This window comes from Paractinoplanes globisporus DSM 43857 (assembly GCF_000379645.1).
Lineage (GTDB): Bacteria > Actinomycetota > Actinomycetes > Mycobacteriales > Micromonosporaceae > Actinoplanes > Actinoplanes globisporus.
The window spans coordinates 1-55,719 of record NZ_KB903357.1 but is presented as its reverse complement, the minus strand read 5'-3'; the positions used below and the strand labels follow the sequence as shown (position 1 = coordinate 55,719).

Sequence of the window (55,719 nt, the reverse complement as noted above, 5' to 3'; positions counted from 1 at the left end):
GCGGGTCCTGGCCGAGGCGCCCGCGATCGAGGATCAACTGGATCGGCTCTCCCGCCTGAGCCCGGGCGACGGGGAGGCGATCCGGGCACTCAGCGCGGAGATCCGCCGGACGATCGAGGGGGTCGCCATCCCCGGCGACCTGGCGGCGGAGGTCACCGAGGCGCTCGCGCGGCACGGGGTGGACGCGGCCTATGCCGTCCGGTCCAGCGCGACGGCCGAGGACACGCCGACCGCGTCCTTCGCCGGGCAGCAGGACACATACCTGAACGTCCTGGGTCCGGCGGCGATCCTCGAGCACGCCGGGCGGTGCTGGGCGTCGTTGTTCACCGAGCGGGCGGTGATCTACCGGCTGCGGAACGGCTTCGACCACCGGAAGGTCCACATGGGCGTGGTCGTGCAGCAGATGGTCTTCCCGCGGGCGTCCGGCATCCTGTTCACGGCCGACCCGGTCACCGGCAACCGGAAGGTCGCCACCGTGGACGCCGGCTTCGGCCTCGGCGAGGCGCTGGTCTCCGGCCTGGTCAACCCGGACGTCTTCAAGGTGCGTGACGGCGAGATCGTCGAGCGGGCGATCGCCGCCAAGCAGCGCGTCGTCGAGGCCGTGCCGCAGGGCGGGACGCGGACGCTGGAGGTCGATCCGGGGCAACAGGAACGGCCCGCGCTCACCGACGCCCAGGTGGTCGAGCTCGTGCGGCTCGGACGGCGGATCGAGGAGCATTTCGGCCGCCCGCAGGATATCGAGTGGTGCCTGGCCGGCGACGACTTCTCGGTCGTGCAGAGCCGGCCGATCACGACGCTGTTCCCGATTCCCGCGAGCTCCGACGGGGAGAACCACGTCTACCTCTCGGTCGGCCACCAGCAGATGATGACCGACGCGATGAAACCGCTCGGCATCTCCGTGTGGCAGATGACCGCCGCGGGGTCGATGCTCGAGTCCGGAGGGCGGCTGTTCGTCGACGCCACACCGCAGCTGGCCTCGCCCGACCGGCGGGCGGCCTTCCTGGAGATGGTCGGCCGGGGCGATCCGCTGTTCCGGGACGCGCTGGAGACCGTTCTCGACCGCGGGTTCATCCGGGAGGTCCCCGACGCCGCGGCCGTCGGGAGGTCGTCGGTGCATCCGGCGAATCCTTCGATCGCAAGCGATCCGGCGATCGTGACCGGGCTGATCGAGCGCACCGAGGAGTCACTCGCGGCGCTGAGGCGCGACATCGCCACGAAGACCGGACCGGCGCTGTTCGAGTTCCTCCCGGAGGCCTTCCGGGAGCACAAGCGGGTGCTCACCGATCCTCTGAGCATGCAGGCGATCATGGCGGGGATGGGTGCCACCTGGTGGCTCAACGATCACCTGGAGGAATGGCTGGGCGAGAAGAACGCGGCCGACACGCTCACCCTCTCCGCCCCCCACAACATCACGTCCGAGATGGGGCTGGCGTTGCTCGACGTCGCGGACGTGATCCGGCCGTACCCGGAGGTGGTGGCCTTTCTGCAGGGCGTCGGGGACGAAAGCTTCCTCGACGAACTGCCCAAGCTCGCGGGCGGAACCGAGGCGCGCGACGCCATCGAGGCCTATCTCGACCGGTACGGCATGCGGTGCGCGGGCGAGATCGACATCACCCGGCCGCGCTGGAGCGAACGGCCCACCACGCTGGTCCCGCTGATCCTCGACAACATCAAGCTCTTCGAGCCGGGCGCCGCCGAGCGCCGCTTCGAACAGGGCCGGCGGGAGGCGGAGAGCAAGCGGCAGGAGGTGCTGGAGCGCCTGCGGGCGTTGCCGGACGGCGAGCAGAAGGCCGAGGAGACGGCGGGGATGATCGACCGACTCCGCACCTTCATCGGCTATCGGGAGTACCCGAAGTACGGCATCATCGCCCGCTACTTCGTCTACAAGCAGGCGCTGCTGGCCGAGGCCGACCGCCTGGTGCGGGCCGGTGTGCTCGCCGACCGAGAGGACATTTTTTACCTTTCCCTTCAAGAGCTTCAAGAGGTCGTACGCGCCGGAGCGGCGGACGGCCGACTCATCCAGCGGCGCAAGGAGGCGTTCCGCGCGTACCAGGCGCTGACGCCGCCCCGGGTGCTCACGTCCGAGGGCGAGGCGATCTCGGGCGCGTACCGGCGGGACGGCGTCCCGGCCGGGGCCCTGGTCGGCCTGCCGGTCTCGCCCGGAACCGTCGAGGGCCGGGCCCGCGTCATCCTCGACATGGCGGAGGCCGACCTCGAAGCCGGCGACATCCTGGTCACGGCCTTCACCGATCCGAGCTGGTCACCCCTGTTCGTGGCGGTCGCCGGCCTGGTGACGGAGGTGGGCGGCCTGATGACCCACGGCGCGGTGATCGCCCGGGAGTACGGCCTGCCGGCCGTGGTCGGGGTGGCCGGCGCGACCCAGCTGATCGCCGACGGGCAGCGGATCCGCGTGCACGGAAACGAGGGCTACGTCGAGATCCTGAGCTAGCCGAGCGCCTGGAGGAGGCGGTCGACCTCGTCCTCGGTGTTGTAGTGGTAGAGGCTCGCGCGCACGGCGCCGCCGTCGGATCGCAGCCCGGCCGTCTCGAAGTACTCGACCGCGTAGTAGTCGCCGTGCGAGACGCAGATGCCCCGCTCGCCGAGGGCGCGGGCGGTCTCGGCCGGGGACTGGCCGGCGACCCGGAACGAGACCGTCGGGCAGCGGTCGGCGCCGGCCGGGCAGATCGTCACGCCGTCGAGGGCGGCGAGCCCGGCCAGCAGCCGTCCGAGCAGCCGGTTCTCGTGCTCGGTGGCCGCGGCCATGCCGGCCAGAACCCGCCGGCGGCGGTCGCCGGGAGTGTCGGTGAGGGCGGCCAGATGGTCCACGGCCGCGGTGATGCCGGCGAGCAGCTCGAAGCTCAGCGTTCCGTACTCGAACCGGTCCGGGATCTGCTCGGGCGACGGGATCAGCTTCGCCGGGCGCAGGGGCTCCCAGATCTCGGGGGCGGCGATGACGGCGGAGTAGTGCGGACCGGACCATTTGTAGGCGCTCGTCGCGTAGAAATCGGCGCCCAGGGCCCCGACGTCGGTGGGCCGGTGCGCGGTGGCGTGCACGCCGTCGACGTAAACCAGGGCGCCCGCCGCGTGCGCGAGGTCGGCGATCTCCCGGACCGCCGGCATCGTCCCGATCGCGTTGCTGGCCGCGGTCACCGCCACCAGACGGGTACGCGGACCGATCAGGTCCCGGTACTGAGCCACCGGCAGCTCGCCGGTGGCCAGGTCGACATCCGCCCAGCGCACGGTTGCCCCGGACTGCACCCACGGCCGGACGTTGGCGTCGTGGTCGAGCCGGGACAGCACCACCTCGTCGCCCGGACCCCAGCCCTGCGACAGCGTGCGGGCCACCAGGTAGGTCAGCGCGGTGGCGCTCGGGCCGAAGACCACCCCGGCCGGATCGCCGCCGACCAGATCCGCGACCGCCGAGCGGGCCGCGCCGACGATCTCGCCGGACCGGCGGGAGGGCTCGTGCGCGGTGCCCCGGTTCGACACCGCGGTGCGCATCGCCCCGGCGATCGCGGTGATCACCGGCTCGGCGGGCTGGGTGCCGCCGGCCCCGTCGAAGTGCACGAACCCCTCGGCGAGGGCGGGGTAGCCGGCCCGCACGCGGGCGACATCGAAGATCACGAACCGAGCCTACTGGGCCGCCGTAAAACGCCGGAAACAAATCTTGAACCGGCCGCCCTCCGGGACTAACCTCTGCTTAATCGATGAAGCAGGCGCGACCTGCAAGAAACGGCCGAGGCCGTGTCACCCCTGTGCTGGGCTGTCATGAAGGAGAGCCATGAAGAACAAGCGAGTCATCGCCGCCCTGGCCGGCGCCGCCGCCACCGGCCTGCTGCTGAGCGGCTGCGGCGGTAGTGATGGAGGCGGCGGCGGGGGCCCGGTGAGCCTGACGGTCTGGACCGGGTTCACCGGCGGCGACCGCCCCGGCTACGAGCAGATCGTCAAGGACTTCAACGCGGCGCACCCGGACATCAAGGTGACGATGACCGTGCAGCCGTGGGACACGATCCAGCAGAAGCTGCCGTCGGCCTGGCTCACCGGCCAGGGCCCGGACATCGCGGCGCCCTCGTCCGACCCGAACGCCATCGCCCAGTACGTCAAGACCAACTCGGTCCTCGCGCTCACCGCGACCGGCGCCGGCGACGACAAGATCAACACCGACCAGTTCGCCCCGGCGCTGGTCAAGGAGTTCACCTACAACGACAAGCTGTACGCGGTGCCGGCGAACTACGCGACGTTGAGCCTGTACTACAACAAGAAGCTCATCGCCAAGCCCCCGACCACCGTGGCCGAGCTGCAGGAGGACGCGGCCAAGGCCACCACCGGCGGCAAGTACGGCCTGGTGCTCGCCGACAACAACACGATCCAGATGTGGCCGGTCCTGCAGTGGCTGAGCGGGGGCGACATCGTCGGCGCCGACAACTGCAGCACGATCGGCACGCCGGAGGGGCAGGCCAGCCTCCAGCCCTGGGTCGACCTGGTCAAGAACAAGAAGATCTCCCCGGTCGGCCTGACCGGCGCCGAGGCCGACTCGATCTTCTCGGCCGGCAAGGCGGCCATGGAGATCAACGGCCCGTGGGCGGCCCCGGGCTACAAGTCGGCCGGCATCGACCTGGGCATCGCCCCCATCCCGACCGGCACCAGCGGCCAGTCGGTGACGCTCGGCTCGACGGCGCCGCTCGCGGTGAGCGCCAAGACCAAGCACCCCGACCAGGCCCAGCAGTTCGTCGCCTACTGGACCAGCAAGACCGCGCAGCTGAAGTTCTCGCAGTCGACCGGCTTCCCGCCGCTGCGCACCGACCTCGCCGACGACGCCCAGCTCAAGGCCGACCCGACCGTGAGCGTCTTCGCGAGCCAGGTGCCGAACGCCAAGCTCTACCTGCCGCAGGTGCCGAACGCCACCAAGGTCGACAGCGACGCGTACGTGCCGCTGATCCAGAAGATCACCCGTGATGGCGACGTCGCCGGCGGGACCGCGTCCGCCAACTCCCAGATCAACCAGCTCACCGGTTGCAGCAAGTGACCAAGGCACGTCCCTGGCTCTTCATGGGCCCCAGCCTGCTGATCCTCGGCGTCTTCGTGCTGTGGCCGATCGTCCAGTCCCTCTGGTACAGCCTGCACGACTGGACGGTCGGCGCCGCGGAACAGCCGTGGGTGGGCCTCGGCAACTACACCAAGCTCGTCCACGACCCGCAGTTCCAGCGCGCGCTGGGCAACACGCTGATCATCACGGTCGCCTCGACGGCCGTGCTGGTCGCCGTCGGACTCGGCCTGGCGCTCGCGCTCACCTCGGAGAACATCGTCAGCCGGGTGATCCGGTCGGCGTTCTTCTTCCCGACGGTGATCTCGCTGACCACGGTCGGCATGGTGTGGAAGTTCCTGCTCGACCCGGACATCGGCCTGGTCGGCGGGGTGAGCCGGGCGCTCGGGCTGGGCGCGGTCAACTGGCTGCAGTCGACCGCGCTCGCCCTGCCCACGGTCATCTTCGTGAACGTCTGGAAGAACGCCGGCTTCGTGATGATCGTGCTGGTGGCCGGCCTCAAGGCCATCCCCGGCGAGTACTACGAGGCCGCGGCGCTCGACGGCGCCAGACGACTGCAACTGCTGCGGTACGTGACGCTGCCCGCGCTGCGCCCGACGATGCTGTTCGTGACGTTCATCGTCACGATCCAATCGTTGCAGTTGTTCGACCTGGTCTACGTGATGACCGGCGGCGGGCCGCTGTTCCACACCGACACCCTGGTCACCAAGCTCTACCGCGACGGGTTCGCCAACTACGAGACCGGATACGCGGCGGCCACCTCGTGGGTGCTGTTCATCGTGGTCGTCCTCGTCTCGGTCTTCCAGCTACGGATCTTCAGGTACAACGATGCCGACTAAAACATTGAAATGGTTCTACGTCGGCATTGGTCTGATCCTGGTCCTCGTGCCGATCGTCTGGACCGTGGCGGGCTCGTTCCGCACCGAGGCCGACCTCTTCGGGCACCCGGCCGGGCTGATCCCGCACCAGTGGACGCTGCACGGCTACCGGGGCGTCTGGAGCCAGCTGCCGTTCCTCCGGCTGCTCGGCAACAGCGTGCTCTTCGCGGGCATCACCACGGCGCTCACGGTCCTGTTCGACTCGATGTGCGCGTACGCGCTGGCGCGGTTGAATTTTCGTGGCCGCGACGTGGCGTTCTGGCTGGTGCTGGTGACGCTCATGGTGCCGTTCCAGGTGACGCTGATCCCGGTCTTCGTCGAGCTGTTCCACCTCGGCTGGCTCAACACCTACCAGGGCCTGATCGTCCCCCGGGCGACCAGCGCGTTCGGCATCTTCCTGTTCCGGCAGTTCTTCATGAGCATCCCGCGGGAGCTGGACGAGGCCGCGCGCATCGACGGCGCCGGGCACCTGCGCATCTACTGGCGGGTGATCCTGCCGCTGGCCAAGCCGGCCATCGCCACGGTCGCCCTGCTCAACTTCACCAACCTCTGGAACGACCTGCTGTGGCCGCTGGTGGTCAGCAGCTCGCCGGACATGCAGACGCTGCCGGCCGGTCTCGCCCTCTTCGGCGGCCAGCACGTCACCGATCACGCGGTGCTGCTCGCGGGCGCCGTCATCTCCCTCCTACCGATCGCGGTCGCCTTCTTCCTCGCGCAGCGCTACTTCGTTGCCGGCATCTCGACCAGCGGCCTGAAATGAGCGCCACGTGCCATATCTGAACAACGACGATCTCCGCTTCCTGGTGGGGATCGAGGACACCTGTGTCCTTCCGCCCGCCGGCTCGGCCATGGCCCGGCTCGACGAGCACGCGCTGACCGGGCACGACCGGAACTGGCGCGAGGACATGGCGGCGGCCGCGCGCTTCGGCGCGAGCGGGCTGAGGTACGGCGTGAGCTGGCCCCGGGTCTGCCCGGCGCCCGGTGTCCACGACTGGTCGGAGCTCGACGAACGGCTGGAGTTCGCCGTACGCGAGCTGGGTCTGACCGTCATCGCCGACCTCGTGCACTACGGCACCCCGACCTGGCTCTCCGGCGCCTTCGCCGATCCGCGCTACCCCGGGGCGGTCGCCGATTTCGCCTCGGCGTTCGCCGCCCGGTACCGCGGCCTGGTCGACCACCTCACGCCGCTGAACGAGCCGCTGACCACGGCGTCGTTCTGCGGGCTGCGCGGCGTCTGGCCGCCGGCCCTGACCGGCTGGGACGGCTGGGTGACGGTCACCCTGTCGATCGTCGAGGGCATCCGGCGCACGGTCGACGCGGTCCGGGCCGTCAATCCGGACGCGGTGATCGTGCACGTAGAGGCCGCCGCCCTCTACGAGACCCGGGACGACATGCTGGCCGAGCGCACCGGGCTGCTGGCCGGCATCGGTCACCTGCCGACGGAGTTGCTCCTGGGCCGGGTCACCGCCGACCATCCACTGCGGACCTGGCTGATCTCGCACGGCGCCCCGGACGCGATCCTCGATGGTCTTTTGGCCAGACCAACCAACCTCGACGTGCTCGGCGTGAACTATTACCCCGACCTCACGCCGCGGGTGATCGAGCGGGTGGACGGCTCGATCCGCCAGGTCACCGCCAACCGCTGGACCGGCGGGCTCGAGCTGGCACTGCGCACGGCGGGCGAAAGGTTCGGGCTGCCGATGATGGTCACCGAGACGAGCATCGAGGGCGACGAGACCGTCCGGCGGAGCTGGGCCGAGGAGTCGATCGCGACCGTGCGGCGGCTGCGCGCGGAGGGGCTCGACATCCGCGGCTACACCTGGTGGCCGCTGCTCGATTTCGTCGATTGGTCATACGCTTCGGGCGGCCGCAACGTCGAGGAGTTCGTGCTCGACCCGTCGATCGCCGCCTCCCCGGCCGCCGAGATGTACGGCGACGTAACCGACGGTGTCACGCCGTTCCTGCGCCGGATGGGGCTGATCACTCTGACCGAGGCCGCCGACGGGAGCCTGCTCCGGTCGGACACGGAGGCGGCCGCCGCGTACGCGAAGGAGGCCGGCGAATGATGCGTGCCTCCCGGCAAAGCTCGCCGGCTCCCCGGCCGCAACTGATCCGCGAGCATTGGACTGACCTGTCGGGGGAGTGGTGGTTTGACCACGACGACGCCAACATCGGTCTGGCCGAGCAATGGTTTGGCAGCGGACATCGGTGGGGGAGGACCATCGCGGTGCCGTTTCCTCCGGAGTCGGCGCTGTCCGGCATCGGCGACACCGGATTCCACGACGTGGTCTGGTACCAGCGGAATCTGAGCCGGGACGACATCGTGGCGGCCGGCTTCGACGCCGTGCTCCGGCCGCGGCTGGTGCTGCGTTTCGGTGCGGTCGATTACCGGTGCACGGTCTGGCTCAACGGCGCCAAGCTCGGTGACCACGAGGGCGGCCACACGCCGTTCGGCTTCGACCTGCAGGATCACCTGCTCCACGATCAAGACCAAGTTCTCACGGTACGGGCGGAGGACCGGGCCGCCGATGTCGGGCAGCCCCGCGGCAAGCAGGACTGGCAGCGGGACGCGCACGTCGTCTGGTATGACCGTACGACCGGGATCTGGCAACCGGTCTGGCTCGAGGCGACCGCCGCGGTGGCCGTCGAGAGTCTGCATTGGACGGCCGATCTGCCGGGAGCGACCGTGCGGGCCGAGATCGGGCTCAACCGGCCGCCGCTGCCCGGCACCTCGTGCGAGATTTCGCTGCGGCTCGACGACACCGTGGTCGGCGCGATCCGGTTCCCGGTGGGCGAACAGCGAGCGACCGCCACCATCACTCTCCCCGGGCAGACCAATGGCCAGGCGTACGAGCAAATGGTCTGGAGTCCTTCCCGGCCGACCCTGATCGACGCGACCGTGCGGCTCGGCGGTGATGAGGTGGCCTCCTATCTGGGCCTGCGCTCGGTCTCCGTGGCCGACGGGCGGTTCCTGCTCAACGACCGGCCGCTGTACCTGCGATCGGTGCTGAGCCAGGGATTCTGGCCGGAGTCCCACCTCGCCGCGCCGTCGCCGCGGGCGCTGGAGGATGAGGTGCGGCTCATTCTCGATCTCGGCTTCAATGCGGCCCGGGTGCACCAGAAGGTCGAGGATCCGCGCTTCCTCTACTGGGCCGACCGGCACGGCCTGCTGCTGTGGGGCGAGGCGCCGGCCGCGTACGAGTTCTCGCCGGTCGCGGTCGGACGTACCACGCGCGAGTGGCTGGAGGTGCTCGAACGCGACCGCTCGCACCCGTCGATCGTCACCTGGGTGCCGCACAACGAGAGCTGGGGCATCCAGCACATCGCGCACGACCCGCGGCAGGCCGCCTTCGCGCGGGGGCTGGCCGACCTGACCCGGGCCGTCGACGGCACCCGGCCGGTGATCTCCAACGACGGCTGGGAGCACGCCGGATCCGATATTCTCACGGTGCACGACTACGACGCCGATCCGGTGTCGCTGCGGGATCGGTACGGGACCGGCGCTTTCTCGCGGCTGGCGAGCGGGATCGGCCCGGCGGGGCGGCGGATGACCGTGGGTCCGGCGTTCGAGCCGTCGGCGCCGCTCATGCTCACCGAGTTCGGCGGCATCAAGTACGCGCCGGACTCCACGTCGTGGGGCTATTCGGAGGCCGTGTCCCCGTCGCAGTTCGAGGCGCAGCTGCGGGCGGTCTACGAGGCGCTGCGGGCCTCGCCGCCGCTGGCCGGCACCTGCTACACCCAGCTCACCGACACCATGCAGGAGGCGAACGGCCTGCTCACCGCCGACCGCTCGCCGAAGCTCGACATCGCGGTGATCCGCTCGATCGTGCTCGGCTCTTAGTCGCCGTCGCTTTCAATCACAGCTTTTGATCACAGCCGCAGGAGGCCCGGAACCGGAAGGTGACGTCCATCCGGCGCCTGGTCCAGCCGGCCGCGCGGCCGTCGATGAGCTCCAGCAGCCGCTCGGTCGCCACCGCGGCCATCTCCTCGGCCGGCACCGCCACCGTCGAGATGGCCGGGGTGGTGACCCGGGACAGGCCGAAGTCGTCGAAGCCGATCAGCGCGACCTCGCCCGGCACGTCGCGCCCGCGCTCGCGCAGCGCGGTGAGGGCGCCGAACGCCATGTCGTCGTTGGCCGCCACGATCCCGTCGAAGGTGTCGGCCCGGCCCTCGACCAGTTGGCGACCGGCCTCCTCGCTGAAGTCGCCCTCCAATGACACCGCTTCCTCTTCGAGGCCGTGGGCGGCAACCGCGTCGTGGAAACCGTCCCGCCGGTCGACTCCGGTCTGGTGGTCGAGCGGACCGGTCAGATGCAGCAGACGCCGGCGCCCGTGCACGACGATCAGATGCTCGGTGGCCTCCCGCGACGCCGTCCGGTCGTCGACGCTGACCGTGATCGCGGCGGCGAGCTGCGGAAAGTTCCCGATCAGCACCAGTGGCAGCCCGCTGGCCAGCAGCCGATCGACCGTCTCGTCCTCGATCGCCGCGCTGGTCAGGATCGCCCCGTCGGCGCTGTGCGACCGCATCACCCGCTCGTACGCGGTGAGCCCCCGAGCCTCGTCGGCGTTGGTGGCGATGAGAACCTGCGTGTCATGGTCGTTGGCCACCGACGTCACCCCGCTGAGCACATGCATGAAGTAGCTGTGGCCGAAAACGTGCTTCGAGGTGGTCGGCACGATCAGCGCCACCGCGCCGGCCCGCTGCCGCCGCAGCGCCCGAGCCGCGGAACTGCCCACGTACCCCAGCTCGGCAGCTACGGCGCGAACCTGCTCCTTGGTGGTAGGGCTGATCCGATCGCTGTCCCGCAACGCCATCGAGCACGCCGCCGCCGTGATCCCCACCCGGTCGGCCACATCCTGCAGGGTGACCCGCCGGTTGGCCCGCTTGGCCGGGCTCACGACCGCATCCGCTTCATCGATTAATCCTATCCAAGCCGCCCGCCTTGCTGCCCCGCTACGGCCGACCTCAGCGGTAGAGCGATGTCAGGAGTTTTATCGCGTCCGGGATGTCGGGGGTGGGGATCGCGCCGAATCCGAGGACGAGGCCGGCCCGGGGCGGGCTGTGCTGGTAGGTCCGCCGCAGGGAGGAGAGCTGGAGTCCTTGCCGCGTCGACCGGACGTCCAGTTCGCCGTCGTCCGGTTCGTCCGGGGCCAGCAGCGTCATGTGGAGCCCCGCCTGGCCGGGCAGTGGTGTGAAGCCGGAATCGGGCAGCGAGGAGACGGCCGTGCGGAGGGCGCGGTACCGCCGGGCGTAGACCTTGCGGGCGCGACGGAGGTGCCGGTCGAGGTGCCCGTCCTCGATGAAGGTGCGCAGCGTCTGCGAGGTCACCGGCGGGACGCCGAAGTCGACGGCCTGCCGGAGCGCGGTGATCGCCGGGACGAGTCCGGGTGGGACGACCGCGAACCCTATGCGCAGCGCCGGGCTGAGCATCTTGCTGAAGGTGCCGACGTAGACCACCACTCCGTCGCGGTCGAGCAGATGCAGTGGCTCCAGCGGCCGGTTCAGGTAGCGGAACTCGCTGTCGTAGTCGTCCTCGATGACGGCGGCGCCGCGGCGGCCGGCCCAGCGCAGCAGCGCCAGCCGCCGTTGCCGGCTGAGGACGGCGCCGAGCGGATATTGGTGCGAGGGCGTCACGTGGACCAGCCGCGCCGCGTCGGGCAGCGCGTCCACGACCATGCCGTGCTCGTCGACCGGGACGCCCACCACCTCGATGCCTTGGGAGCGCAGCAGGCCGGTGATCGGGGGATAACCGGGTTCCTCGACGGCGGCCACGTCGCCGGGGCGTAGCAGGACCCGGGCCAGGAGGTCGGTCGCGTGTCCGGCGCCGTGCGTGACCACGATCTGGTCCGCCGTGGTGGCGATCCCGCGGGACCGGGCGACCCAGTGGGTGAGCGTGCGGCGCAGCTCGATGCTGCCGGCGGGGTCGCTGTAGTGCCCGAAGTCGCGGGCGAGGCTGGTCAGGGCGCGGTTCGTGCAGCGTCGCCAGTCGGCGAGGGGGAACAGCCGGGGATCGACTCGTCCCGCGGTGAGGTCGTAGCGCGGGTGCGATTCCAGGCCGACGCCGTAGCGCCGGACGGTGGCCGCCCGGGCGGTCGGTGCCAGCGCGGTCGGGGCCTCGGGCAGTTCGGGCTGGGGTGCGTCGTGGCCGAGGACGACGCTGCCACCGCCGCGGCGGCCCTCGGCGTACCCCTCGGCGGTCAGCCGGGCATAGGCGTCGGTGACGGTGGAGCGCGCGATGCCGAGTGCTTGGGCGACGGCGCGGGAGGGTTGCAGGCGCGCGCCGGCCGGTAGCCGCCCGTCGGTGATCGCCCGCCTGATCTGGTCGTACAGCTGCGTGGTCAGGCTGCGCTCATCGCCGGCGTCGAGGAACAGCTCCATGGGCGCTCCGGTGATCCGGGAGAGTTTGGTCTGCTCAGCATGCCAAGATGCCGGCGGCGCCGCATCGGCGGCGGCCGAGATTCCGTCGATCTGTCCGGCGAGGCTCACGTTCGCTTCGACGCCGAGGTGTGGGCCTTCCTGGACCCGCAAGCACGCACGTGGAACGTGCACGCGATCATCACGCCGACCGGTGTCACCGGGTCGACACCAACGGCCACCGGTTCGCGTTCTCCGTACGGTCGTTCGGAGCGGCCAACGCGAGCGATGGCGGCAATTCACCGACCACCACGATCACCGTCAGAGAGTAGTCGTCGATCAGACCCGGCCGATGGTCTCGCGGCCGAGCACGTTCAGGAGGGCCAGGGCGTCGGCGTCGCGGGAACCCGGTGGGGCGGAGTACAGCACGAGGCGCTGGTCGCGGTCGGTGAGGGCCAGTGCGTCGCAGTTGACGGTGATGTCGCCGACGGCCGGGTGCCGGAAGGTCTTCGTGAGCATCGGGGCGGCCTGCACGTCGTGACGTTCCCAGAGCCGGGCGAAATCGGGGCTGCCCGCGCGGAGTTCCTCGATGAGGCCGGTCACCGCGGGATCGGACGGGTAGCGGGCCAGCGTGGAGCGTAGCTCGGTCACCACGCTGTGCCGGAACTCCGCGGCGTCGGAGACTCCGTACAGCGGCGTGCCGGGCTGCGGCAGCGCGAGGAACGCCTTCCGGGCCAGGTTGCGGTCGTCGGGGCCGACGGCGGCGAAGTCTTCCATGAGGGCGACCGCGAGATCGTTCCAGGCGAGCACCTCGAACGTCGCGGAGACCACGAACCCGGCCGTGAGCGGGAGCCGTTCGAGCAACGCCAGAATGCTGGGACGGACATCGCGGCGATGCCGGCCGGTGCGGCTCGGCGCGGTGCCGGCCAGGACGTGGAGATGGTCGGACTCGGCGTCGGTGAGCCGCAGCGCACCCGCGATCGCGGCGAGGACCTCGCCCGACGGACGCGGGGCCCGGCCCTGCTCGAGCCGCACGTAGTACTCCGTCGAGATGTGCGCGAGGACCGCGACCTCCTCCCGGCGAAGCCCCGGCGTCCGGCGGCGCGGACCCGAGGACAGGCCGGCGTCCTCGGGTCGCAGCCGCTCGCGCCGGCTGCGGAGAAAGGCTCCGAGCTCCTGCTTGTCCATGGTCCCAGTCTGCTCCGCCGGCGGCGGCGGATCCTGGTACAGCCTGTGCCTGCCTGCGGTCGCCGGGCCGCGCTGACATTGTCGTCATGACAAACACCACCGATTTCGCACCCATCGGCCTGCTCGCCGGCAAGGTCGTGTTCATCACCGGCGCCAGCCGTGGCATCGGGGAGGCGGCGGCCCGGCTCTTCGCCCGGGAGGGCGCCGCCGTCGTGCTCGCCGCCCGCGGCATGGACGCCCTGGACCGCATCGTCACCGAGATCCGCGCGGGCGGCGGCATGGCCGACGCGGTGCCGCTGGACCTCGCCGACCGGGACAGCATCCGGGCCGCCGTCGACCGGCCCGGGCGGCTTCACGGGCGGCTCGACGGCGCCTTCAACAACGGCGCGGCGATCCAGCACCCGGGCCCTCTCGACGGGACGAGCGACGACGACATCGACGGGCAGTTCGCGGTGAACTTCCGCGGTCACTGGACCGCCATGACCGCCGAGGCCGCGCTCATGCGGCGCGACGGCGGCGGGGCGATCGTCAACACGTCGAGCATCGGCAGCCGCCGCGCCAACCCCGCCCTCCCCGCGTACGGGGCCATGAAGCGCGCCCTCAACAGCCTCACCGAGACCGCGGCCGTGACCTGGGCCCCGGACGGCATCCGGGTCAACGGCATCACGCCCGGCGGCACCGCCACCGAGATGATCGACGCCTGGGAGCAGGCGACCCCCGGCATCGTCGAGCACATCAAGACCGCGATCCCGCTCGGCCGGATGGCGGAGCCCCGCGAGGTCGCCGAGGTCGCCGCGTGGCTGCTCAGCGACCGCGCCTCGATGGTCACCGGCGCGATCGTGCCCGTCGACGGCGGCGCCGGCGCCTGAGAACGAGCGCCTCCAGCATTGCCGGGCGCGGCTTCCGGGCGTACGGTGCGCAATTAAGGTTTAGAAAGTTCTGAACGCTGTGGGAGTGGTGGGTGGGCGAGGAACGGCTGTTCGCCGACGAGGTGGGCGTGGTGCTGTCCGGCATGGGCATGCCCGCCGCGTTCGGCAAGCTCATGGGCTGGCTGCTCATCTGCGACCCGCCGCAGCAGACCAGCACGCAGCTGGCACAGTCGCTCGGGCTCTCGAAGGGGTCGGTGAGCACCGGCATGCGCGCGCTCGAACAACTCGGGATGGTGCGGCGGGTGCCGGCGCGGGGGCGTGGCTATGCGTACGAGATGTTGCCGGACGCGCTCGTGCGCACGGTCGACGCGCGCCGGCTCTACCTGGTCATCCACGACGTGATGCAGAAGGGCATCGAGGTGCTCGGCGGCGACGAGAGCCTGCCGCGAGCGCAGCGGCTGAGGGTGACCCGCGACTTCTACGCCTTCGTGGCCGAGCGGGTCCCGCAGTTGATCGACGAGTTCGCCCGGAAAGAAGGACTGTCCCAGCGGCGGAAGGACGGGTGATGGCGGAGACTCCGGCCATCCGGACCGAGGCGCTGGTCAAGCGCTACGGCCACGGGGGCGCCACTGCGTTGAAGGGCCTGGACCTCACCGTCGCACCCGGCGAGGTCTTCGGGTTCCTCGGTCCCAACGGGGCCGGCAAGACCACGACGATCCGCATCCTGATCGATCTGATCCGGCCGACCTCGGGCAGCGTGCGGGTTCTCGGCGTCGAACCGCGGTCGTCCCACGAGCTTCGCGCCAAGATCGGGTACCTGGCCGGCGACTTCGTCGCCAACGGCCGGCAGACCGGCCGGGAGCTGCTCACCTACCTGGCCGGCCTGCGCGGTGGCGTTCCCGCCAAGCGCATCGAGCGGCTCGCCTCCGATTGGGACCTCGATCTGACCAAGCGGATCGGCAGCCTCTCCAAGGGGAACCGGCAGAAGATCGGCGTCCTGCAGGCCTTCATGCACCGGCCGCCGTTGCTCATCCTCGACGAGCCGACCAGCGGGCTCGACCCGTTCCTGCAGCAGCAGTTCGTCTCGCTCGTCCAGGAGGCGGCCCGCAACGGGCAGACCGTTTTCATGTCCTCGCACGTCATGAGCGAGGTGCAGCAGACCTGCGACCGCGTCGGCATCATCCGGGCCGGCTCGCTGGTCGCCGTCGAGCACATCGACGAGCTGCGTGAGCGGGCGCTGCGCAAGATCGAGGTGCGCTTCGACTCGGACGCGCCCGCGCTGGACGTGCCCGGTGTGTCCGATGTGGTCATCGACGGAAAAGTGTTGCGGTGCAAGCTTTCCGGCGACGCCGACGCGCTGGTGAAGGCCCTGGCCCGGCACCACGTGGTCGATCTGATCAGCGAGGAGCCCGAGCTCGAGGAGATCTTCTTCACCTACTACCGGCGTACGGGGGAGTGATGGGCGTCTTCTGGAAGTCGATCCGGGACAACCGTCGCGGCTGGATCGGGTGGATCGTGGCGCTGACCGCGGTCGCGGCGATGTACGCGTCGTTCTACCCCAGCATCAACAACCCGGCCATGGCCGACGCCCTGAACTCGTTCCCGCAGTCACTCAAAGAGGCATTCCATCTGGAGGACTACACCAAGCCCGAGAACTACTTCGCGGCCAGCGTGTTCGGTCTTCTCGTGCCGATCCTCGTCGCGGTCTTCGCCATCTCGGCCGGGGTCCGGGCGATCGCCGGCGACGAGGAGGCGGGCACCCTCGATCTCGTCCAGGCCCAGCCCGTGAGCCGGGTGTCGCTCGCGCTCCAGCGCTTCCTGGCCATCGTCGTGGCCATGGTCGCGATCGCGGCCGTCATGTGCCTCGTCGTCATCGCCCTGCGCGGCCCCGGCCAGTTCACGGCGCTCTCCCCGGGCCGCCTGGCCGCGATCTGCGTGCAGCTGGCGCTGTTCGGGGTGATGTTCGCCGCGCTCGCCTACGGGGTCGGCGCGTGGACCGGGCGCCGGATGTACGCCATCGCCGTGGGCGCGGTAGTCGCGGTGCTGGGCTATTTGGCCAATTCGTTCTTCACGCAGATCGACAGCCTGACCTGGACGCAGAGGTTCTCCCCCTTCGACTGGTACCTGGGCGGGGAGCCCTTGAAGAACGGTGTGCAGTGGGGCCACGCCGGGCTTCTGCTCGGGTTCGCTGTCCTGTTCGTCGCCGCGGGCACCTGGCGTTTCAACCGGCGCGACATCGCCGTCTGACCCACGGCCCGCGTGGACGCCGGTACGGTCGTCGATATGACGCTGCTGCCCGGCCTTCAGGAACTGATCGATCGAGCCGCCGAGCGGCATGGCGTGCCCGGGGCGGCGGTCGCCGTCGGGGCCGGCAGTGAACTGGCCGAGGCGGCGACCGGAGTGGTCAACCGCGACACCGGGGTCGAGGCCACCCCCGACAGCGTGTTCCAGATCGGATCGGTCACGAAGGTGTGGACCGCGTCGCTGGTGATGCAGCTCGTGAGCGAGGGGCTGGTCGGCCTCGACGAGCCCGTCCGCCGGTACCTGCCCGAGTTCGGCGTGCTCGACGCGGACGCGACCGAGTCGGTGACCGTGCGGCAGCTGCTCTCGCACACTGGCGGGTTCGACGGCGACCTGTTCGAGGACACCGGGCGGGGCGATGACGCGGTCGAGAAGCTGATCGCGTTCATGCGCGCCAACGCGACGCAGGTACATCCGCCCGGCGCGCTGTTCTCGTACTGCAACTCCGGCTACTGCGTGCTCGGCGCGCTGGTCGCTCGACTGCGCGGCACGACGTGGGAGTCCGCGCTGCGGGAGCGGATGATCCGGCCGCTCGGCGTGACGCACATGGCCCTGTACGCCGAGGAGGCGGTCCTGTTCCGGGCGGCGGTCGGGCATCTCGGCGAAGCGCTGGAGGTCTTTCCGCGCTGGCAGCTGCCGCAGTCGAACGCGCCGGCCGGTTCCACGCCGTGCGCCGCGCCCCGCGAGCTCGTGCGCCTCGGCCGGATGTTCCTCGCCGATGGTGTCGCGGAGGATGGCACGCGCGTGCTTCCGCCGGGCACCTTCGCGGCGATGCGAACCCCGCAGGTCACGCTGCCGGCCATGGGGGCGCGCCCGCCGTACGCGTGGGGTCTGGGTTTCATGCTTTTTGAATGGAATGACATTCAGGTGGTCGGACACGACGGGGGTACGCCAGGTCAGACCACCAGCTGGCGGATGGTGCCCGAGCGGGACGTGGTCGTGGCCATCACGGTGAACGGGGGTGCGGCCGGCGGCTTCATCGACGACGTGCTGACCGAGGTGCTGGCGGCGACGGCCGGTGTGACGGTGCCGGCCCGCGTGGTGCCGCCGCCGTCGCCGGTGCCGTTCCGGGCCCGATCCGGCCGCTTCTCGTCGCCACTCGCCACCTACGAGGTGAGCGCGGCCGGCGACGGGCTGGACGTCACCGCGATCCCGAAGGGCTTCGCCGCGGAGGTCGACAGCGAGGTGAAGACCGTGCGCTACCTGCCCCTGGGCGACGACCGCTTCGTGGCGGCCGAGCCCGAGGAGGGCGTCCACCCGCAGATCGCCTTCCTCGAGGACGGCCGGTACCTCTACAACCTCCGGGCGGTGCCGCGCGAGTCATGAGTCGCCGCGGTCCACGGCCTTCCGGTCCCAGTGGCCGAGGTCGGCGGCGGCGTCGTAGGCCGAGCGCAGGAAGTCGAGCAGAGTGCGGTCCGGGTCGGCCGAGCCGGCCACGGCCTCGTACGGCAGCAGGAATTCGCCCATGGTGTGGTCGTACGAGGCGGCGTCCGGCGGAAGAACCCGATCGGCGTAGCCGGGTGGTTCCGGGTACGCGTATGCGTAGAAGGCGCCCTCCTCGCCGCCGCCCGGCCAGAAACCGCAGCTGGCGAGCTCGTGCGAATAGCCTTCCCGCATCACCGACGGCGGGCAGTTCGGCGCGCCGCCCGGGTGGGGCGGGGCGGTCCGGCCCGAGAACCGGGTGTACGCCAGGTCCATCGCGCCCCAGAAGAAATGCACGGGACTGGCCTTGCCGACGAATTCCGACTGGAACGTTCCGAGGACGCGTGACGCCTGCACGAGCTGCCGCCAGAACAGGCGCGCCGACTCACCGTCGTACGCGTGATGTCGTTGGTCCTCGGCGAATGGTATGGCCGCCTCGACCTCGTTGGGCACGGCGTGGATCCGCGTCTCGATGCCCAGCCCGGCCAGCGCGGCCATGGTCTCGCCATAGAACGCGGCCACCGGCTTGGGCTCGAGGGCGATCTCCCGCCGCCGTCCGTCCGTCATTCGTATGACCAAAAAATGGTCTACAAAGTCAAACTCAAGATCAAAGGCGCCGTTCCCGTACGGGATGGCAGAGGTGCCCAGTCCGCGCGCGGTGGGGTAGAGCGTGACGTGCCACCAGTGATTGACGGCCGGGGCATGCGCCATCCGGACCTTCCCGACGATCTGGGTCCACATGTGCAGCGTGTCCCGGGTGTCGGTCCAGTCGGCGACCCGCAGCCGCGGCCACTCGCCGGTCAGCTTGGCTTCCACAGCTCCACCCTGCCACAACGGGCGGTTCTCACCCCGCGCCGTTGCCGGACGGCGCGGGCGGTTCTCACCCTGTGCCGTTGCCGGACGGCGCGGGCGGTTCTCACCCCGCGCCGTTGCCGGACGGGTTCCGGACGGAGCGGAGCAGGACGCGGGACACGTCGATGACCTCGAGCTCGTCGGGGGCCTTGCCCTGCTGTTTGCGGACGGCCGTGCCGTCGGTGAGCATGACGATGCAGTACGGGCAGGCCGCGGTGATCAGCTCGGCGCCGGTGCCGATCGCCTCGTCGGTGCGGGCCTCGTTGATGCGGGTGCCGAGCGTCTCCTCCATCCACATGCGGGCGCCGCCGGCGCCGCAGCAGAAGGATTTCTCGTGGTTGCGGGGCATCTCGGTGAGGCGGATGCCGGGGACGCCGGTGAGGATCTCGCGGGGCGGCGTGAAGACGCGGTTGTGGCGGCCCAGATAGCACGGGTCGTGGTAGGTGACCTGGGCGTCGACCGGGTGGACCGGCACCAGCCTCTTCTCGGCGACGAGCTGGGACAGCAGCTGGGTGTGGTGCAGGACCTCGTACTCGCCGCCGAGCTGGCGGTACTCGTTGCCGAGCGCGTTGAAGCAGTGGGCGCAGGTGACGACGATGCGCTTCACGCCGGCGGCGTCGAGGGTCTCGATGTTCTGCTTGGCCAGCTCCTGGAACAGCAGTTCCTGGCCGAGGCGGCGGGCGGCGTCGCCGGTGCAGGTCTCGGCGCCGCCCAGCACCATGAAGTTCACGCCGGCCTCGTTCAGCAGCTCGGCGACGGCGCGGGTGGTCTTCTTGGCGTTCTCGTCGAGCGAGCCGGCGCAGCCGACCCACAGCAGGTAGTCGACGTCGTCGGGCAGGCGCTGGCCGTCGTCGAGCACGCGTACCTCGAAGGGGAGGCCGGCCGTCCACTCCAGCCGGGCCTGGGCGCCGCGGCCCCACGGGTCGCCGCTGCGCTCGAGGTTGCGCAGCAGCGTGTGGGCCTCCTTGGGGAACTGCGACTCGATCAGGACCTGGTAGCGGCGCATGTCGACGATGTGGTCGACGTGCTCGATGTCGACCGGGCACTGCTCGACGCAGGCGCCGCAGGTCACGCAGGACCACAGGACGTCGGGGTCGATCACGCCGCCCTCGCCGACCGGTCCGACCAGGGAGCGCTCGGCCTCGGCCAGCACGTCCTTGTGAAGGGCTGACCGTTGGTCCTCCGAGCTGGCGAGAAGGTAAGGCGCTTTGGCCATGGCGTGGTCGCGCAGGCTCATGATCAGGAGCTTGGGGCTGAGCGGCTTGCCGGTGTTCCAGGCCGGGCACTGCGACTGGCAGCGGCCGCACTCGGTGCAGGTGCCGAAGTCCAGCAGGCCCTTCCAGGTGAAGTCTTCGATGACGCCGCGGCCGATCTTGTCGTCCTCGCCGGGGTCCTCGAAGTCGACTTCCTTACCGCCGGAGTAGACGGGCAGCAGTGCGCCGAGCGCCCGCGGGCGGCGGGAGAACGCCACGTTGAGCGGGGCCAGGAAGATGTGCAGGTGCTTCGAGTACAGGACGAGCACCAGGAAGCCGAGCACGACGCCGAGCGACAGGAGCAGGCCGACCGTCTCGAGCACGTCGTTGGCCGTGCGGCCCAGTGGCTCCAGCAGGCGGGCGACCGCCTCGGACGCGAACGCTCCCCGGGCGTACGGGAAATTGCCGGTGTTGATCTGTGCCCCTCGATAGAGCAGCAGGGTCCACATCACGTTGAAGATCATGAAGAGGACGAGCCAGGCCGGGCCCAGATGCGAGCCGTAGAACCGCGATCGGCGGCCCTCGCGCTCCGGGCTTTCGGTCAGACGGATTGCCGCGAAAATGGCCAGACCACAGAGCACGGCCACGATGAACAGGTCCTCGAGGAACCCGAGCCAGGCCTGGGTGCCGATGATCGGGATGTGGAAGTCGCGCTGGAACAGCGCCCCGAACCCTTCGACGATCGTGGCGAGGAGGATGGTGAATCCCCAGAACACGGCGAAGTGCGCCACGCCGGGGACGGTCCACTTCAGCAGCTTTCGCTGCCCGAGAACCTCGGTCGCCACGGCTTCGGAGCGTTTGCCCACGCCGGCCGTCCGACCGGGCTCCACCGGCTGACCGGTACGCGCCAGCGAGTAGAGCATGAACGCGCGGCGACCGGCCACGGCGAACACGACGACCGTGATCACCAGGCCGAGCACGAGTCGAACGACCACCTATTCCTCCTCGTCCGTAACTTCGTTCTCATCAACGCCGATGACAGGGTGAGCCCGGCGCCGCTCGATCTCCGCGAGCAGTTCCGGTACGACCTGATGCACGTCACCGACCGCACCGAGATCGGACAGCCGGAAGATCGGGGCGTCCGGGTCGCTGTCGACGGCGACGATCGTGCCGGCGCCGTGCATGCCGGTCCGGTGCCGCAGCGACCCGGAGATGCCCAGGGCCAGGTAGAGGCTGGGGTGGACGATCGTGCCCACCTGGTCGACCCGCATCTCGCGCGGGCACCAGCCCTGTTCGGCCGCGGCGTGCGACCCGGCCGCCACCCCGTCGAGCGCCGCGGCGAGCCGCCGGACCAGCCCGAACCCCTCCGGGGACCCGACACCGCGCCCGCCGGCCACGATCACGGCGGCGGTCGACAGGTCGCGCGGCCTCGTGGGGCCCCGGGCGATCAGCCGGACGGCGCGCACGCTCTCCGGAAAGGTCATCCGCACCCGGTCGACCACGGGTGTCGCCGCCAGGGCCCGGTTAACTGCGGGTGTCGCCGGCGGGGCGGGCGGTGTCGTCGGCATGTCGACCGGGGGTGTCGCCGGCGTGACCCGGTTGACTGCGGGTGTCGCCGGCGGGTCGACCGGGGGTGTCGCCGGCGTGACCCGGTTGACTGCGGGTGTCGTCGGCGGGTCGACGGTGGGTGTCGCCGGCGCGGCCCGGTCGGCCGTGGGTGTCGACGGCGCGGGGACGACCGTGACCTGCTCGGTGCGCACGGCGAGGATCGGGATGCCGCGCACGACGCGGGACTCGACCAGGTAGGCGCCGCCCTGAACGGACTGGGTGGCGACCGGGCCGTCCGGGCCGGCCGTCACGTCGATCACGTCGCTGAGGAATCCGGAGTCCAGCCGGACCGCGACGCGCCCGGCGATCTCCAGGCCGTCGCGGCCGGAGGCGACCAGGATCGCGGCCGGCGGGTCACGATGGGCCAGATGGACCAACAATTCGACTCGCGCGGCGACCGGATGTCTGTCCATTTCGGGGGCGGTCACCGAGTAGATCGTCGTCGCGCCGAAGCGGCCCAGCGCGGCGGCGGTCTTCGCGTCGGGCGGGCCGCCCAGCGCGACGGCCGGGGTGCCGATGCGTCGCGCGAGGGTGAGCAGCGCGCAGGTGGCACGGGTCTTGCCCGGCCCGGCCAGCACCAGGACCTCCGCCATGCTCGCCTCCTCGGCCTACAGGAACTGGCGCTCGGCCAGGAAGTCGGCCAGGCGGATCGCCACGCTGGTCGGGTCGCCCATGGCCAGCGCGGCGGGCCGGGTGCCCGGCCGCGGCGTCGTCGAGTGGACGACGGACGCCGAGCCGGACAGGCCCACCTCGGCCGGCTCGATGCCGAGCGTGTCCAGCGTCCAGACCGAGATCAGCTTGTCCCGGGCGTCGAGGCGGGACTCGTACCGCGGATAGTGCGGCTCGCCGCACCGCTCGGTCACGGAGACCACCACCGGCGGCGCCGCGGCGAACACCCGCCGGTCGCCGCAGCCGTCGTCCCGGTGGATCTCGACCTTCCGCTCGCGTACCACCAAATGGTCGGCGAAGCAGAGGGCCGGCACCCCGAGTCGTTCGGCGACCATGGCCGGCACCGCGGACATCCCCGAGTCGGCGGACGAGGACCCGCACAGCACCAGGTCGAAGCCGAGCCGGGCGACCGCGGCGGCGAGCACCCGCGAGGTGACCAGCGCGTCCGACCCGTGCAGCGCCTCGTCGCGGACGTGCACGGCGGTGTCGGCGCCGAGCACGAGCGCGGTGCGCAGGGCCCCGACGGCGGCGGGCGGGCCCATCGTGACCGCGGTGATCTGGATGTCGCGCCGCCGGACGGCTATCTGCAGGCACTGATCGACGGCGCACGAGTCGGCGGCGTTGAGCCCGGCCGGGCAACCGTCACGAACCACGGTGTGGTCGGGCGCGAACGAGAGCCCCACGTCGGTGGACGGGACCTGCTTGACGAGCACCACGATCCGCACCGTGTGGACCTCCCTGCGGCTGAACGCGAGTTTAGGACGATCACTGTCGATCTGGCCAGAGCGCTCGCGGTTCACCCGGCGCAGGTGATGTGCCGGTGGCCGGTCTGCCGTAGTTTTCGGCGAATGCTTGAAGCTGTCGAACACGCATACCGATCGGTCTCGTCGTCGACGGCGCCGCTGGGGGAGAGGCGAGCCGGCGGGCGTGCGGCCCGCGATCGCATGCCGTTGCGGCGGCTGGGCGAATGGGACGGCGCGGCGCGGGGGCATGACGCGCTGGGCACGGTCCTCGCGCAGAACGAGAAGCGGGTTCCGGACCTCGTGCCGATTCGGATGTCGCGCATGTCGGCGTCGCCGTGGACCTATTACCGCGGGGCAGCGGCGGTGATGGCGGCCGATCTCGGCGCCGGGCCGCACACGGGCATCGAGGTGCAGTTGTGCGGGGACGCCCACGTGCTGAACTTCGGTCTGTGGGCCACGCCGGAACGGCAGTTGTCCTTCGATCTGCGCGATTTCGACGAGACGCTGCGCGGGCCGTTCGAGTGGGACGTGAAGCGCTATCTGGCGAGTCTGGTCGTGCTCGCCCGGGACACCGGGCTGGACGAGCGGGCCGCCTTGGCGGCGGTGCGAGCGGCATTGCGGGCGTATCGCGAGCGAATCGCTTTCTACTCGACGGCAGACGAGCTGACCATCTGGTACGACGTGATCACCTCAGAGGAGTTGCTCGCCCTGTTCGGGCCCGAGGAGCAGGAGGAGCGGTCGGCGCGACTGGCCAAGCGGGCGCGGCAGCGGACCAGCGCGGGCGCGGCCCGGAAGCTCACGGAGGTCGTGGACGGGCGGCTGCGGATCGTCGAGGACCCGCCGACGCGGGTGCACATCTCCGAGATCGTGTCGGAGGGTCTCGCCTCGGAGGCGCTGCAGGCCTATCACGACAGCCTGCCCTATGAACGGCGGTGGCTGCTCGACCGATTCACGCTGGTCGACGTCGTACGCCAGGTCGTCGGGGTGGGAAGTGTCGGCATGCAGGTGTACCTCATGCTGCTTCAGGGCCGCAACGGGACGGAACCGCTGTTTCTGCAGATCAAGCAGGCCGGACCGTCCGTTTACGAACAGCACCTTGCCCCGAGCCCTTACCCGACACACGGTGAGCGCGTCATTCGCGGCAAGCGGCAGATCCAGGCGGCCAGCGACATTTTCCTCGGCTGGACGAGCGTGCGTGGATTCGACTTCTACGTGCGCCAGTTCCGCGACATGAAGGTGATTCCGAGCGGCGAGCTCATCGCGCCCTACCTCGTGCCGTTCGCCGCACGCTGCGGGCACGTCCTCGCCCGGTCGCACTCACGGACCGGTGACGCGATGGCGATCGCGGGCTACCTCGGAAAGGGCAAACGGTTCGACGAGGCAATGGTCCAATTCTCGTTCGCGTACGCGGATCAGACCGTTCACGACCACAAGGAGCTGGTCGCGGCGATCACCTGACCGACTGGAGCGCCGCGCCGAGGATGGCGCTCCCGGTCATGTCGAGGGCGGGCTCGTCGGTCTGCCAGGCTCGGACGTCGTCGACGAAGCGGCTGCCGTGGCCGGAGAACGCCGCGTAGCGGTCGGAGCCGTCGGCCGGGCAGGGCACCATCTCGTCCAGGTAGTCCCCGAGGCCGTCCTCGAACAGCCCGGGGTCGTTGGGGCCGTTCACGACCGCGCCGGTCAGCGTGTGGCCGGTCAGGTTGGCGATCTGGTGCTGCGGGCAGCGGGGGTACGTCGAACCGGCGCCGATCATGAAGCTGGTGCCCCAGGCGTTCGCGCCGAGCAGCCAGTCGCGCTGCCGGGTCGCGAAGGACGCGTACGTCGTGTCACCGCTCGCGGCCCGGTACATCGCCACGGTGGCGATCAGGCCGAAGGTGTGCGAGTCGACGTCGAAGTCGGTGTAGACGCCCCCGGCGTGGAAGATGTCCGTCGCGGCCCGGTCGGCGCCGGTGCGTACCTGCCGGCGCAGGTCGGCGACCAGCCGGTCGGGGCCGGTCGCGAGCCCGTGCGGGCCGCCGGTGAGCCGGATCGCGGTGACCAGGTCGGCGTGGGCCAGCGCGCTCACGTCGTACAGGTTGAAGGTGTCTCCGGTCTCGCCGGCGAGATAGCCCCGCGCGAAGCCGGCGGCGTCGCGCACGTAGTCGCGGCCGCCGGGCAGGCCGAGCCGCTGCGTGGCCAGGGCGATCTCGGTCGCGCCGAGCTCCATGTCGTCGTGCCAGGTGTCCTCGGGGTAGAACTCGTTGGGCAGCGCCGTGACCAGCGGGTCGGGCGGGCTCGCCACGTCGGCCCGGGCGTAGAGCGAGGTGGCGGCCCGCAGCTCGGCCCGGGCCCGGCGGGGATCGCGGGCGGCGTCCTGCTGGGCGGCGAGCGCGAAGGCCGCGGAGACCCGGCCGGCGAGGTTGGGGCTGATCGGCCGGCCCGGCGCCGCGGCGTCGAAGACCGGGCGGTGCGAGGCGGCGTACCGGTCGGCCGGGTCGGTGTCGTGGTCGTCGGCGGCCGGCAGCCGCCACAGGTCGTGGTCGCCGGTGAAGGTGCCGGCCTCGTTGCCCGAGCCGATGCCGACCTGCAGGTGCAGGGTCCCGGTGCGCTGGTCCCACGCCTGGTCGAGCCAGTCGAGGCCGTGCCGGGCCTCGCCGCGCAGCGCGGCCGGGGTGGCCGGACCCATGGCCCGGGCCGCGGCGAGCAGGGTGATGACGCCGTACGCGGTGGTGTGGGTCAGCTTGAGGTAGTCGCCGGCGTCGAACCAGCCGCCGGCGACGTCGACGGGCCCGCCGATCGGCGTGAGGTCCGCGTCGCCGATGACGTCCTCGGTGACGAAGTGCGGTGTCGCGTAGACGGTGGCGGCGGCGTCATTGCGGTGCGCCGTGTCCCGCTGGGTGTGGAAGAACTGGACGCCGTCCCGGACCAGGTCGCCGTAGAGGTCGGCGGCCGGCCGCACGGGGAACGCCGGCGATTCGAGGTTCTGGACCCGGATCCGGTACGTGCCGGGGCGGTCGAGCCCGCTGAGGTCGATCGGATAGACCGCCGGGTAGGCGGCGTTCCAGGAGCCGCGGCTGGTGGTGGCGGCCCGCCCGGACAGCACGGACCGGCCGGCGGCGTCGACGACGGTGAAGCGCGCGCCCGGGGCCGCCGCCGTGGTCATAAGGTATGCCTGTTTGCTCTCGCCGGGCGCGAAGCCCGCCTGGTTGACCCGGATGACGCCGTGCACGACCGCCTGCGCCGGTGGCGCGGCGGCGCCCGTGGCCGAGAGCAGCAGCAGACCCATGACCATCTTGAACGCGCCGGACGTCGCGGACATGAGGCGGCTCCGAATAGGAAGACTGTTTAACAGACCAACGGACCGTATGTCCGGCGTCCGCGTACGGTCAAGAGATCGGCTCATGTTTTGATGGTGGTCGTGTCTCCTCACGTCCCGCGCTTCTCCGCCGTTCTCTTCGACTGCGACGGCGTCCTCGTCGACTCCGAGCCGATCACCAACGGCGTCCTGCGGACGATGCTGATCGAGCTCGGCTGGCAGATCACCGAGCGGGAGTGCATCGAGCTGTTCGTCGGGCGCGCGCTCAGGGACGAGTGGGCGGTGATCTACGAGCACACCGGGGTCCGGATCGACGACGCCTGGCTGGCGACCTTCCGCGGCCGGCGCGACGCGGCGCTGCGGGCGGGCCTCGTCCCGATCCCGGGAGCCCTGGAGGCGGTCCGGGCCGTGGCCACGATCATGGGTGACCGGTTCGCCTGCGTGACCGGGGCCGACCGCGGCAAGGCCGAGATGCAGCTGAAGATCGCCGGATTGGACGGGTACTTCGGCAGCCGGGTCTTCAGCGGCATGGAGATGCCCCGGAGCAAGCCGGCCCCCGACGTCTACCTGGCCGCCGCGGCGTCGCTGGGGGTCGATCCGGCCACGGCCGTCGTGATCGAGGACTCGGTCGCCGGCGTCACCGCGGGCGTCGCGGCCGGGGCGACGGTGTTCGGGTTCGCGCCTCCGGGCCCGACCCATGCGGCGCCGGCGGTCCTGCGCGCGGCGGGAGCCGGCCTCGTCTTCGGCGATATGTCGGAGTTACCCGATCTGATCCGGGCCTGATCCACCCGGTATGGTTGCCGGGCTCACCGTCGTCGACCTACCGGACCGGGGATGACTTCTGATCGGGACACGGCCCTGCCCGGCGCCGGCCACGAGGTCGTGATCGAGCTCGGCAAGATTCGGCCGCAGCTGGTCCGGGGCGCTCGGGTCTTCGCCGAGACCATCGCGGTTCCCACCCTGCTGCTGTACGTGCTGCTGCAGACCGCGGGCCTGGTCTGGGGCCTGGGTGCGGTGATCGCCTGGTGCGGGCTCGTGCTCGGCCTGCGCCGGGTGCTCGGTCATCCACTGCCGAGCACGCTGCTGCTGTCCGCGGGCATGCTGTGCGGCCGGGCGGCGCTGGCGCTCGTGCTGTCCAGCGCGCTGGTCTACGTGCTGCAGCCGGTCTTCGGCTCGGCGCTGCTGGGGGTGCTCTTCCTGGGCAGCGCGGCCATCGGCCGGCCGATCACGATCCGGCTGGCGCGGGACTTCGTGTCGCTGCCCGCCCAGCTGTTCCAGCATGACGGCATCCGCCGGTTGTTCACGCAGGTCACGGTCGTGTGGGGCGTCTCCCGGATGCTCGACGCCGGGATGAGCCTGTGGCTGCTGCACTGGGGGCTCGGCTTCGGGCTGGTGACGCGCCCGTTCTTCAGCGGCCTGCTCAGCGCGGTGACGATCGGCATCTGCGCGGTCTGGGCGCTGCGGACGCTGCGCCGGATGCCGGGCGTGACCCTGCGGCTCCGCGGCGCCTGACGCCGGGACCACGGTCCGGCCTCAGGTGGCCGGTCCGGCCTCAGGTGGCCGGTCCGGCCGAGAGCAGCCGCATCTCCCGGGCTCGCCGGACGGCCGACGACCGGTCCTGGGCCTGAAGCTTGGCGTAGATGTTGCGGATGTGGGTGTTGACGGTGTTCACCGAGACCGACAGCGCGCCGGCGATCTCCGGCCGGGAGAGGTTCGTCGGGAGATAGCGCAGCACCCGGAGCTCGCTCGGGCTGAGTCGCTCGATCTTCACCAGCGAGTCCGGTACGGACAGCGACGATCCACGCAGGACGTCGATGATGTCGGCCAGCAGGGCCGCGTGCGCCGTCTCGTGCCGTGGCATGGCCTCGAGCAGCCCGAGTGAGCCCGTCGTCGCGAACGGCAGGACGAGCCGGTCCGCCTCCGACAGGGCCAGCGCGTTCTCGGTGGCCACGACGGCGGCGCGCGGATCGCCGAGCTCGCGGTGGGCCAGCGCCGCCAGCAGGTTCGCCTCGACGACCGTCATGTAACCGATGGCGGGAGCGGTGCCGTCGAGGACGGCGCGCACGGCGGCGAGGGCGCCGGCCGGGTCGTCCTCGACGAGGCAGATGGCCGCGCGGGCGTTGTGGATCTCGCCGCAGCCGGCGAGACCGTCGTCCAGAGCGGCCAGCGACGCGCGGGCCTCGCCGGGCCGCCCGAGCTGGGCCTGAGTGGCCAGCCGCCAGCTCGTCAGCTGCCGCGCGAGCGCGTGCGGGCCCTCCAGCTGGGCCTGAAGATCCTCGGCCGCCCGGTATTCCGCGAGCGCCTCGTGCCGCATCCCCCGGCCGGCGAACAGCATGCCGGTCGCCATGTGCAGCACCAGGCTGATGAGCGGCCCGGTGTCCGTCTCCAGGGCCCGGGCGGTGCGGCTCAGCCAGCGCTCGGCCTCGTCGAACTCGCCGGTCCAGATGAGCACGCCCGCGAGGTTCGCCAGCGCCGGCGAGATCACCGGCTCCGTACCCCAGCCGTGCTGCTCGGCGAGGGCGATCGCCTCCCGGCAGCGTCGCCGCGTGGTGGCGAACGGCTCGACCTTCGAGGCGAAGGCGAGCTCGGCCAGGCAGGCCACTTCGAGGTACGGACGGCCGATCCGGCGCGCGAGATCGGCGCCCTCCCGCAGATGCCGCTGGCTGTCCTGGCTGCCGAGCGACCACGCCTCGACGATGCCGAGGTTCATCAGCGCCACCGCGCGCAGGTCGCTGTCGAGCGCGATGTCCTCGTCGGACTGCCCGGCCGGCGGCGTGGCGAGAAACGTGACCTGGTCGAGCACGCTCGCGAGGTGGCCGCGCTTGCGCGCCAGCGACAGTCGCAGCGCCGCGATCGCCACCTCGAGGCGGTGCCGGCGGTCCACCGGAGTCGCGGCGATCGAGGTCTCGGCGACCGTCAGGTGCGCGGCGGCCTCGTCCAGCCGCCCCCGGGCGAGCTCGTTGGTCGCCCGTGCGAGCGGGATGTCCGGGCCCTCGATCACGGCGGCCGGCGGGAAGGCCCGCAGCAGGGTCTGGATCGTCTGGGCCTGCCCGTCGAGGGTCAGGCCGAACGAGTGGTCGGCGAGCAGCCGCGCCGCGTCGGACCAGTCGCCCGCGGCCTGGGTGTGCCGGACGGCGTCGATGATCTCGCCGTGCTCGCCGAGCCACCCGGCGGCCAGCCGGTGCAGGGCCGGCACCTGGTCGGGCAGCCTCCGGCGCAGCTCGAGCCGGAGCAGGTCGGCGAAGAGGCGGTGGTACCGGAACCAGGTGCGGTCCGGGTCGAGGGAGATGACGAACGCGTTGGCGTCCTCGAGCCCGAGCAGGATTCCCTCGGAGCCGGGATGACCGGTCAGCAGGTCCGCCAGCTCGCCGTTGACCCGGTCGAGCAGGGACGTCCGCAGCAGCAGCCGCTGGACCTCGGGCGGCTGGCAGTCCAGCATCTCGGCGAGCAGGTACTCCGCGACCGTACGGCTGCTGCCCGAGAACTCCGCGACGAACCGCTCGCGGTCCGGGCTGCCGGCCAGTGAGATCGCCGCGAGCCGCAGACCCGCGGCCCAGCCCTCGGTGCGCTGGTGCAACAGCGCGGCTCCGGCCTCGGACAGGGCGATGCCCGAGGCCTCCAGGAACTCGCGGGTCTCCCGCTCGGTGAACCGCATTTCGGCCGTACGGAGCTCGGCCAGCTCACCGGCGAGGCGCAGCCGGTGCAGATGCAGCGGCAGATCGCGGCGGGTGGCGAGGATCGCGTGCACGCGCACGGGCAGTTTCTCCAGAAGCTGGGTCAGCTGGTGGAGCGCCTCCGGCGAGGTCAGCTCGTGCAGATCGTCGATGACCAGGACGGTCCGGCCGGGATGCCCGGTGAGCTCGGAGAGAACACGGTCGACGATCGTCCCCTCGTTGAACTCGGGTGTCGGCGCCGGCCGCTCGCGGTCGCCGGACCGGCCGTGTGCCCGCCGGACGGCGCCGAGGACGGCGATCCAGAACTGCTGCGAGTCCTGCTGGTCGCGCTGCACCTGGACGACGGCCGGCCGGCTCGACCGGCCCGGGCCGGCCGCCCAGGCCCGCAACAGCGAGGTCTTGCCGCTGCCGGCGGGCGCCGAGATCAGCGTCACCTTGGCCTCGGCCGCGCGATCGAGGGAGGCGAGGAGCCCGGCGCGCTCGATCAGCCGCGGAACCGCCGGCCCCGGCCCTCGCTGATCCGTCCCGATTGCCACGCCTGAACTCGATCCCCTGCCTGTCGGCACCGGGTACACGTTACGTGCCGGGCGCCAGACGCGACACAGTCGCATCGCCGGATCCCGGCGATGCGGGCTCACCGCGTCATGCCGGACCGTCGGAGCATGGGTCCTCCGTCGGCCAGGTACCTGATCCGCGTCAACGGCCATCTCGGCGTCACGTTCCTGTCGGCCTTCCCGCGGATGGCCGGGGAGCGGCGCGGGGCGGAGACGGTCCTGACCGGGGTGCTGGACCAACCCGGCCTGTTCGGCGTGCTGGCCGAGATCGAGGCGCTGGGCCTCGACCTGCTCGAGGTGCGCCGGCTCGATCCCCAGTAGATCACCGGAATCCGGTGATGCCCGCTCACCGTCCCGGCGGCGAGCCTCACGAAGAACCCGAACCGGTGAAAGGAAGTCCATGTCTGCCACGGACCGCCGCTCTTTCCTAGCCCGCAGCGCCGCACTCGCGGCCGTTCCCGCGGTCGCCGCCCTCGCCGGAAGCACGCCCGCCCACGCCGACACCGGCACCGACACGCTGCCCGACTACGCGCCGATCCCGCCGTCGGCGCTCGGCCCGGCGGTCAACGCGCAGGGCTACTTCGTCGGCCGGGTGCGCAAGAACCTGTACTGGGTCACCGACGGCACCTACCAGGCGGCGTTCCTCACCACCCGGGACGGCGTGGTGCTGTTCGACGCGCCGCCGAGCATCGGGCAGAACCTGAAGCGCGCCATCGACGAGATCACCGCCGCCAACGGGGTGTCCAACAAGGTCACGCACATCGTCTACTCGCACCACCACGCCGACCACCTCGGCGCGTCGTCGCTCTTCGGCCGGCACGTGACGCGGATCGGCCACGCCGAGAACAAGCGGCTGCTGCTGCGGGACAACGACCCGACCCGGCCGGCTCCCGACGTCACGTTCGAGGACCGCTACACGCTGCGGGTCGGCGGGGAGCGGGTCGAGCTGGCGTGGCACGGCACCAACCACACGCCGGACAACATCTACATCCACTTCCCCGGCCACGACACGCTCATGCTGGTCGACCTCAACCTGCCCGGCTGGGCGCCGTTCGACACCTTCAACATCAACGAGGACGTGCCCGGCTCGATAGCCGCGCCGGCCAAGGCCATGGCGTACCCGTGGAAGACCTTCATCGGCGGCCACATGGGCCGGCTCGGCACCCGCGCCGACATGGTCGTCTACCAGCAGTACGTGGACGACCTCATCGACAACATCAAGAAGGCCCTGGTGGCGGTCGACCCGACGCCGTTCTTCGTGAAGTACGGCAACAACAGCTGGGCCGCGGTCAAGGCGTACCAGGCGGCGCAGGTCGAGTACGCCTCCGCGCCGGTGATCAAGAAGTACACCGGCGTGCTCGCCGCCGTCGACGTCTACACCGACAGCACGACGTTCCTGATCCTCGAGTCGGTCCGCCTCGACCTCGGCATCGGCTCGCAGGTCCACGACTGAACCCGGCGCCGGCGCCGGCCCGGCGGCGCCGGCTCCCGTGGTCAGCGCCCGGCGATGTCCGACAGAAAGCGTTCCAGCGCGAGGGTGGCCGCGCCCAGGCTTACCGAGTCGCCCGGCAGGGTCGACCGGACGATCTCGGTGGCGAGGAACGGGCGGCCGAGCGCGTGCCGGGCGACGACCGCCTGGACCTCGGCGAGCAGGGGCTCGCCGAGCCGGGTGGCGACCCAGCTGCTGAGCACGATCGCCTCGGGGTTGAGCAGGTTGATCAGATTGGCGACCGCCGCGCCGAGATAGCGGGCGGTCTCCGCGACCACCTTCTGCGCGATCGGATCGCCGGCCTCTATGCCCCGGGTCAGGGCGTCGATGGTCGCGGTCTGGTCGTTGACGTGGAGCATCGGGCTGTCCGGGTCGAGCTCGCGCAGGTGCTGGACGATGCCGGGTGCGCCGACGTAGGCCTCGACGCATCCGCGGCCGCCGCAATGACACGGCCGCCCGTCCAGCACCAGTGTGGTGTGCCCCCATTCGCCGGCGCTGTTGGTCGCGCCCCGGTAGAGCGTCCCGCGGAACGCCAGGCCGGCGCCCACGCCGGTGCCCAGGTTCAGCACCACGACGTCCTCGCGGCGCCGCCCGGCGCCGAACCACAGTTCCGCGACGATCGCCGCGCGGAGCGGATTGTCCAGATGGGCCGGGACGCCGAGGCGCTCGGCGAGCAGGCGGCCCAGGGGGATGTCGTGCCAGTCCCAGTTCGGCGCGAAGACCGAGACGCCGCCGCGGTGGTCGACCTGGCCGGGAACGGTGATCCCGGCGCCCAGCACGCGTCGCTCCGGCACCCCGGCGCGGTCCAGTACCGTCCGGACCCCGGACACGATGTGGCCGACCACCTGGCCGGGGCGATTCTCGTCGGGGCTCAGCGCCTCCTCGACGCCGTCCAGGAAGGTCAGGGCGGCGTCGAAAAGATCCACGCGCACGTACGTCTCGGCCACGTCGACGCCGAGCAGCACCCCACCGGCGTGGTCGACCGCCATCAACGCGCGCGGGCGACCGGCGGAGTCCTCGAATCCGACTTCCAGCAGCAGTCCCGCCGCCAGCAGCTCACCGACGACCGTGCCGACCGTCGCGATGCTGAGCCCGGTCTCCGTGGCGATCCGCCGGCGGGACACCGGCGACTGGGCGATCACGACTCGCATGACCTCGAACCGGTTGGCCACGCGAATGTCCCGCGACGTCCCCTTGGCGATGCTGTGCCCCCTACCCGCTGCCCAAGCGGTCATGCTAACCGGCTACAGGCCCCAGCCCCAGCGCAGCTGCGCGACCCCGGAGGCGTTGTTCACGGCCAGCCCGGAGCCGCTCTGCCGGGTGATCGAGTAGCTGTCGCCCGAGCGCAGGCCCGGCCAGTAGACGACACCCATCTGCCGGGCCCGGGTGAGGTCGGTGGTGGCGGCGAAGTACGCGGTGAAGACGTTGCCGTCCTGGTTCTGGCCGCCGGTGTAGGTGAGCCCGGTGGTCATCGGCGCGCCGGCCTCGTCGATGATCGTGCGCGACGAGTACGACCCGAGCCGGTTGCTGAGATTGGTGGTCCACGCCGACCGGGTCGTGTCCGACGCCCAGAACCCGTAGAAGTGCAGCGACAGCAGCGTGCCGCTGAGCGCGCTGGATGCCCCGACGCCGGTCACGTTGTCGTTGTAGCCGGTGCCGCTGATCAGGACCCGGCCGCGCGGGATGGCCGAATGCCGGGACAGCCAGCCGGAGCAGAGCGACACCCATGAGCTGAGGCTGTAGCCGAAGGGCTCGTTCATCGGTTCGAAGTAGACGTTGGCGTTGCCGCCGTAGCCGGAGGTGATCGTGTCCCACATGGTGTTCCAGGCGGCGGTGTCGTCGACGAGGCCGTCCTTGTGGGTGTTCGCCTCCCAGTAGCTGAGGATCACCTTCATGCCGTGCGCCAGCGCGGAGTCGACGGCGCCCTGGTAGGAAGCCCACCAGGCGGAGTTGACGCTCTGCGGGTTGACCGGCAGGCGCAGGGTGTTGGCCCCCAGCAGGTTCTGGAAACCGGCGAGGATGCCGTCGGCCTTGCCGCGCACGGTGCTGTAGCTGTCGGAGGCGGTGAGGCCGGTCGGGATGACCCAGCCGTCGACGTAGTTGTCCCGGGCGTCGGCCCAGTTGACGCCCCGGAAGCTGTTGGTGGCGGCGGATGCCGCCGGCGCGAACGCGAGTACTGACACCGACACCGCGGCGGCCACGACCGCGCCGAGGATGCTCCGAGATCTCATCACGGCCTCCCTGAGGATGTTTACGCAAACATCAGAGTTTCTGAATGATTGACGGGCTGTTGCGCACGTGTCAAGAGCCTGGTAGATGTATCGACGATGGTTAACATATGGGTCAGCGGAAGGGGTGCCACAAGATGCGCCGGCTCGCACGGATGATCTCGATCGGCGCCGCGGTCGCCCTGACCGTGACCATGGCCTGGGCCGGCGTGTCCTCCGCCGCCGATCGGTACGCATGGGTTCCGCCGGCCCAGTTCCGGGGCGCGAACTGGGCCGATCCCCGGGACAACTACACCGCCGGCCCGGTCGTGCCGAGCGGCCTCGCCACCGGCGACGACTACCGCACCGCGTACCGCACGGCGACGGGGGTCGTCGACAGCTTCCGCACCAAGCTCGGCGCGAACACGGTGCGCCTGCCGATCAACCCGGCCAGCGTCGGTACCGCCTGGTGGACGTCGTACCGCGCCGCCGTGGACGCCGCCACCGCCCGCGGCTTCAAGGTCATCCTCAGCTACTGGGAGTCGGACACCGCCAAGGACGGCCGCGTCGACGACCCCGCCGCCTGGCAGCGGATGTGGCGGACCGTGGTGGACGCGTACGGGCGGAACTCCCGGGTCTATTTCGAGCCGATGAACGAGCCGTTCGGCTACACCCTCGACGAGTGGGTCTCGCTCTGCTCGGACTGGCTGTCCCGTCACCCGAAGGTTCCGCGCGGCCGGGTCGTGATCAGCGGCACCGGCTACAACGACAACGTCACCGGGGTCGGCGCGGCGCCCGCGCTGAACGGCACGCTGCTGTCGCTGCACTTCTACGGGTTCTGGGCCAACTACACCACCGAGGCCGAGTGGATCGCCAACCTGCTGCCGCGGATCGGCGCGTACGCCCATCGGACGATCGTCGACGAGGCGGGCGCGCCGATGACGATCGGGCTGAACTACGGAAACCACAACGGCAACGTCTCCACCGCCTACCTGGCCGCCATCACCGAGATCGCCCGCGGCACCGGCATGGGCCTCGTCTACTGGCCCGGCCTGCGGTTCGGCGACTCGTACTCCCTGCTGAGTCCCGACGTCGCCGGCAAGCTCAGGGTCAACAGTGAGTCCGGGCTCGCTCAGCTGCGCTGGGGCTGGGGCTTCGGGGACAGCCCGCCGGTGAACGACGAACCGCCCGCGCCGCCCGGCGAGCAGATCAGGGGCGTCGAGTCCGGCCGCTGCGTCGACGTGCCGGGTTTCTCCACCGCGGACGGCACCGCGCTCGACCTCTGGGACTGCAACGGCGGCGGCAATCAGTCCTGGAACCGCACCGCCGCCGGCGAGCTCACCGTCTACGGCAGCAAGTGCATGGGCATCGGCAACGGCGGCACGGCCGGCGCTCCCGTGCGGATCGGCCAGTGCGGCGGGGCCGCGTCCGAGCGGTGGAGCGTCAACCCGGACGGCACGATCACGAGCGCGGCGAACCCCGGCCTCTGCCTCGCCGCCGCCGGCGACGGCAACGGAGCCGCGGTGGACGTCCGTGAATGCGACGGCTCGGCCGGCCAGGCGTGGCAGATCGCCTCCCCGGCCACACGGCCGAACACCGCGTTCTGAGGTGAACGCTCCCGAGTCCGATCGGAATGGACGCCGGGCCCGGTCGGTTCAGGTGCGGTCGATGATCTGGTCGTCGGGCAGTCGGGGTGTCCGTGGGGTGCCGGTGCCCGCCGAGTCGATCGTGCCGAGACGTAACAGCAGGTAGGGGTAGCCGATGCTGGCGATCATCGCGCGCATCGCCTGGCGGGTGGCGATCATTTCGATCGGCGCGCTGTGCGGTACCACGGAGATGCCGTGTGTGGTGGCGGTGAGCCAGCCGGCGGACAGCGCTTCGCCGGCGCGCAGCCAGTTGAGGGGCTGGTCGGTGTCGCCGTAGAGCATGACGAACACGGCCGCCTTGTCATGGCCGGCGTTGACGGGCAGCGAGCCGGGATGGCCGAAGTCGCGGCCGGGCACCGTGGTCTGCCTGGTGTGGTCGGGGATGGCGGAATCGGGGACGCCGGTCCCGGGCGGCCGGGCGGCACCGGTCCAGTACGCGAGTTCCGTCTGCCATGCGGGGTCGGCGGCTTCGCTGCGTTGTGCGTGATCGGCGGCGGCGGCGAGTTCGAGGAGCTGGTCGGCCCGCAGCGTGTGTAACCCGGTCTCCTGCGCCTCCACGGCCGCGGTGATCGCGGCCAGGTCGGCCGGGTCGACCGGCGTGCCGGTCACCGGGCGCCGGTCGGTGTGGCGCAAGGGAATGGCCTGAAGGTGCCGCATCGCCTGTAGATCCACCGGAGCCCGCCCTTCGACATGGATGCGGGCGAGCAGCTCCCGGTCCGCGTTCTCCGGCAGCCGGTTCACGGTGGCGGCCCAGCCCTGGGCGGCCAGGGCGACGCGGGCGTGGTGCAATGCGACGCCGCAGCTCAGCGTTGCCAGCCGTCCGTCGGGATCGGTGACCGGCAGAACCCGGTCGGGTACGAGGTGCAGTTCGAGGGTGTCGGTGGTGAGCCGCCACCGCCAAGGCTGGGTGTTGTGGATCGACGGGGCGTAGCCGGCGGCGGCCGCCGCTTCGCCGAGGGCGTGAGTAGCGACCTGGGTGTCGGTGGGGTGGGTCAGGGCATCGGTGTCCATGGTGAGGTTCCTTTCGGTGTGGTTGCCCCGGCGGTGCCCAGCGGTCGAGTGTCGACAATGTGCATGGGCGGTCATTCCGCGGGTGAAGCGTCGATCGAGGCGAGGAACCGGCCGGATGGGGCGGACGGCCACCTCGGCGTCGACGAGACATCGACACCGCCGGCCTGCCCTGCCTGCCGCGGGAGGCGAGAGCGAATCGGCGTGGCGCGGCGACGGCGCAGGCGAGGGGTTACGGGGACGACACCTCGAGCGAAGCGCCGGTCGTGTCAGGTCGTACCCGCAGGGTCCAGGCGGCGGAGGTACGCGTCAGCGGGCACGCAGTGCGGCGTCGCTGTGCGAACGCTGCTCCCCACCGACGCTACGCCGTCCCGGAGGGCGCGGCAGTCGAACCGGTCCCCTTTTGCCGTCAGTGACGTGATCGGCGCCCTGGCACGGCGCTTGTTGGACCGAATGCGCGTAGGGTGAGCATGTCACTCGAGCCCCCGGTGGCTGTTCGCCTCTCCCACCGCCGCCTTCGAGTTGGTCCTGAGCCGAGGTCGTCACGACCCGCTCATACTCCTTCAGGCGCCGCGCGACCACCAGTGTCGCTGTTTCGCACGGACGCGGAGCGGTCCGGGCCGGTCACCATGTCATTCCGCGGGCGTTCGCTTCGCGGGAACCTGCTCTATGAGCAACCAGAGAGTATGTGAGTGCGATGGTAGACATCGCCAACGACCACAACAGCACCACTTTGCAGCCGAGGCACACGCCGGACACCGGTGAAACCCGGCCCGGCCGCCCGAGCCTGGCCCCGCCGTTTGCGACACGCTCGGCAGCACGGTCGGCAGCCGCCGCACAGTACCTGCTGGCCGGAATCCGGATCGCCCTCGGCTGGATCTTCCTGTGGGCGTTCCTGGACAAGACATTCGGGCTCGGCCATGAAACGACCGCGGCGAAGTCGTGGCTCAACGGCGGCAGCCCCACCAAGGGATTCCTCGGCTCCGCGGCCGAAGGCCCGTTCGCGGGCTTCTACCACTCGATCGCCGGGGCGGCCGTCATCGACGTGCTGTTCATGGCGACCCTGCTCGGGGTCGGCGTGGCGCTGATCCTGGGCATCGGCATGCGCCTGGCGGCCGGCGCCGGCGCGCTGCTCACCATCATGATGTGGACCGCGGTACTGCCCCCGGCGAGCAACCCGTTCCTGGACGACCACCTGATCTACGCCGCCATCCTCATCGTGCTGGCCCTGCTCGGCGCCGGAGACACCCTCGGCCTCGGCCGGGCCTGGTCGTCGCTGCCGCTGGTGCGGCGCGCGACCTGGCTCAAGTAGGACGTCGCCGGTTCACCCGCCCGTGAACCAGCGGCCCCGGCCGTATCCGTCAGGAGCTGACGGGTGCGGCCGGGCCCATCCTGAGAAGGTCGCCGTGACCGGGCGCCCGCTACCTCGTGATCGGAACTCACAGCCGACGGACGCGGTGCCGGCGCGAGAAGGCAGCTCGGATCAGACGGCGACCAGAATGCCGACCGACCCGGTCACGCCCGCGGCATGCGCCGTCGGGGGTGCCGGATCGAACTCCGCGGTGAGGATGCCGAGCAGCCCGGTCAGGCCCAGGATCCGGCTCACGACGGGTTGCGGGTTCGTGATCCGCAGTTGACAGCCGGCGCCGGCGGCGAGGTTGCCCACGACGACCAGAACGCTGAGTCCGCCGCAGTCCAGGAACGTGACCCCGGCGAGATCAACCTCGATGCGGCGGGGATTCAGCGCGGCAAAAACGGTGAAAAGCCGGGCTCGCAGCAGGTCGGTGGTCGACAGGTCGATCTCGCCGGTCACGGCGACCCGGGCGGTTCCCGGAGATGGACAACTGGTGTCGAAGCGCAGTAGCCCCGCGGGGGCCACCGGCGCGAACGTATTGAACATGGTTCCTCCAGCCCAACGACTTCCAGAGAGTGCGTGGTGGGCGGGCGGGGTCCGGACCCGTGGCCGGGGAGGCAACGACCCGAGGATCGCGAGCGTTGCGGGCTCGACGAGATGCGCACATCGATGCGGTAACAACCCGCACACTACTCGCTAGAGCCCTCCATTTGGGACACCGACATCGGAAGTTGTGCCGATTGGGCGGCGGGCCGCCGCGGGCTCGATTCAGATCGGCCGCGCGGCCACGACCACCCGATGGGGGTGATGCAGCCGCGCCGCGGAGGCACGAGGCTGGTCGCACGCGCAGGTCGCGACAGGAGGTCGATCATGGTCGGAGCGCTGCTTCTCGGGTTCGTCGCCGGCGTCATCGCCAGGGTGCTCATGCCGGGCGACGTCTTCCGCAAGATGAGCGGGCCGGCGTCGTGGCTGGTCTCGATAGGTCTGGGGCTGGTCGGTGCGGTGGTCGGGTACGTCATCTTCACGCTCGGCCTGGGCATCGGGGACGACGACATCTTCGATTGGGGCGGCATCCTGAGCGCGATCATCGGGACGCTGATCGTGATCCCGGTGGCCGGATGGCTGCTGCGCCGGTCGGGGAAGGCCACCCCGTAGACGCAAGGAAACAAGTTTCCGAGTCGTTTCCTTGACATCGACAAATCCAACTACTTAGGTGAAGGAAACAGTTTTCCGTCGAGCCGATCAGGTCGGTCAACTCCCGCGGCGGGTCCCCTCCCCCGAAGGAGTTGGCAGATGCTGCATCGGCTGGGTCGGCTGCTGGCCGTACCCGTGTTGCTCGTCCTCGCTCTCGTCGCTCAGCCCGCCGCGCCGGCGCTGGCCGCGGTGGAGACCATGACCGTCGACATGACCGCCTTCGGTGGCACGCCCACCTACCGGGCGTCGGGCTTCATCTACGGGATCTCGCAGAACGGGGCGTCCCCCTCGGCCTCGCTGCAGAGCCAGATCAAGGTCAAAGTCATGCGGGCCGGCGGATCGCAGATCGGGTGCCCCAACGGCGGGTACGTGAACGGTGGGTACGCCGCGCGGTGGAACTTCATCAAGGCGTACTACGCGCGGGCCCGGGCGACCGGCGCGCGGTTCAGCCTGCTCCTGTCGGGGATGTGGGGGTCGGACGGGGTCTGCAACGTGCCGCGGTGGCCGGGCGACGGCGGCAACTGGACGGAGTACACGAACTTCGTGAACCAGCTGATCGCCGACGCCAAGGCGAACGGCATGACCGGCTCCGACGTGCGCTGGGACATGTGGAACGAGCCGAACATCTTCTTCTGGGGCCGCACCCAGAGCCAGTACCTCGAGATGATCCGGCGCGGCACCCAGCTGGTGCGGGCCGCCATCCCGGGCGCGGTGATCGAGGGGCCGAGCTACGCGGGCGTGCCGACGGCGTCGAACTCGTGGTGGACGACGTACCTCAACTACGTGAAGGCCAACAACGTCGTGCCGAACATCATGAGCTGGCACGACCTGCCCGGCGACCCGGCCACCGACGCGGCGAACCTCTCCGGGATGCTCTCGTCCCGCGGCATCGCCATCAGCGGCACCTCGGTGAACGAGTACGGGGCGTTCGGCGACGAGCAGCAGCCGGGCCCGTCGGCGTGGTACATCTCCCGGCTCGAGCGCTGCAACTGCGACGGCGCGCGGGCGAACTGGGGCATGGTCGGCCAGACGCCGTCCCTGTACGACACGTTCGGCTGGCTGGTCACGGCGAACGCGAACCAGCCGATGGGGCAGTGGTGGGTCTACCAGCGATACGCCAGCCAGACCGGCCAGCGTACGAAGATCACCCCGAGCTCGAGCCACGACGGCATCGTGTTCCAGGACTCGTCGGCCCGCCGGTCGCTCGCGGTCTACGGCGCGAAGGCCGGGGGAGCGCAGGGCGCAATCGACATCCGGTACACCGGCATCCCGTCGTGGCTGGGCACCAGCTCGGTCAACGTGCTGGTGGAGCGGATGCCGTCGACAAACGCGTACGTGAGCGCCCCGACGGTCGTCTCCAACTCGCGGGTGACCGTGAGCGGCGGCGCCATCACCGTCTCGGTCAACTGGACGAGCGCGAAGGACGCGTACGCCGTCACCCTCACCCCCTGACCGAACCCGCGGCGGCCCGGCGACGGGCCGCCGCGCGTGCCGGCTACTCCCGCCTGATGTCGTGGGCCACGACCTCGCCGATGAGGACGGCGGTCGCGGCCGGGCCGCGCTGGGGAGCGTCCGGCAGGAGGGAGGTGTCCGCGACGCGGAGCCCGGTCACGCCGTGCACGCGGCCGTACTCGTCGGTGACGCCGCCCATCGGGGCCGTCCCGCAGGTGTGCTGGGACGTGCCGAGATGGTCGCGGATCCACCAGTCGTCCGGGATCTCGGCGTCGATCAGCTCGGCGCAGGTCCGGACCGCCTCCCGCAGCCGGCCGAGGCTGCCCGGCGCGCTCAGATAGTGGTAGTCGATGTCCGGGGGCACCGACGGATCGGCCGAGCGCAGCCGGAGCGTACCGGCGGATTGTGGGGTGAGGTCGGAGACGAAGAACGCCAGGGGCGAAACCGACTGCAGGATCTCGAGGTTGCCCGGGCCGCCGGCCGCGTCGCTGGAGGCCAGGTGCAGGCAGCCGCCGAGCCAGGTGTCCGGCGGATCGCCGGCCTCGAACGACCGCCGCCACTCCAGCACGAGCTGCGGATGGTCGCTGAACCCGGTGCCGACCGGAGCGTCCCGCACGACCGGAACGCCCAGGCGCTCGAGGTCGGCCCGGGGCCCGATGCCGGAGAGCAGCAGCAGGTGCGCGGTGCCGAAGGCGCCCGCGCTGAGCACGACGGAGCCGGCCGGAATGAGGCCGCGCGTGGTGGCGACCCCGGTGACCCGGCCGCGTTCCGTCACGATCCGGGTCGCGCGGCAGTCGCCGAGCACGGTCAGATTCGGCCGGGCCCGCACCGGCGCGGTGAGGTAGCTGAGGCCGGTGTTGCGCCGGATGCCGGCGTCGGCGTTGCACGGCACCGGCCCGAAACCGGGCGGTCCCTGGTCGTTCTTGTCGGGGTCGGCCGGGAATCCCGAAGCGGCCGCGGCGAAGGCGGCCGCCGCCGGATGATCGAGCCGGGTGCGCCGGACCAGCATCGGCCCGTCGTGCCCGTGGAGATCGCCGTCCGGGTAGTCGAGATCCGTCTCCAGGGCGCGCAGGAACGGCAGCACGCGGTCGTACGCCCAGGCCGGCCCCCAGCGGGCGAAGTCCTCGCGCCGGGCGCGCACGAAGTACCCGCCGTTGATCGTGGTCGACCCGCCGAGGATCCGCCCGCGCGGGACCACCCACGGCCGGTCGGGCGTCAGGCGTACGGGATAGGAGAAAACGCCCGGGTGATCGAGCCGGGCGCCGGGAACCTGCCGGGCGTCGAGCAGCTCCGGCCCCAGATCCCAGGGGTCGGCCGGCGCCGGACCGGCCTCCAGGAGCAGCACCGAACGGTCCGGGTCCTCGCTCAGCCGGGCCGCGAGCACCGCCCCGGCGGCGCCCGCTCCGATCACCACGACGTCCACCCTTTCATTTTGGCACTGCATGCCATTAATCTGGCAATCAAACCTTGAGCAAGCAAGGAGTGAGTCATGGACGAGAACCAGATCCTCGACACCCCGGACGACAACGTCGCCGAGCAGGTGACGCCCGAGATGCTCGTCGAGGCCGACGACCTGGTCGAAGAGGTCTCGATCGACGGCATGTGCGGCGTCTACTAGGCCGCCGCCATGGTTTTCGACCTGGACCGTGCCTGGGACCTGCACCCGCAGGTCTCGGTGCGGCCCGAGCCTTTCGGCGCCTTGCTGTACCACTTCGGCACCCGCAAGTTGTCCTTCCTAAAGGACCGCGGGCTGCTCTCCGTCGTCCAGGCGCTCGCGTCCGCCCCCACTGCCCGCGCGGCGTGTGCGGCCGCGGGCGCCTCGCCCGACGACATCCCTCGCTACGCCCGGGCCCTCACGGTGCTCGCGCGCGGAGACATGCTGACCGAAAGGAGGCCTGCCGAATGACCGCGTTGGTGGACCTGTTCGAATACGGCCTCGACTCTCCCATCTGCCTGACCTGGGAGCTCACGTACGCGTGCAATCTGTCGTGCACGCACTGCCTGTCCAGTTCCGGCCGGCGTGACCCGCGCGAGCTGTCCACGGCCGAGGCCAAGGCCGTCATCGACGAGCTGGAGGCAATGCAGGTCTTCTACGTCAACATCGGCGGCGGCGAGCCGACCGTACGCCCCGACTTCTGGGAGCTGCTCGACTACGCGACCGCGCACCACGTGGGCGTGAAGTTCTCGACCAACGGCGTGCGCATCACGCCGGAGAACGCGCGCCGGCTGGCCACCAACGACTACGTCGACGTGCAGATCTCGCTCGACGGCGCGACCGCCGAGGTCAACGACGCCGTGCGCGGTCCCGGCTCGTACGACACGGCTATGCGCGCGATGGCCAACCTGGCCGACGCCGGGATGAAGAACTTCAAGCTGTCGGTGGTGTGCACCCGGCACAACATCCCGCAGCTCGACGAGTTCAAGGCGATCGCCGACCGGTACGGCGCTCAGTTGCGGCTGACCCGGCTGCGCCCCTCCGGCCGCGGCGCCGACGTCTGGGACGAGCTGCACCCGCGGCCCGAGCAGCAGCGCGAGCTGTACGACTGGCTGGTCGCGCACGGCGAGGGTGTGCTGACCGGCGACTCGTTCTTCCACCTGTCGGCCTTCGGCGACCCGCTGCCAGGGCTGAACCTGTGCGGCGCGGGCCGGGTGGTGTGCCTGATCGACCCCGTCGGCGACGTGTACGCCTGCCCGTTCGCCATCCACGACGAGTTCCTGGCCGGCAACGTGCGCGGCGAGGGCGGCTTCCGGGACGTGTGGCGCGAGTCGGCGCTCTTCCGCCGGCTGCGCGAGCCGCAACAGGGCGGGGCCTGCACGTCCTGCCAGTTCTTCGACACCTGCAAAGGCGGCTGCATGGCGGCCAAGTTCTTCACCGGGCTTCCGCTGGACGGCCCCGACCCGGAATGCGTGCAGGGCTACGGCGAGTCGCTGCTGACGAACCGCGGCGCGATTCCCAAGGCCTCCGGCGACCACTCCCACCAGAAGGTCCGGGTCTCCATCGGCCGCCCGCCGGTCAGCCTGTGCGAGGAGTCCCCGCTGGCCGGGGCCCGCTGATGGTCCGCAACCCGTGGTTCGAGACGGTCGCCGAGGCGCAAAGAAGGGCCAAGAAGCGTTTGCCGTACGCGGTGTACGGAGCGCTTCTCGCCGGTTCCGAGCGCGGCCGCACGGTCGGCGACAACGTCGGCGCGTTCGGCGAGCTCGGGTTCGCGCCGCGGGTGGTCGGCCATCACGCCGTCCGCGATCTGACCACCACGGTTCTCGGCATGCCCACGTCGATGCCAGTGCTCATCTCGCCGACCGGGGTGCAGGCCGTGCACCCCGACGGCGAGGTGGCCGTGGCCCGCGCCGCCGCCAACCGCGGCGTCATCATGGGGCTGAGCTCGTTCGCCTCCAAGCCGGTCGAGGAGGTCGTCGCGGCCAACCCGAGCACGGCCTTCCAGATCTACTGGAGCGGCGACCGGGACACGATCGTGCGGCGGATGGAGCGCGCCCGGGCCGCCGGTTGCAAGGCGCTCATCGTCACCCTCGACTGGTCGTTCTCCCACGGCCGGGACTGGGGCAGCCCCACCATCCCCGAGCGCCTCGACCTCAGGACCATGGTGAAGATGGCGCCCGACGTGCTGCCGCATCCGGGCTGGCTGTGGCGGTTCGCGCGGACCGGGCGCCTGCCCGACCTGACCACCCCCAACATGGGTACGCCGGCGCCGACTTTCTTCGGCGCGTACGGCGAATGGATGCGGACGGTCCCGCCCACCTGGGAGGACGTCGCCTGGCTGGCGAAGGAGTGGAACGGGCCGTTCCTGCTCAAGGGGGTCGGCCGAGTCGACGACGCCCGGCGCGCGGTCGACGCCGGCGTCAGCGCCCTTTCGGTCTCCAACCACGGCGGCAACAACCTGGACACCACCCCGGCCACGATCCGCCTGCTGCCGTCGATCGCCGCGGCCGTCGGCGACCAGATCGAGGTGCTGCTCGACGGCGGGATCCGGCGCGGCGGCGACGTGGCCAAGGCGCTCGCACTCGGCGCCCGCGCGGTGCTGATCGGCCGCGCGTACCTGTGGGGCCTGGCGGCGAACGGCCAGGCCGGCGTCGAGAACGTCGTGGACATCATGCGCGGCGGCCTCGACTCGGCGGTGCTGGGCCTCGGGCACGCGAGCGTCGGCGAGCTCGGTCCGGACGACATCGTCATCCCCGACGGCTTCACCCGCGCGCTGGGGGCCTGATGGCGCTGTCCCTCGCCCACACCGTCTGGCCTTCCGTGCCGGCCTCGGGAGCGCTCGTGCTGGTGCCGGTGGGCTCGACCGAGCAGCACGGCCCGCACCTTCCCTTCACGACGGACACCGTCGTCGCGAGCGCCGTGGCCGACCGGGTGGCGGCCCTGCTTCCGGCTCCCGTCGTGGTGGCTCCGCCCATCGCGTACGGGAACAGCGGCGAGCACGCGGGATTTCCGGGCACGATGTCGATCGGCCACGAGGCGCTCCGGCTGGTGCTGATCGAGACGGTGCGGTCCCTCGCGTTGTGGGCCGGGCGGATCGTCTTAGTCAACGGGCACGGCGGCAACGTCCGCACGCTGAACGACGCCGTCTCCTTCCTCGTGGCGGAGGGCCATCACGTCGGGTGGGTCAGCTGCGCCTTCCCGGGCGATGCCCACGCCGGCCGGTCCGAGACCTCGGTGATGCTGCATCTGGCCCCGCAGGACGTGCGTCTCGCCGATGCGGCGGCCGGCGACACCCGTCCGCTCGCGGCGATCATGCCTTCCCTTGTCCGCGATGGGGTCCGGGCCGTGGCGCCCAACGGCGTGCTCGGCGACCCGGCCGGCGCGACCGCGGTCGAGGGCCGGGAGCTGCTCGACGCGCTCGTGTTTCTTATCGTGAAAAGCATGACCCCATGACGCTGCCGATCGGATTCGTCGTCGACCTCGATCCGAAGACCCGGCTCGTCGACGGCGGGCGTGCGCTGCTCGGCGGCGCGCCCACGACCCACCTGCTGCGGCTGACGCCCCGGGCCCGCGCGCTCTTTTCCGGCCGTACGCTGCGGGTGCGCGACGCGGCGAGCGCGCTGCTGGCGGAGCGGCTACTCGAGCTCGCGATCGCCCACCCCCGGATCGACGAGCTGCCCCCGATCGAGGACGCCCGCTGCACGTACGTCATCCCGGTGCGCGACCGGCCGCAGCAGCTGGAGCGGCTGCTGGCGAGCATCCTTCCCGGCAGTGAGGTCATCGTCGTCGACGACGCCTCGGAGGATCCGCGAAGCGTCGCGGCGGTGGCCGCCCGCCACGACGCGCGCCTGATCGTGCTGCCCCGCAACCTCGGGCCGGCCGGCGCCCGCAACGCCGGGCTCCGCGCGGTACGCACGCCGTTCGTCGCGTTCGTCGACTCCGACGTCGTCCTCGACAAGGACACCGTGCCCACGCTGCTGAGGCACTTCGCCGACCCGCGCACGGCCGCGGCGGTACCGCGCATCACCGGCCTGCGGACTCCGGAGTCGCGCACCTGGCTCGGCCGCTACGAGAGCGCCCGGTCCTCATTGGACCTAGGGGAGCGGCCGGCGTCGGTGCGCCCCGGCTCGTACGTCTCCTGGGTCTCCACCGCCTGTCTCGTGGCCCGGGTGAGCGCGATCGGTGACGGCTTCGACGAGCGGATGCGGGTCGGCGAGGATGTCGACTTCGTCTGGCGGACCGTCGCGGCGGGCCGGCGGGTGCGGTTCGAGCCCTCGGTCGCCGCCGCGCATGAGCATCGGGCGCGCCTGCGGCCCTGGTTCCTCCGCAAGGCCGAGTACGGCACCGGCGCGCACCCGCTCGCCGTGCGGCACCCGCAGTCGGTGGCTCCGGCGGTCTTCGCGCCGTGGAGCGCGGCCATCACCGTCACGCTTCTGGCGCAGCGCCGGTGGTCGGTGCCTCTCGCGGCCGCGATCGGCGGCGTGACCGCGTACCGGATCTCCCGCAAGCTGGACATCGAGGACTCCGCCGCCGTGGCTCTCCGGCTCACCGCCGGCGGCGCCGCCTCCGCCCTGCTTCAGACCGGCGCCCTGCTCACCCGGCATTGGTGGCCGGTCACGGCCGTCGCGGCCACAATCTTTCCCCGTGTACGCCGGGCCGCCGCCCTCGCCGCGGTGGCGGATGTCGTGCTCGAATACGCCCGGGGCGGCGTCGAACTCGACCCGGTCCGTTACGCGGCTGCCCGGCGGCTCGACGACATCGCGTACGGCGCGGGGGTGTGGTTCTCGGCGATCCGGGGACGGTCGGCGGCGGCGCTGCGCCCTCAGCTGAAGCCGGTCTCGAGCCGCCGGAAAGAGGTGTCCAGGAGGGCGGCCAGGCCGGCCGACTCGTCCTCCAGCCACAGCTCGTAGGCGAAGATGCAGGCGGCCAGCGCGAGGTGCGCGATCAGGCGCGGCTCGGGCGCGGTGGCGGGCACGCCGGCCCGCTCGGCCGCGAACTCGGTGATGACCTCGCGCCACGAGTGGTAGCGCAGGGTCGAGTCGGCCCGCAGCGCGGGCACCCGGAGGATCAGCTCCATCCGCCGCCGGTGCCAGGGCACCACGTGGTCGTCGAACCGGTTGAACTCGATCACGACGCTGCGCAGCGCCTCCATGACCGGGGTGTCGGCGGGCACTGCGGCGAGCAGCGAGCGCAGGCGGAGCAACTCGGCCTCGAAGTCGCCCCAGACCAGATCGTTCTTGGAGGCGAAGTAGCGGAAGAAGGTGCGGCGGCCGATGCCGGCCGCCGCCGCTATGTCGTCGACGGTCGTGGCGTCGAATCCGTGACGCTCGAACAGCTCGAAGCCCAGCCGCTCGAGCTCCGCGCGTGACGCCACGCGCGGGCGCCCGCTGCGGACCGTTCCACTTCGGCTCACCCCCAGACGGTACAGGGGTACGCCGTCAGAACTCGGTGACGCCGGCGTCCGGGGCCAGCTCGTGGGCGGTGATGTACTTCGACTCGTCGGAGGCGAGGAACAGCACGGTGTCGGCCACGTCCTCGGGCTCGGTGCCCTCGACCGGGAGCATGTTTATGAACATCGCGCCGAGCCGCGGGTACGTCGCCATCGCGGCGCCGATCGCGGTCTGCATGTCGCCGGAGCCCATCGGGGTGTTGACGCCCGTCGGGTGCACGCTGTTGACCCGGATGTGGTGCTGGCCCAGCTCGGCGGCGAACGCCTTGGCCATGCCGCGTACGGCGAACTTGCTGGTGGTGTAGGGCACCATGAACGGCTGCACCTTGATCCCGGCGGCCGAGCTGATGATGATGACCGAGCCGCCACCGGCCTGGACCAGGTGGGGCGCGCCGGCCATGACGGTGTTCCAGACGCCGGTGACGTTGGTGTCGATGGTGTCCTGGTAGATCTGCGGCGTGACCTGGTCCCAGGCCCGGGGGATGCAGATGCCGGCGTTGGCCACGACGATGTCGAGGCGGCCCAGCTCGGCCACGCCGCCGTCGACCGCGGCGCGCATGGCGTCGAGGTCGCGCACGTCGGCCTTCGCCGCGACGATCCGCCGGTCGAGCTTCTCCACCTGGCGTACGGTCTCCTCGAGGTCGGCCGGGGTGGGTGAGTCGTAGTCGACGCCCGGCAGCGGTCCCGCGATGTCGATCGCGATGATGTCCGCGCCCTCCTGCGCCAGGCGCACGGCGTCCGCGCGACCCTGGCCTCGCGCCGCGCCGGTGACCAGCGCGACCTTCCCCGCAACCCGTCCAGCCATCACAGCTCCCTCGGTCTTTGATCAAGCAACGCCTTCGAAACGGTACGCCTTTATGACACCTGGTGCCATAAGTCGGGCGCAGGAAATTCAGGCCTTGAGATCGAGCGCGAAACCGGCGGGGACGATGACGTCGTCCCGGTTGACCTCGTGGACCGACGACTTGCCGAGGCCGAGCAGCGTCTCGCTGACGCCCTGCCGCAGGATCTCGAGCACGTTGGTGACGCCGCGCTGCCCGCCGGCCGCCATGCCCCACAGGTAGGCGCGGCCGATCATCACGGCCTTGGCGCCGAGCGCGAGCGCCTTGACCACGTCGCTGCCGCGCCGCACGCCGCCGTCGAGCAGCACCTCGATCTGGTCGCCGACGGCGTCGGCCACGCCCGGGAGGTTGCGGATGCTGGCCGGGGTGGAGTCGAGGTTGTTGCCGCCGTGGTTGGAGACCGAGATCGCGGTGGCGCCGATGTCCACCGCCCGGCGCGCGTCGTCGGCCCGGGTGATGCCCTTGACCATGAACGGCCCGCCCCACTGCTCACGAAGCCAGGCCAGGTCGTCCCAGGTCGGCTGGGGCGAGCCCATCCATTGGCCGTACGCGCCGAAGAAGGTGGGAACCGCCGCGTCGCGCGAGCCGAGGTTGGGCACGCCCAGATCGGGCAGATGGCCACTGCGCAGCCAGGTCCAGAGGTAGTTCGGCTTGTGGACGACCTGCGGCGCGTAGCGCAGCATCGCCGGGACGTCGAGCCGCTCGGGGATCCACGGGCTACCCCAGTCGCGGCGCGAGTCGAACACCCAGTCCAGCGTGACGATCAGACCCTTGGCCCCGGCCGCGCGGGCGCGCTCGGCGCGGGCCAGGATGTCGTCGCGCGAGCCGACCCAGTACGACTGGAACAGCAGCTGGTCGATCTCCTTGCCGACCTGCTCGACCGGCTTGGACGCGAACGACGACAGGCCCATCGCGACGCCGGCGTCCCGGGCGGCGCGGGCCACCGCCAGCTCGCCGTCCGGGTGGACCGCCTGCACGCCGGTGGGGGAGATCAGCACCGGCATGCTCACGTCCTGGCCCATGACGGTGGTGGCCAGGCTGCGCTCGGCCGGCAGGTCCGCGATGTGCGGGCGGAAGCGCAACTCGCCGAAGGCCGCGACGTTGTCGTCCATGGTCACGCCGGCCTCGGCCCCGGCGACCAGCGCCAGGTAGACGCCCCGGGGCAGGCGTTTCTTCGCCCTCCGCTGCGCCTCGGCTACGGTCTCGAACCAGTCACGTGTGCTTGCCATCGCGGTCTCTCCTTTGGCTCACGCACACCGTACGCGTTTTTGACACTGCGTGCCATAAAGAGAGGGCGAGTCCTAGTCGTCCGCGCTCAGCGCCTTCCGGGGAGTCGGCTCGGCCACCAGGACGCTGTCGGTGAAGCCGGCCGACAGCGCGCTCAGGGCCGCGTCGATGTAGACGGTCAGGGCGGTGTCGGCGCGGGCCACCCAGCGGTCGTACGCCGCCCGGCAGGCGGCCAGCGTCGTCCGCGCGACGGCCAGCGGCAGCAGCGAGTCGGCCGGCTGGCCGGACCGGCGGCCCACGAACTCGGCGACCACTCCCTCCCACGCGTCGTAGTGCACCGCGGCGCCCGCGTACAGGCCGGGGGAGGAGCCGATGAGGTTCATCCGCATCCGCAGTTCCGGCACGTCCTCGGCCCGGTAGTGGTTGACCGCCACCACCGCGCGCCGGATCGCCTCCATGATCGGCAGCTGGGGCGAGGCGGCGGCCAGCTCGGACCGCAGGGCCTCCACCTCGTCGTCGAACGCGCTCCACAGGACCGAGCCCTTGGACGCGAAGTACCGGAAGAAGGATCGCTTGTTGATGCCGGCGGCGGTGGCGATCTGGTCGACCGTGGTCTCGTCGAAGCCCTGCTCGGCGAAGAGGCGCAGGGCGATCACCTCGAGCTCGCGGCGGGTGGTGCCGGGAGGGCGGCCGCGGCGGGCGTAGGTGTCGGTCATCCCGGAATCTTCCGTCATCCGGCGCCGCGGCGCAGTACCCACCCCGGCCCCGCCACATCTTTGTGAAGAACATGTTGCGGGCTCGTCGCTGGTGGGGCTACGTTGGCGATATTCGTCACCGAGTGACGTTAAGTGCTCGAGTTGCTGGCCAGCCTCTCCCGCTCCGTCACACCGACTCACCCCACTTTGGAGGCAAACCATGCCTGGACGGGTTGAGGGCAAGGTCGCGTTCATCACCGGCGCCGCACGCGGACAGGGTCGCAGCCACGCGATCCGGCTCGCGCAGGAAGGCGCCGACATCATCGCGATCGACCTCTGCAAGCAGGTCGACACCGTGCCGTACCCGATGGCCACCCCCGACGATCTGGCCCAGACGGTCAAGGAGGTGGAGGCGTTCGACCGCCGCATCATCGCCACCGAGGCCGACGTACGCGACTTCGCCGCGCTCAAGGCGGCCGTCGACGAGGGCGTCGCCCAGCTCGGCCGGCTCGACATCGTCTCGGCCAACGCCGGCATCTCCTCGATCGGCGGGCCGTCCGAGGAGATGCCCGAGCAGCAGTGGCGCGACATGATCGACATCAACCTCACCGGCGTCTGGCACACCGTCAAGGCGGCGATCCCGCACCTCAAGGCGGGCGGCCGGGGCGGCTCGATCATCCTGACCAGCTCGGCGGCCGGCCTGATGGCGTACCCGAACGTGTCGCACTACGTCTCGGCCAAGCACGGCGTGGTCGGGCTCATGCGCACGCTGGCCCTGGAGCTGGCGCCCGACATGATCCGGGTCAACAGCCTGCACCCCACGCAGGTCAACACCCCGATGATCATGAACGAGCCGACGTTCAAGCTGTTCGCGCCGGACAACCCGAACCCGACGATCGAGGACTTCACGCCGATCTCGCAGTCGATGAACGCGCTGCCGATCCCGTGGGTCGACCCGGTCGACATCTCCAACGCGCTGCTCTTCCTCGCCTCGGACGAGGGCCGGTACATCACCGGCGTGACCCTGCCGATCGACGCCGGGGCGGTGATCAAGTGACCGGGCGGGTAGCGGGCAAGGTCGCCTTCGTCACCGGCGCCGGCCGCGGCCAGGGCCGCAGTCACGCGATCCGGCTGGCCGAGGAGGGCGCCGACATCATCGCGGTCGACATCCTCGAGGACTACGCGACCGTCGGGTACGGCATGTCCACCGAATCCGACCTCGCCGAGACGGCGAAGGCGGTGGAGGCGCTCGACCGCCGGATCGTCACGGCCAAGGCCGACGTACGGGATGCCGCCGCGCTCAAGGCGGCGGTCGACGAGGGCGTCGCGCAGCTCGGCAAGCTCGACATCGTCTGCGCCAACGCGGGCATCTGCACCGTGCAGGCGTGGGACGAGGTCACGCCGCAGGTCTGGCAGGACACGCTGGACACCAACCTGACCGGCGTGTGGAACACGATGGTGGTGGCGGCGCCGCACCTGATCGCGAACGGCGGCGGCTCGATCATCTGCACCAGCTCGACCGCCGGCATCAAGGGCCTGCCGTTCCTGGCGCCGTACGTGGCGGCCAAGCACGGCGTGGTCGGCATCGCCCGCAGCCTGGCCAACGAGCTGGCCCGGCACCACATCCGGGTGAACACCGTGCACCCGACCGGGGTGGAGACGCCGATGCTGCAGGGACTCGGCGGGCTCGACCCGCTGATCACCCGGGACCCGAACCTGGGCGGAATCTTCGTCAACACCTACCCGATCGAGATGGTGCAGCCGCGCGACATCAGCAACGCGGTGCTGTTCCTCGCCTCCGACGAGGCGCAGTACGTCACCGGGCTCGAGTTCACCGTCGACGCCGGAAACACCATCCGCTAGTGGACGCCGACATCGCCGGCACCGGTGAGCGGATCGCCGCCCACCTCGTCGGCCGCGAGCGTGAGCTCCGGCTCACGCTCGCGGCGGTCGCGGCCGGGCGCGACATCCTCCTCGAGGGACCGCCGGGCACCAGCAAGAGCACCCTGCTGCGTGCGATCACCGCCGAATGGGGAATCCCGCTGGTGCTGGTCGAGGGCAACGCCGACCTCACCCCGGCCAAACTGCTCGGGCACCACAACCCGGCCCGGGTGCTGCGCGAGGACTACAGCGCGGACAACTTCGTCGCCGGGCCGCTGGTCGAGGCGATGGAGAAGGGCGCGTTCCTGTACATCGAGGAGTTCAACCGCGCCCCCGAGGACACGCTCAACACGTTGCTGACCGCGATGGCCGAGCGGGAGGTGTCGATACCCCGGGCCGGCCGGGTGACCGCGCTCGACACGTTCCGGGTGATCGGGTCGATGAACCCGTACGACAACGTGGGCACCACCCGGCTGTCGACCTCGGTGCACGACCGGATGTGCCGGCTGGCCGTGACGTACCAGGATTCGCTTGCCGAGCAGGGCATCGTCGAGCTGCGTGCCCCGTTGCCGTCCCTCGACGCCGCGCTGTATCAGCGGCTGGTGGCGGACGCGGTGGCGGTCACCCGGGCGACCCGGGAGCATCCGGACGTACGCCAGGGCAGCAGCGTCCGTGGCGCCATCGACCTCACGCTGATCGCCGGCCAGCTGCTGCCCGTGTCGGACTATCCGGAGGCCGTCTACGACGCCATGGTGGTCGCCCTGTCCGGGCGGATCTTCCTGGACGAGACGGTCGAGCGGACGGCGGAGGCGGTGCTGCGCGAGATCTGGGAGGACCGGTTCGTGCTCGGCCCGCGCGCGGCCGCGCCCGGTTGAAGAGCGGTGGCCGCCGAATCGCCGGTCACCCGCCCGGCACTGAGGCCGTTGCGGCGCAAGCCCAAGGTGCTCGACGAGCGGCCGGTCCTGCACGACGCCACCGCCGGATCGGCCGGGGCGGGACCGGCGCTGACCGGGGATCGCTCCGGGCGGCCGGGCCGCACGTCGCCCGGTACCACCCGGCCGGGATTCACCGGCGAGAACGGCACGCTGCTCGACGCCGTACCGGACGATGCCGTGCCCGACCCGGAGACGCTGCGCCGGGCCCGGCAGATCGCCGCCCGGCTGGCCGTGCCCCGGCCCCGCCGCGAGCTCGGCGCCCGCCGCGGCACCGGCGAGCTGGTCAGCGTGCGCTACCGGGGCGGCTCCGACGACATCGACCTCGACCGGACCATCGACGAGCTGGTCGAGCACCCGGTGCCGGACGAGGACGACATCATCGTCCGCGAGCAGATCCGTACCCGTCGCTCGGTGGTGTTGCTGGTCGATGTGTCCGGGTCGATGCGCGGCGAACGGGTGCGCACGGCCGCCGCGACCGTCGGCGCGCTCGCCGCCGAGCTGGTCCGCGACGATCTGGCGGTGGTGGCGTTCTGGTCGGACGCCGCGGTGCTCGCGCGTCTGGGCCAGGCGGTGAGCCCGCACCGGCTGCTCGACACGCTGATGCGGATTCCGGCCAAGGGCCTCACCAACGTGGCGTTCCCGCTGGAGGTGGCGGTCGGCGAGCTGGCTCGGGTGCCGTCCCGGGACGCCCGCACGATCCTGCTGTCCGACTGCGTGCACAACGCCGGGCCGGACCCTCGGCCGTTCGCCGGGCGGCTGGCCCGCCTCGACGTCATGCTGGACGCCTCCGGCGAGAACGACCCGGAGATGGCGGCCGACCTGGCTCGCCTCGGACGCGGCCGGCTGGCCAGGATCAATACCTACCGGGATGTCGCGCCCGCGGTGTCCCGGTTGTTCGCCTCGTGAATGGAGCCCGAAGATGAGCGTCACCGTCGTCGCCACCCTGTTCCCCGTGCCGGAGCACCGGGCCGAGGTCGTCGCCGCCCTGGAGAAGACGATCGCCGAGGTGCACGCCCACGACGACGGCTGTCTGCTCTACGCCCTCCAGGAAGGTGACGACCGCCTCGTCATGATCGAGAAGTGGTCCGATGCCGCCGCGCTCGACACGCACGGCCGCGGGCCGGCGCTCGCCGATCTGAACGGCGCGCTGGACGGGAAGCTGACCGGCCCGGTCGACGTCCAGGTGCTGCGGCCGCACCCGGCCGGCACGCCCGCGCAGGGTCAGCTGTAGGGCGGCTCGATCAGAGAAGGCGGGTGGCGTCCGGCCAGGCGATGCGGAACTTGCCCGGTGTGCCGTTGAGGAGGGCGGGGTCGCCCTGGGGTGCGGCGGCGATGCCGGTCTCGACCTTGGTGCCGCCGGCGGCGAGGTAGAAAGCCTGGGCCCGGGTGTTCTGTTCGAGGACCCACAGGTAGAGGGCGGGAGAGCGGGCGTCGGCCAGGGTGGCGCGGGCGGCGTGCGCCATCAACTGAGTGCCGATGCCGGTGCGATGGCCGGAGTGGGCCACGTGGAGGTTGTCGACGAGGCTGCCCCAGCGGAGGTCGTCGTCGAGGACCACGTGGACGAAGCCGGCGAGGTGGCCGTCGCGCTCGGCGACGATCGTGCGGGTGCCGGCGGGGGAGGCGAGGCGCGACGACCAGACCGCGCGGCGCTCGGTGAGCAGGTCACCGTCGAGGTAGGCGTCGGCGTAGGCGCCCCGGTAGTGCCGCCGCCAGCTGTCGGCGTGCAGCCCGGCGACGCGGTCGGCATCGCCGGGCCCGGCCGGGCTGAAGACAACAGGGCTGAAGGCAACAAAAGACTCGGGCACGGTACGCTCCTCGGCTCGCGGCTTGCCGGGCACGAGTGTGCCGGGCCAGGTCGTCACCCGGAGCACCCCGCCCGCGAGCGGAGGGTTGCCGGCCAGCAAGCCGGGGCTGTGCGCTGGCACTCATGACCTTCGCCGCCGACCGTAGCACCCCTCAGTCGACGCCCGGCAGCTGCAGCACCCGCAGGTCGCGTTTGGTCAGTTCGTTGGCGATGATGAGGCGCTGGATCTCGCTGGTGCCCTCCCAGATACGGTCGACGCGGATTTCGCGGTAGAGGCGTTCGACGGGGTTGGTGCGGTCGTATCCGCGTCCGCCGTGGATCTGGAGGCTGCGGTCGATGACGCGGCCGGCGGCTTCGCTGGCGGAGAGTTTGGCGATGGATGCCTTGGCGTGCAGGGTTTTGCGGTCGGTGTCGTTGTCGGCTTCCCAGGCGACCTGGTGGGTGTAGGCGCGGTTGA

The 55,719-nt window shown here is 71.2% G+C and carries 52 protein-coding genes and 1 riboswitch (1 of these 53 only partly in view); of the genes, 31 read left to right on the top strand and 21 right to left on the bottom strand.

What is annotated here, in order from left to right; translation table 11 throughout:
• Positions 1 to 2,449, top strand: the 3' portion of a protein-coding gene (gene rph, locus A3CQ_RS0148105) for a rifamycin-inactivating phosphotransferase (protein ID WP_020518149.1). It extends 149 nt beyond the left edge of the window; the window shows 2,449 of its 2,598 coding nt (coding positions 150–2,598); the start codon falls outside the window, past its left edge; its stop codon occupies positions 2,447 to 2,449.
• Here rph and A3CQ_RS0148100 read toward each other — a convergent pair.
• A complete protein-coding gene (locus A3CQ_RS0148100) occupies positions 2,446 to 3,624 on the bottom strand; it encodes a cysteine desulfurase-like protein (RefSeq protein WP_020518148.1) in 1,179 nt (392 codons plus the stop codon). The genes rph and A3CQ_RS0148100 overlap by 4 nt on opposite strands.
• A gap of 157 nt (positions 3,625 to 3,781) precedes the next feature.
• Between A3CQ_RS0148100 and A3CQ_RS0148095 the strand changes: the two genes are divergently transcribed.
• Genes A3CQ_RS0148095 through A3CQ_RS0148075 form a run of 5 tightly spaced genes read left to right on the top strand, consistent with a single transcriptional unit; the run spans position 3,782 to position 9,763 of the window.
• Positions 3,782 to 5,026, top strand: a complete 1,245-nt coding sequence (locus tag A3CQ_RS0148095; RefSeq protein WP_020518147.1) for an ABC transporter substrate-binding protein — start codon at positions 3,782 to 3,784, stop codon at positions 5,024 to 5,026.
• Positions 5,023 to 5,883 carry a carbohydrate ABC transporter permease gene (locus A3CQ_RS0148090; protein WP_020518146.1) on the top strand — a complete coding sequence of 287 codons (861 nt, stop codon included), beginning with the start codon at positions 5,023 to 5,025 and terminating at the stop codon, positions 5,881 to 5,883. Before A3CQ_RS0148095 ends, A3CQ_RS0148090 begins: the two co-directional genes overlap by 4 nt.
• A complete protein-coding gene (locus tag A3CQ_RS0148085; RefSeq protein ID WP_063713686.1) occupies positions 5,873 to 6,682 on the top strand; it encodes a carbohydrate ABC transporter permease in 810 nt (269 codons plus the stop codon). The genes A3CQ_RS0148090 and A3CQ_RS0148085 overlap by 11 nt, the downstream gene beginning before the upstream one ends.
• Before the next feature lie 7 nt (positions 6,683 to 6,689).
• The gene (locus A3CQ_RS56575) at positions 6,690 to 7,988 is read left to right on the top strand and encodes a family 1 glycosylhydrolase (RefSeq protein WP_020518144.1); all 1,299 of its coding nucleotides are present in this window, start codon (positions 6,690 to 6,692) and stop codon (positions 7,986 to 7,988) included.
• Positions 7,985 to 9,763: a glycoside hydrolase family 2 protein gene (locus A3CQ_RS0148075; protein ID WP_026207029.1), complete on the top strand. Its 1,779-nt coding sequence runs from the start codon at positions 7,985 to 7,987 to the stop codon at positions 9,761 to 9,763. Before A3CQ_RS56575 ends, A3CQ_RS0148075 begins: the two co-directional genes overlap by 4 nt.
• Before the next feature lie 16 nt (positions 9,764 to 9,779).
• On the opposite strand, the gene A3CQ_RS56570 is transcribed toward A3CQ_RS0148075, so the two are convergent.
• From A3CQ_RS56570 to A3CQ_RS0148055, 3 genes are all read right to left on the bottom strand, one after another.
• Positions 9,780 to 10,820: a LacI family DNA-binding transcriptional regulator gene (locus A3CQ_RS56570; RefSeq protein ID WP_020518142.1), complete on the bottom strand. Its 1,041-nt coding sequence runs from the start codon at positions 10,818 to 10,820 to the stop codon at positions 9,780 to 9,782.
• A gap of 67 nt (positions 10,821 to 10,887) precedes the next feature.
• Positions 10,888 to 12,408 carry a MocR-like pyridoxine biosynthesis transcription factor PdxR gene (gene pdxR / locus A3CQ_RS0148065; protein ID WP_211216821.1) on the bottom strand — a complete coding sequence of 507 codons (1,521 nt, stop codon included), beginning with the start codon at positions 12,406 to 12,408 and terminating at the stop codon, positions 10,888 to 10,890.
• 207 nt (positions 12,409 to 12,615) lie between these two features.
• A complete protein-coding gene (locus tag A3CQ_RS0148055; RefSeq protein ID WP_020518139.1) occupies positions 12,616 to 13,464 on the bottom strand; it encodes a helix-turn-helix transcriptional regulator in 849 nt (282 codons plus the stop codon).
• Between the two features lie 86 nt (positions 13,465 to 13,550).
• Here A3CQ_RS0148055 and A3CQ_RS0148050 point away from each other — a divergent pair, with 86 nt between their 5' ends.
• The 5 genes from A3CQ_RS0148050 to A3CQ_RS0148030 all read left to right on the top strand — a co-directional run bounded on the left by A3CQ_RS0148050 (position 13,551) and on the right by A3CQ_RS0148030 (position 17,960).
• Entirely contained in the window at positions 13,551 to 14,333 is a 783-nt protein-coding gene (locus A3CQ_RS0148050; RefSeq protein ID WP_020518138.1) for an SDR family NAD(P)-dependent oxidoreductase, read from the top strand.
• A gap of 143 nt (positions 14,334 to 14,476) precedes the next feature.
• Entirely contained in the window at positions 14,477 to 14,899 is a 423-nt protein-coding gene (locus tag A3CQ_RS0148045; protein ID WP_051115574.1) for a GbsR/MarR family transcriptional regulator, read from the top strand.
• Positions 14,899 to 15,792 (top strand): ABC transporter ATP-binding protein, encoded by an 894-nt coding sequence (locus A3CQ_RS0148040; protein WP_020518136.1) that lies wholly within the window; start codon positions 14,899 to 14,901, stop codon positions 15,790 to 15,792. Before A3CQ_RS0148045 ends, A3CQ_RS0148040 begins: the two co-directional genes overlap by 1 nt.
• On the top strand, positions 15,792 to 16,580 hold the full coding sequence (locus A3CQ_RS0148035) for a DUF2705 family protein (protein ID WP_020518135.1): 789 nt from the start codon (positions 15,792 to 15,794) through the stop codon (positions 16,578 to 16,580). Before A3CQ_RS0148040 ends, A3CQ_RS0148035 begins: the two co-directional genes overlap by 1 nt.
• Before the next feature lie 36 nt (positions 16,581 to 16,616).
• On the top strand, positions 16,617 to 17,960 hold the full coding sequence (locus tag A3CQ_RS0148030; protein ID WP_020518134.1) for a serine hydrolase domain-containing protein: 1,344 nt from the start codon (positions 16,617 to 16,619) through the stop codon (positions 17,958 to 17,960).
• Here A3CQ_RS0148030 and A3CQ_RS0148025 read toward each other — a convergent pair.
• The 4 genes from A3CQ_RS0148025 to A3CQ_RS0148010 form a co-directional block, all read right to left on the bottom strand.
• Positions 17,955 to 18,872: a DUF5996 family protein gene (locus tag A3CQ_RS0148025; RefSeq protein WP_020518133.1), complete on the bottom strand. Its 918-nt coding sequence runs from the start codon at positions 18,870 to 18,872 to the stop codon at positions 17,955 to 17,957. The two genes, A3CQ_RS0148030 and A3CQ_RS0148025, sit on opposite strands and share 6 nt — an antisense overlap.
• A 100-nt stretch (positions 18,873 to 18,972) precedes the next feature.
• Entirely contained in the window at positions 18,973 to 21,096 is a 2,124-nt protein-coding gene (locus tag A3CQ_RS0148020) for a (Fe-S)-binding protein (RefSeq protein WP_020518132.1), read from the bottom strand.
• A complete protein-coding gene (locus tag A3CQ_RS58345) occupies positions 21,097 to 22,302 on the bottom strand; it encodes an electron transfer flavoprotein subunit alpha/FixB family protein (protein WP_020518131.1) in 1,206 nt (401 codons plus the stop codon).
• Positions 22,303 to 22,317: 15 nt separating this feature from the next.
• A complete protein-coding gene (locus tag A3CQ_RS0148010) occupies positions 22,318 to 23,103 on the bottom strand; it encodes an electron transfer flavoprotein subunit beta/FixA family protein (RefSeq protein WP_020518130.1) in 786 nt (261 codons plus the stop codon).
• A gap of 3 nt (positions 23,104 to 23,106) precedes the next feature.
• On the opposite strand from A3CQ_RS0148010, the gene A3CQ_RS0148005 reads away from it, so the two are divergent.
• A complete protein-coding gene (locus tag A3CQ_RS0148005) occupies positions 23,107 to 24,579 on the top strand; it encodes a DUF2252 domain-containing protein (protein WP_211216820.1) in 1,473 nt (490 codons plus the stop codon).
• Here the strand turns inward: A3CQ_RS0148005 and A3CQ_RS0148000 are convergent.
• Positions 24,572 to 26,419, bottom strand: a complete 1,848-nt coding sequence (locus tag A3CQ_RS0148000; protein ID WP_020518128.1) for a glycoside hydrolase family 9 protein — start codon at positions 26,417 to 26,419, stop codon at positions 24,572 to 24,574. The two genes, A3CQ_RS0148005 and A3CQ_RS0148000, sit on opposite strands and share 8 nt — an antisense overlap.
• Positions 26,420 to 26,509: 90 nt before the next feature.
• On the opposite strand from A3CQ_RS0148000, the gene A3CQ_RS0147995 reads away from it, so the two are divergent.
• A complete protein-coding gene (locus A3CQ_RS0147995) occupies positions 26,510 to 27,199 on the top strand; it encodes an HAD family hydrolase (RefSeq protein WP_020518127.1) in 690 nt (229 codons plus the stop codon).
• Positions 27,200 to 27,250: 51 nt separating this feature from the next.
• Positions 27,251 to 27,928 (top strand): VC0807 family protein, encoded by a 678-nt coding sequence (locus A3CQ_RS0147990; RefSeq protein ID WP_020518126.1) that lies wholly within the window; start codon positions 27,251 to 27,253, stop codon positions 27,926 to 27,928.
• A gap of 40 nt (positions 27,929 to 27,968) precedes the next feature.
• Here A3CQ_RS0147990 and A3CQ_RS0147985 read toward each other — a convergent pair whose 3' ends face one another.
• Positions 27,969 to 30,626, bottom strand: a complete 2,658-nt coding sequence (locus A3CQ_RS0147985; protein WP_020518125.1) for a winged helix-turn-helix domain-containing protein — start codon at positions 30,624 to 30,626, stop codon at positions 27,969 to 27,971.
• A 126-nt stretch (positions 30,627 to 30,752) separates the two neighbouring features.
• Between A3CQ_RS0147985 and A3CQ_RS0147980 the strand changes: the two genes are divergently transcribed.
• Together A3CQ_RS0147980 and A3CQ_RS0147975 are read left to right on the top strand one after the other, a co-directional pair.
• Entirely contained in the window at positions 30,753 to 30,965 is a 213-nt protein-coding gene (locus A3CQ_RS0147980; protein WP_020518124.1) for a DUF8691 family protein, read from the top strand.
• 79 nt (positions 30,966 to 31,044) lie between these two features.
• On the top strand, positions 31,045 to 32,097 hold the full coding sequence (locus A3CQ_RS0147975; RefSeq protein ID WP_026207026.1) for an MBL fold metallo-hydrolase: 1,053 nt from the start codon (positions 31,045 to 31,047) through the stop codon (positions 32,095 to 32,097).
• Positions 32,098 to 32,138: 41 nt separating this feature from the next.
• Here A3CQ_RS0147975 and A3CQ_RS0147970 read toward each other — a convergent pair whose 3' ends face one another.
• Together A3CQ_RS0147970 and A3CQ_RS0147965 are read right to left on the bottom strand one after the other, a co-directional pair.
• The gene (locus tag A3CQ_RS0147970) at positions 32,139 to 33,368 is read right to left on the bottom strand and encodes an ROK family protein (protein WP_026207025.1); all 1,230 of its coding nucleotides are present in this window, start codon (positions 33,366 to 33,368) and stop codon (positions 32,139 to 32,141) included.
• 9 nt (positions 33,369 to 33,377) lie between these two features.
• Complete coding sequence (locus A3CQ_RS0147965) at positions 33,378 to 34,364, bottom strand: cellulase family glycosylhydrolase (protein ID WP_026207024.1); 987 nt, start codon at positions 34,362 to 34,364, stop codon at positions 33,378 to 33,380.
• A gap of 134 nt (positions 34,365 to 34,498) precedes the next feature.
• On the opposite strand from A3CQ_RS0147965, the gene A3CQ_RS0147960 reads away from it, so the two are divergent.
• Positions 34,499 to 35,947, top strand: coding sequence for a ricin-type beta-trefoil lectin domain protein (locus A3CQ_RS0147960; protein WP_020518121.1), 1,449 nt, complete (start codon positions 34,499 to 34,501; stop codon positions 35,945 to 35,947).
• Positions 35,948 to 35,995: 48 nt separating this feature from the next.
• Here the strand turns inward: A3CQ_RS0147960 and A3CQ_RS0147955 are convergent, their stop codons facing one another.
• Entirely contained in the window at positions 35,996 to 36,997 is a 1,002-nt protein-coding gene (locus tag A3CQ_RS0147955; protein ID WP_020518120.1) for an Acg family FMN-binding oxidoreductase, read from the bottom strand.
• A 694-nt stretch (positions 36,998 to 37,691) separates the two neighbouring features.
• Between A3CQ_RS0147955 and A3CQ_RS0147950 the strand changes: the two genes are divergently transcribed.
• A complete protein-coding gene (locus A3CQ_RS0147950; RefSeq protein WP_020518119.1) occupies positions 37,692 to 38,306 on the top strand; it encodes a DoxX family protein in 615 nt (204 codons plus the stop codon).
• 171 nt (positions 38,307 to 38,477) lie between these two features.
• Here A3CQ_RS0147950 and A3CQ_RS56555 read toward each other — a convergent pair whose 3' ends face one another.
• Positions 38,478 to 38,894, bottom strand: a complete 417-nt coding sequence (locus A3CQ_RS56555) for an STAS domain-containing protein (protein WP_084699531.1) — start codon at positions 38,892 to 38,894, stop codon at positions 38,478 to 38,480.
• A gap of 324 nt (positions 38,895 to 39,218) precedes the next feature.
• Between A3CQ_RS56555 and A3CQ_RS0147940 the strand changes: the two genes are divergently transcribed.
• Both A3CQ_RS0147940 and A3CQ_RS56550 read left to right on the top strand, forming a co-directional pair.
• Positions 39,219 to 39,503, top strand: coding sequence for a GlsB/YeaQ/YmgE family stress response membrane protein (locus A3CQ_RS0147940; protein ID WP_020518117.1), 285 nt, complete (start codon positions 39,219 to 39,221; stop codon positions 39,501 to 39,503).
• 138 nt (positions 39,504 to 39,641) lie between these two features.
• Complete coding sequence (locus tag A3CQ_RS56550) at positions 39,642 to 40,994, top strand: hypothetical protein (protein ID WP_020518116.1); 1,353 nt, start codon at positions 39,642 to 39,644, stop codon at positions 40,992 to 40,994.
• A 43-nt stretch (positions 40,995 to 41,037) separates the two neighbouring features.
• Here A3CQ_RS56550 and mftG read toward each other — a convergent pair whose 3' ends face one another.
• Complete coding sequence (gene mftG / locus A3CQ_RS0147930; protein WP_020518115.1) at positions 41,038 to 42,417, bottom strand: mycofactocin dehydrogenase MftG; 1,380 nt, start codon at positions 42,415 to 42,417, stop codon at positions 41,038 to 41,040.
• A 66-nt stretch (positions 42,418 to 42,483) separates the two neighbouring features.
• Here mftG and mftA point away from each other — a divergent pair, with 66 nt between their 5' ends.
• From mftA to mftF, 6 genes are read left to right on the top strand one after another with little or no spacing between them, the layout of a single operon-like run.
• Complete coding sequence (gene mftA, locus A3CQ_RS58580) at positions 42,484 to 42,612, top strand: mycofactocin precursor MftA (protein ID WP_020518114.1); 129 nt, start codon at positions 42,484 to 42,486, stop codon at positions 42,610 to 42,612.
• Between the two features lie 9 nt (positions 42,613 to 42,621).
• A complete protein-coding gene (gene mftB, locus A3CQ_RS0147915; protein ID WP_020518113.1) occupies positions 42,622 to 42,900 on the top strand; it encodes a mycofactocin biosynthesis chaperone MftB in 279 nt (92 codons plus the stop codon).
• Entirely contained in the window at positions 42,897 to 44,048 is a 1,152-nt protein-coding gene (gene mftC / locus A3CQ_RS0147910; protein WP_020518112.1) for a mycofactocin radical SAM maturase, read from the top strand. Before mftB ends, mftC begins: the two co-directional genes overlap by 4 nt.
• Positions 44,048 to 45,214, top strand: a complete 1,167-nt coding sequence (gene mftD / locus A3CQ_RS0147905) for a pre-mycofactocin synthase MftD (RefSeq protein ID WP_020518111.1) — start codon at positions 44,048 to 44,050, stop codon at positions 45,212 to 45,214. Before mftC ends, mftD (A3CQ_RS0147905) begins: the two co-directional genes overlap by 1 nt.
• Positions 45,214 to 45,882: a mycofactocin biosynthesis peptidyl-dipeptidase MftE gene (gene mftE / locus A3CQ_RS0147900; protein WP_020518110.1), complete on the top strand. Its 669-nt coding sequence runs from the start codon at positions 45,214 to 45,216 to the stop codon at positions 45,880 to 45,882. Before mftD (A3CQ_RS0147905) ends, mftE begins: the two co-directional genes overlap by 1 nt.
• Positions 45,879 to 47,339 carry a mycofactocin biosynthesis glycosyltransferase MftF gene (gene mftF, locus A3CQ_RS0147895; RefSeq protein WP_020518109.1) on the top strand — a complete coding sequence of 487 codons (1,461 nt, stop codon included), beginning with the start codon at positions 45,879 to 45,881 and terminating at the stop codon, positions 47,337 to 47,339. Before mftE ends, mftF begins: the two co-directional genes overlap by 4 nt.
• Here the strand turns inward: mftF and mftR (A3CQ_RS0147890) are convergent.
• From mftR (A3CQ_RS0147890) to mftR (A3CQ_RS0147875), 4 genes are all read right to left on the bottom strand, one after another.
• Positions 47,252 to 47,842, bottom strand: coding sequence for a mycofactocin system transcriptional regulator MftR (gene mftR / locus A3CQ_RS0147890; protein WP_245577679.1), 591 nt, complete (start codon positions 47,840 to 47,842; stop codon positions 47,252 to 47,254). The two genes, mftF and mftR (A3CQ_RS0147890), sit on opposite strands and share 88 nt — an antisense overlap.
• A 25-nt stretch (positions 47,843 to 47,867) precedes the next feature.
• Positions 47,868 to 48,683, bottom strand: a complete 816-nt coding sequence (locus A3CQ_RS0147885) for a mycofactocin-coupled SDR family oxidoreductase (RefSeq protein WP_020518107.1) — start codon at positions 48,681 to 48,683, stop codon at positions 47,868 to 47,870.
• An 87-nt stretch (positions 48,684 to 48,770) separates the two neighbouring features.
• Positions 48,771 to 49,949 carry a pre-mycofactocin synthase MftD gene (mftD, locus tag A3CQ_RS0147880; protein ID WP_020518106.1) on the bottom strand — a complete coding sequence of 393 codons (1,179 nt, stop codon included), beginning with the start codon at positions 49,947 to 49,949 and terminating at the stop codon, positions 48,771 to 48,773.
• 72 nt (positions 49,950 to 50,021) lie between these two features.
• The gene (gene mftR / locus A3CQ_RS0147875; RefSeq protein ID WP_020518105.1) at positions 50,022 to 50,663 is read right to left on the bottom strand and encodes a mycofactocin system transcriptional regulator MftR; all 642 of its coding nucleotides are present in this window, start codon (positions 50,661 to 50,663) and stop codon (positions 50,022 to 50,024) included.
• Positions 50,664 to 50,862: 199 nt separating this feature from the next.
• Here mftR (A3CQ_RS0147875) and A3CQ_RS0147870 point away from each other — a divergent pair, with 199 nt between their 5' ends.
• From A3CQ_RS0147870 to A3CQ_RS0147850, 5 genes are read left to right on the top strand one after another with little or no spacing between them, the layout of a single operon-like run.
• Entirely contained in the window at positions 50,863 to 51,699 is an 837-nt protein-coding gene (locus tag A3CQ_RS0147870) for a mycofactocin-coupled SDR family oxidoreductase (RefSeq protein ID WP_020518104.1), read from the top strand.
• Positions 51,696 to 52,505 (top strand): mycofactocin-coupled SDR family oxidoreductase, encoded by an 810-nt coding sequence (locus A3CQ_RS0147865; protein ID WP_020518103.1) that lies wholly within the window; start codon positions 51,696 to 51,698, stop codon positions 52,503 to 52,505. Before A3CQ_RS0147870 ends, A3CQ_RS0147865 begins: the two co-directional genes overlap by 4 nt.
• Positions 52,505 to 53,398 (top strand): AAA family ATPase, encoded by an 894-nt coding sequence (locus A3CQ_RS0147860; protein ID WP_020518102.1) that lies wholly within the window; start codon positions 52,505 to 52,507, stop codon positions 53,396 to 53,398. The genes A3CQ_RS0147865 and A3CQ_RS0147860 overlap by 1 nt, the downstream gene beginning before the upstream one ends.
• Positions 53,399 to 53,404: 6 nt before the next feature.
• The gene (locus tag A3CQ_RS0147855) at positions 53,405 to 54,364 is read left to right on the top strand and encodes a vWA domain-containing protein (protein ID WP_020518101.1); all 960 of its coding nucleotides are present in this window, start codon (positions 53,405 to 53,407) and stop codon (positions 54,362 to 54,364) included.
• Positions 54,365 to 54,377: 13 nt separating this feature from the next.
• A complete protein-coding gene (locus A3CQ_RS0147850; protein ID WP_020518100.1) occupies positions 54,378 to 54,689 on the top strand; it encodes a putative quinol monooxygenase in 312 nt (103 codons plus the stop codon).
• 10 nt (positions 54,690 to 54,699) lie between these two features.
• Here the strand turns inward: A3CQ_RS0147850 and A3CQ_RS0147845 are convergent, their stop codons facing one another.
• Together A3CQ_RS0147845 and A3CQ_RS56545 are read right to left on the bottom strand one after the other, a co-directional pair.
• Positions 54,700 to 55,320, bottom strand: coding sequence for a GNAT family N-acetyltransferase (locus A3CQ_RS0147845; RefSeq protein WP_245577678.1), 621 nt, complete (start codon positions 55,318 to 55,320; stop codon positions 54,700 to 54,702).
• Positions 55,277 to 55,391: riboswitch (SAM riboswitch) on the bottom strand. It overlaps the preceding gene by 44 nt.
• 23 nt (positions 55,392 to 55,414) lie before the next feature.
• Positions 55,415 to 55,719: acyl-CoA dehydrogenase family protein (locus A3CQ_RS56545; RefSeq protein ID WP_040434248.1), on the bottom strand; the 305-nt coding region annotated here is incomplete at its 5' end.

Excerpts from the sequence above, each read along its gene's own strand:
- A3CQ_RS0148095 (WP_020518147.1), top strand. The coding sequence starts at position 3,782 with ATGAAGAACAAGCGAGTCATCGCCGCCCTGGCCGGCGCCGCCGCCACC.
- A3CQ_RS0148085 (WP_063713686.1), top strand. The coding sequence starts at position 5,873 with ATGCCGACTAAAACATTGAAATGGTTCTACGTCGGCATTGGTCTGATC.
- A3CQ_RS0148075 (WP_026207029.1), top strand. The coding sequence starts at position 7,985 with ATGATGCGTGCCTCCCGGCAAAGCTCGCCGGCTCCCCGGCCGCAACTG.
- A3CQ_RS0148055 (WP_020518139.1), bottom strand. The coding sequence starts at position 13,464 with ATGGACAAGCAGGAGCTCGGAGCCTTTCTCCGCAGCCGGCGCGAGCGG.
- A3CQ_RS0148050 (WP_020518138.1), top strand. The coding sequence starts at position 13,551 with ATGACAAACACCACCGATTTCGCACCCATCGGCCTGCTCGCCGGCAAG.
- A3CQ_RS0148045 (WP_051115574.1), top strand. The coding sequence starts at position 14,477 with ATGGGCATGCCCGCCGCGTTCGGCAAGCTCATGGGCTGGCTGCTCATC.
- A3CQ_RS0148040 (WP_020518136.1), top strand. The coding sequence starts at position 14,899 with ATGGCGGAGACTCCGGCCATCCGGACCGAGGCGCTGGTCAAGCGCTAC.
- A3CQ_RS0148035 (WP_020518135.1), top strand. The coding sequence starts at position 15,792 with ATGGGCGTCTTCTGGAAGTCGATCCGGGACAACCGTCGCGGCTGGATC.
- A3CQ_RS0148030 (WP_020518134.1), top strand. The coding sequence starts at position 16,617 with ATGACGCTGCTGCCCGGCCTTCAGGAACTGATCGATCGAGCCGCCGAG.
- A3CQ_RS58345 (WP_020518131.1), bottom strand. The coding sequence starts at position 22,302 with ATGGCGGAGGTCCTGGTGCTGGCCGGGCCGGGCAAGACCCGTGCCACC.
- A3CQ_RS0148000 (WP_020518128.1), bottom strand. The coding sequence starts at position 26,419 with ATGTCCGCGACGTCCGGCGCGTTCAAGATGGTCATGGGTCTGCTGCTG.
- A3CQ_RS0147995 (WP_020518127.1), top strand. The coding sequence starts at position 26,510 with ATGGTGGTCGTGTCTCCTCACGTCCCGCGCTTCTCCGCCGTTCTCTTC.
- A3CQ_RS0147990 (WP_020518126.1), top strand. The coding sequence starts at position 27,251 with ATGACTTCTGATCGGGACACGGCCCTGCCCGGCGCCGGCCACGAGGTC.
- A3CQ_RS0147980 (WP_020518124.1), top strand. The coding sequence starts at position 30,753 with ATGGGTCCTCCGTCGGCCAGGTACCTGATCCGCGTCAACGGCCATCTC.
- A3CQ_RS0147975 (WP_026207026.1), top strand. The coding sequence starts at position 31,045 with ATGTCTGCCACGGACCGCCGCTCTTTCCTAGCCCGCAGCGCCGCACTC.
- A3CQ_RS0147970 (WP_026207025.1), bottom strand. The coding sequence starts at position 33,368 with ATGACCGCTTGGGCAGCGGGTAGGGGGCACAGCATCGCCAAGGGGACG.
- A3CQ_RS0147965 (WP_026207024.1), bottom strand. The coding sequence starts at position 34,364 with ATGAGATCTCGGAGCATCCTCGGCGCGGTCGTGGCCGCCGCGGTGTCG.
- A3CQ_RS0147960 (WP_020518121.1), top strand. The coding sequence starts at position 34,499 with ATGCGCCGGCTCGCACGGATGATCTCGATCGGCGCCGCGGTCGCCCTG.
- A3CQ_RS0147955 (WP_020518120.1), bottom strand. The coding sequence starts at position 36,997 with ATGGACACCGATGCCCTGACCCACCCCACCGACACCCAGGTCGCTACT.
- A3CQ_RS0147950 (WP_020518119.1), top strand. The coding sequence starts at position 37,692 with ATGGTAGACATCGCCAACGACCACAACAGCACCACTTTGCAGCCGAGG.
- A3CQ_RS56555 (WP_084699531.1), bottom strand. The coding sequence starts at position 38,894 with ATGTTCAATACGTTCGCGCCGGTGGCCCCCGCGGGGCTACTGCGCTTC.
- A3CQ_RS0147940 (WP_020518117.1), top strand. The coding sequence starts at position 39,219 with ATGGTCGGAGCGCTGCTTCTCGGGTTCGTCGCCGGCGTCATCGCCAGG.
- A3CQ_RS56550 (WP_020518116.1), top strand. The coding sequence starts at position 39,642 with ATGCTGCATCGGCTGGGTCGGCTGCTGGCCGTACCCGTGTTGCTCGTC.
- mftA (WP_020518114.1), top strand. The coding sequence starts at position 42,484 with ATGGACGAGAACCAGATCCTCGACACCCCGGACGACAACGTCGCCGAG.
- mftB (WP_020518113.1), top strand. The coding sequence starts at position 42,622 with ATGGTTTTCGACCTGGACCGTGCCTGGGACCTGCACCCGCAGGTCTCG.
- mftC (WP_020518112.1), top strand. The coding sequence starts at position 42,897 with ATGACCGCGTTGGTGGACCTGTTCGAATACGGCCTCGACTCTCCCATC.
- mftD (WP_020518111.1), top strand. The coding sequence starts at position 44,048 with ATGGTCCGCAACCCGTGGTTCGAGACGGTCGCCGAGGCGCAAAGAAGG.
- mftE (WP_020518110.1), top strand. The coding sequence starts at position 45,214 with ATGGCGCTGTCCCTCGCCCACACCGTCTGGCCTTCCGTGCCGGCCTCG.
- mftF (WP_020518109.1), top strand. The coding sequence starts at position 45,879 with ATGACGCTGCCGATCGGATTCGTCGTCGACCTCGATCCGAAGACCCGG.
- A3CQ_RS0147885 (WP_020518107.1), bottom strand. The coding sequence starts at position 48,683 with ATGGCTGGACGGGTTGCGGGGAAGGTCGCGCTGGTCACCGGCGCGGCG.
- mftD (WP_020518106.1), bottom strand. The coding sequence starts at position 49,949 with ATGGCAAGCACACGTGACTGGTTCGAGACCGTAGCCGAGGCGCAGCGG.
- mftR (WP_020518105.1), bottom strand. The coding sequence starts at position 50,663 with ATGACCGACACCTACGCCCGCCGCGGCCGCCCTCCCGGCACCACCCGC.
- A3CQ_RS0147870 (WP_020518104.1), top strand. The coding sequence starts at position 50,863 with ATGCCTGGACGGGTTGAGGGCAAGGTCGCGTTCATCACCGGCGCCGCA.
- A3CQ_RS0147850 (WP_020518100.1), top strand. The coding sequence starts at position 54,378 with ATGAGCGTCACCGTCGTCGCCACCCTGTTCCCCGTGCCGGAGCACCGG.